Source organism: Clostridium pabulibutyricum, from assembly GCF_058242705.1.
Genome location: NZ_JBZAYZ010000004.1, coordinates 52344 through 110014, shown reverse-complemented (window position 1 = coordinate 110014; position 57671 = coordinate 52344). Strand labels below are relative to the sequence as shown.

The window sequence follows — 57671 nt, the reverse complement described above, 5'->3', positions numbered from 1 at the left end:
TGTATCATAATCTTCAAGGAAAGAATGTTTTGTGTCATTCTTTGTCCAGCCAAGTATCGAATCCATATTGACATTTTGTGCAGCATGGAAAATAGATTTGTCGACTGCATCCGATTCTTTTTTGAGCTTTTTTATCATTTCCTTTATTTCATAACGCTTGCCGCCTATTTTCTTTGATGCCACCATACAGGCACAATTTAAAGGCCATATTCCACTTCTCTGTATGAAGTTTTGTATATATTCCTCCTTTATATAATAGAGAGGCCTTATAAGCTCCATGTTCTTGAAATTGTCAGACTTGAGCTTTGGAAGCATTGTCCTGAAGTTCCCGGAGTACAAAACATTTAAAAGCGTTGTCTCTATAACATCATTGAAGTGATGTCCCAGAGCCAGCTTGTTGCATCCGAGTTCCTGTGCCTTGCTGTAGAGAGAACCACGCCTCATCTTTGCGCACATATAGCAGGGATAGTCATTTGCTATCTTGTTTATTACGTGAAAAATTCCAGAATCATATAATTTTATCGGTATGTTCAAATACTTGCAGTTGTCTATTAGAAGATTTTTTATACTTTCATGATAGCCGGGGTCCATTGCGATAAATTCCACCTCGAACTTTACCTTCCAGTGCCGCATAAGCTCCTGAAAAAGCTTTGCCATAACCATGCTGTCCTTTCCTCCCGAGACTGCAACGGCAATCTTGTCACCTTCCTCTATCATTTCAAAATCGCTTACTGCTTTTACAAATTTGGACCATAGATTTTTTTTGTAAGTCTTTGTAAGGCTGTGTTCTATATCTGCAAGAGATTTTCTTTCATTAAACGGTACAAGTATGTCGCAGCCTTTTCCTGCAATATCATCCATGATTCCACCTCTTTCCATAAAGAAATATATCGTGCTTTTTTATTTATATTATAACAAAAAATAATATGGATATTAACCTTGTGAATTTTGTAATCATGTTTTTAATAATTAGACAAAGCCTGCGCATACTAAATGTGGAGGTGATTATAATGATGAAAAAGAAATTAAAATTTACAATTATTTTGATGTCAATATTCTTTTTATGCACAAGCCTTGTATTTACTGTGGCTGCAAAAGAGGCCGGAGTTTCCTGCAATCCCTATATAAAAAACAAAACCATACCTGAATTTTTATATGTAATAGAGCAAAATAACCTTGCCTCTTCGGAGAGGACGATGATATCCACCCTTCAGGGAATAACATCAAATTCAAAATATCAGATATACACACTTGACGCCGGTCAGCCTTCCTATAAAATCTGGCTGGATGATCTCAAAAAAAATTACGGGATAAAATACAAAGTGGTCAAAGATCCCTGGAAACTTGTATCTATATTCAAACCATATATAAAAGGATATATTTTATACGAAAATGCAGATTCTGGAGACCCCTCAATAAACAATGCCTGTTCCCTGGCATCCCTTAAGAACTCAATTGTCATAGACGCTTCAATTGAGAAAAAAGTACAAAAGGCGGGAATAAAGAACAAAATTTTCGACTGCCGCGGCACGGACAAATACTGGGCATACAACAAGCTGTGGAATTCCGGATTGAATCATTCCTGCACAATCGAGCTTGATCCAACCAGAAAATCAGCCCTTCGTGACTATGCCATAATGACAAAGTCCCTTGTATTCTACGAGGAAAATAAAAATGAATTCACTCTTAGGAACAAAGTATTTTCTTCCATGAATAAAAATTCCATATGTCTTGGCTGGGGTCCCTCCGAATTTTCAAATATCTCCTGTGCATCAAGGCACGGAATCAGCATAGTTCCTGCAGACTGGTCCTATAACCTCAGTGTACTCAGTTCCATTCCATCTAAACCCATCTCCCAGGAATCCGACAGAACCTTCTTTTCATACATGGACAGAAAGAGTCTGCCAAACAAACACTGTCATTATGTCACCTTTATAATGTCAGACGGAGACAACCAGCAGTGGAATCTCGGACGCTGTTACTCGTCTGACAAATGGTACGGCTCAAAATACAGGGGAAAATTCAACATGGGCTGGTCCATAACTCCTTCACTTTACTATCTTGCACCCTCCTCCTTTAAAATGTATTACGATTCGGCGTCAAAGTACGGCTTCAAGGACTATTTTACAGTATCTCCTTCAGGGTTCGGCTATATGTACCCTTCAATGTTTGAAAAGAGCGCCCTGGACCTCAACATAAAATGTCTGAACGAATACATGAAAAATGCAGATCAGAGTTATATATGCATACTTGACGACAATGCCCTTTATAAAAAAGACATATGGGACAAATATACAAAACAGCCAAACATAGAGGGCATTTTCTATCTGGACTATAAAAGACAGGACAATTACGCAGGCGATATTGTATGGAGCAACAAAAAGCCTGTAGTGTCCTGCCGAAAACTTCTTTGGTCCGGAATAGAAGATGAAAATTCACTTGTACGTGATATAAACAATTTTGTGTCGGAGGGAGGTACGGATGTCCACAATAAAGATGCCTACACCATGGTTTACGTCCACGCATGGAGCCAGACACTAAAGGATGTGTATTCTGCAGCTTCAAAACTCTCTCAAAATCCATATGTAAAAGTTGTTCCTCCATCCATATTCATGGAAAGCATAAAACAAAATATGCCCAGATGAGTGAACTTTTTCACTTCACTCATCCAGGCATATTTCTAGTTTGTCTTAAGCCACGTTGACCAGCTGGTCTTGAAATTATCATCATTCTCACGGGCATATTTGTAAAACTTTCTTAGAAAATCGGATCTTTTATGCGAACTGCTGTCTTTTCCGTCCTCAGGTTTCAAAAGCGACTTTCCTCCCATAAGAACCTGTCTATCCATTATATCCTCAAGACTCACCTGCTTTGCATTTTTCATCATGTCATACATCGCCATGAAAGTTGTCGTCCTTCCTATACCGGCCTTGCAGTGAAAATGAAGCCATGTATCTTCCGGAAGCTCAGTTACAGTTTTTACGAAATAATCCACCATATCGTCTTCAGGTCTTTCAGTATCTGTAACAGGTATCCTTATGTACTCCATTCCATTTTCACGGACAAGCTCTTCTTCACTCTGAACTTTCTTTGGAACCACAGTTTTGTCTTTTATTTTTATGGATTTTCCCTTTTTTACAGATTTAAGTCTTTTCTTCTCCTCTTTTATAACCTGCTTTCTCGTAAGCCCCTTGTTTGCCTTGTTTCCCTCATCGTTTTTCCAGCTTACCGCAAAATCATTTATGAATCCGTGAGATTCCTGCCTCAAATCCACTACCGCTATCTTGTCGCTTTCTATTGCCTTTTTAACCATTCCTATGTTTCCCGGTGTAAATTGTGCACTTCCGGATTCTTTAAGTTCCTTAAGTCCCGTAAGATTCGGCATCTTGCCTTCTGTCTCTATTTTATCGCTGGATTTTCTGAATCTTTTTGGCATCTCGCCTTTTTTCTTTGAATCAAAAGTTATTTTAAGATTTCCGCTATCATGATTCTGTTTGTACAATTCCTTTGAAAAAACACTTGTCATTCCTGCTGTAAATACGAAAAACAGCAAAAACGCAAGTACTTTAAATTTCTTTTTCATATAAATAAATCACCTCACAAAATATATTTGAAATACCCTTATATTTTGTTTAGTAATCCTTCATATTATACATTTTAAAAACTACTGCCTTTTTACAAGCACAATACTCTTCCATTTTCCCTTTTTGAATCTTATATAATACAATATTCCACGTACAAACCAGTCTATATACATTCCAAGCCATACTCCTATTAATCCGAGTCCAAAACTTATTCCAAGTATATAACCCGCCACTATCCTAAAAACCCACATTCCTATCATGGTTGTAAACATTGTGTACTTCGCATCTCCCGCCCCTTTGAGTCCTGCAGGCAGCACAAAAGAAGTGGACCACAGCGGTATACAAAGTGCATTTATCCTCAAAAGTATAGTTGTCAAGTTCACAGTGGCTGCATTTGTTGTATAGAGAGAAACCCAGATTCTGGCCGTTGGAATGGATATAATCCCTATTATTATGAGGAGTGCTGTGGAAGTTTTATAAAGATAAGACAGACATCTGTCCGCCTCTTCACTATCGCCTCTTCCCATATACCTTCCAATAAGCGCCGTAGCCACAATACCTATGGAGTTCCCAGGTATGTTTATCATTGTAGCTATTGAATTTCCTATAGTATTTGAAGCTATGGACACCGTACCCATTCCAACTATGAAAACCTGCGTTATAAGCTTTCCTCCGTTGAATATGAGAGACTCCACACTGGCTGGAATTCCCACCCCGAACACAGGCCTTATGATATCCATGTCCATCTTATAACTGAACACCTTTGTAAGTTTCAAAATTCTGGTACCCCTCAGCAGTACTCCAAAAGCCAAAAGTCCACCTACCGTTCTTGCAATGGCAATGGCAATTGCGGCACCGCGCACTCCCATGCTGTGTATGTGAATATGGGCATAGGACATGTTTATATTCACCCCATAGATAAATATATATCCCAAAATTACATTCAGCACATTCATAAACATGGTTATTTTCATTGGAGTTTTTGAATCGCCGCTTCCTCTAAGGACACCATTTGCCATAAGGTCAAGAGCTATAAACGGATAGGTAACCATGGTTATCTTGAAATACAAGGATGCATAGTCTATAACTATCTTGTCTGCTGCTCCGTAGAGAACTACTATAAGCTGCTTTTGAAACAAAAATATGGCAAAAGTTATTAAAAATGCTACAATCATTCCAGCGTACAAGGCTTGTTTCATTGCACTATTGGCCATTTTAGGATTTTCCTGTCCTATATACTGTGCCACAACAACAGTACCTCCCACCGCAAGAGCTGAAAAAAATGCTATCAATATATAGTTGAAGGAATCTATCATTCCTATTGCAGATACTGCTTCCTTGCTTATGTGCCCTGCCATCATGGTATTTACCATACCAAGAGTGGCAACAAAAAGCTGCTCGGCAAAAATAGGCATTCCGAGTTTGTATACATCCTGTCTTACAAATTTTTTCATATTAAAAGTCAATTTCTATCCGTCCACCTTTATATATATATCTTTTAAGAATCATATAGATATAATATCACTTTAAATCAAAGCTGTTAATATAAATTTGAATCTTTGGGCAAATTAATTTTATGCACATATAAAGCGTTCAATCATAAATTATAATTAATCAATACTAATATTTATTCGGAGGTAAATCCATATGTGTGGAATTGCAGGATGGATCAATTTAAGAGAAAATATTTCTAAAAACAGAGATGTAATCATAAATATGACCGATACACTGAAAGAAAGAGGCCCAGACGATAGGGGGTACTATCTTTCTGAAAATGCACTTCTCGGACACAGGCGTCTTGTAGTCGTTGATCCAAAAGGCGGCGCTCAGCCAATGTCAAAGAGCATAAACGGCAAAAAATTTATAATTGTATATAATGGTGAACTTTACAATACCGAAGATTTAAGACAGGAACTTTTGACGGAAGGATACCATTTTGACTCCTATTCAGACACGGAGGTTCTCCTTACAAGTTATATACATTGGGGTACGGAGTGTGTAAAACACATAAACGGAATATATGCCTTCGCCATATGGGATGAAGATAAAAAAAAGCTTTTCATGTCAAGAGATCCCCTTGGGGTAAAACCTCTTTTCTATACCTTAAAGGGCGATTCACTTATATTCGGTTCTGAAATAAAAACGCTTCTCGCCCATCCTTTCGTAGAACCTGTAATTGACAGGCAGGGGCTTACTGAAATATTCGCACTTGGTCCTGCTAGATCTCCCGGAAGCGGTGTATTCAAGGGTATACGAGAGGTTCCTCCTGCAAACTATATTCTTTACTCAAGAGACGGCATGAAACTCATAGAATACTGGAAACCAAGGTGCATGGAACACAAGGAGGATGTTGAAACTACAGCAGAACATGTAAAAACGCTTCTAACAGATGCAATAAAAAGACAGCTTGTAGCAGACGTACCTGTATGTTCACTTCTCTCAGGCGGTCTTGATTCAAGTGCCATATCCGCCGTTGCGGCATCAGAATTCAAAAAGCACGGCAAAATACTTGACACTTATTCCATAGATTACAAAGACAATGAAAAATACTTCAAGGCAAATTCCTTCGAGCCAACTCCCGATAGAATATGGGCCCTGCGCATGTCTGATTTCATAGGAAGCAGCCATCACTCCATAATAAACGACAACAAAGAGCTTGCAGACGCGCTGTACGACTCTGTAATCGCAGGCGATCTTCCTGGAATGGCAGATATAGATTCCTCATTTTATCTGTTCTTCAGGGAAATACGCAAAAAAAATACCGTTGTTCTGTCAGGTGAATGTGCCGATGAAGTGTTTGGCGGCTATCCTTGGTACAGAAGGCCCGAGGACATAAACGCACATACCTTTCCATGGTCAAAATCCATAAATTCACGAAAAGAAATATTGTCTGACGATTTGAAAAAACTCGACCTTGAAGGATATTTGAATTTTCAGTACGAAGATACCCTAAAACAGGTGCCCCACCTGGATGGTGAGTCAAAATTCGAATACAGAATGCGTGAGCTTTTCTACCTTAATATAAAGTGGTTTATGATAACACTCCTTACAAGAAAAGACCGAATGAGCATGGCAAACAGTCTGGAGGCAAGAGTGCCTTTTGCAGACTACAGACTTGTAGAATATGCTTTCAACATACCTTCCGATATAAAATTCTACAAAGGCAGGGAAAAGGGCCTTTTGAGAAAAGCCTTGTCTGGAATACTTCCAAAAGACATAGTTGAAAGAAAGAAAAGTCCATACCCCAAAACCCACAATCCTGAATATACAAGATGCGTTCAGAGGTGGATGAGAAGAATAATGAATGATAAAACTTCACCTCTACTACAGCTTATAGACAAAAAATCCGTAAAAACCCTCATAGATACAGGCGGCTCATCATTCAAAGCACCCTGGTTCGGACAGCTTATGCGAGGCCCGCAGCTTCTTGCTTACTTGATTGAAGTTAATATATGGCTTAAAGAATATAATGTAAGAATAGAATTTTAACTTCCGGATGCAGGTGCATCCGGGTTACATATACGGTATGTATGCTACATTCACCCTTCCTGTTGCCTTATTTATGGAAACATCTGCATTCACTCCGAATACTTCGCCCACCATGGATTTTGTTATGACTTTTTCAGGCGGACCACTCGCTATAATTTCACCGTCTTTCATTACAAAAATCCTGTCACAGTAAAGTGCTGCAATATTTAGGTCATGAAGTGATGTAAATATTGTAATTTCCGCTTTTTTTACAAGATTCATTATTTCTATCTGACACCCTATATCAAGATGATTTGTTGGTTCATCAAGAATTATTAGCCCAGCATCCTGCACAAGCGCCCTGGCAATAAGAACTCTTTGTTTTTCACCCCCGGAAAGGCTTAAAAAACTTCTGTCCCCCCATCCGCCAAGACCAACTTTTTCAAGCGAGTCTATTGCTGCTTCAACGTCTTCTTTCGAATCTCCCTCAAACATTTTTTTGTGTGCATATCTTCCAAGAAGAACCATGTCCATTACCTTCACATCAAACTCCACCTGATTTTCCTGGACAACCACAGCAGCCTTTCTAGCGGCCTCTCTGCTTGTAAGTTTTCTGACATCACTGCCATCTATAAATATCTTTCCATCAGAAGGCCTGTATACTCTGTATATATTTTTTAGAAGAGTTGACTTTCCACAGCCGTTTGGACCTACAAGTCCTACAAATTCGCCTTTTTCTACGTTAAGGCTTACATTTTTGAGTACACGAATTCCATCTATTTCATAGCATACACCGTCTACATGAAGCTTCATACATCAATTACCTCCAAACATATAATTGCTTTTTCTAAGTATCCACAGAAAAAATGGTGCACCTACAAGTGAAGTTACTATGCCTATTGGAAGCTCCTCCGGAGAGGCAATCATTCTTGAAAATACATCCACCCATATTAGAAAAATAGCTCCTGAAAATATTGATACAGGTATAATTCTACTGTGTTTTGAACCTACAATACTTCTGCATATATGTGGAACTACAAGCCCCACAAATCCTATTACACCACTTGCGGAAACCATAGTTCCCGTAAGCAGGGTACTTACAAGTACAATTATTGTCTTGGATTTTTTTACATCTATACCAAGTGTAACTGCTGTATCGTCCCCCAAGAGAAACGCATCAAGAGTTCTGCTGAATATATAAATTACAGCAGAGCACAGCACAAGAACTACGAAAGTGTACATTATATAATTCCAGGTTGTACCACCAAGAGATCCCTCCATCCAAAAGAGCACGGAACGGACTTTATTCTGATTGTCCGCCCTGAAAACCATGAAACTTGTAATTGATGAAAACATGGCTGAAACCGCAACTCCTGTAAGTACAAGCCTTGTAGACGTTACTCTGCCCTTGAGCCCTGCTATGTTGAATACTATTGCCATGGAAAGTGCAGCTCCTAAAAATGCGCCAAATGGAACTGCGAATATTCCAAGTAAAATTGATACTACAGCTCCTGTTGACGCGCCGGAGGATATTCCAAGCACATAAGGATCTGCAAGAGAATTTTTTGTAAGAGCCTGCATTGCAATTCCGGATACGGAGAGTCCTGCTCCTACAACTGCTGCAAGCAGCACTCTTGGAAATCTTATCTCCCATACTATTGAGTTTACAGATGCCGGCCATACTGCTTTGAATATCTCATGTCCAAACATGTTGTTGACTATAATTTGAAATATCCATACTCCCCTTATATTTACACTTCCTATAAAAATAGCTGCAACTATTGAAACTGCCAAAATTACTGCAAGCAAAACATAAAGTATAATATTTTTTATATTTATCATCTCCGTCAATTTTTGAAGGCCTCTGGATAGAATTTTTCAGCCAGACTCTTTACAGTTGCAGAATCACGTATTCCAGGTTCAAGATCCGTAAGTCCAACTACAAATATTCTATTGTTTTTTATAGCATCCACATTTTTAAGTGCTGGATTCGACATGAGAAATTTCTTCTTGGCTTGTGAATCTTTTGAACTATCATAATCAACTATAATTATGTATTCTGGATTTCTATCCACAACCTGTTCCCAGGTAACATTGCTCCAAGACTTTTTTATGTCTCCAAATATATTTTGTCCGCCTGCAAGGCTTATTATGTCTTTTGCAACTCCACCGGAGGCAGTAAACGGTGCATCTTCACCGGAGTCATACACAAAAACTCTCTTTTTTGATTTAGATGAATCTTTTATTTTATCCTGTACTTCCTTAATCTGTTTTTTCATATTTTGAGTAATCTCATCAGATTTCTCTTCTACTCCAAAGATCTTTCCTAAATTATTAAAATCCTCATATACTGTTTTCATTGTAGCATCGCTGTCTATTGACTTCGGTACATACATTTTTATATTGTTCTTCTTGCAGAATTCCCTGCTAAATGTATCATTTGAAAAACTCGAACTCCAACCTATCAAAAAATCTGGCTGAGTATCTAATAGTTTCTCTTTGGATGGATTTTGGTCCGAAAGTTTTGGAACTTTTGCATAGTCCTTTGCAAGACTGTCAAGTATCTTGTTATCCTGATATGCCCTTCCAACCATGCTGTCTTTTAATCCAAGTGAAAGCATCATTTCAGTGGTAAACCCTGCCAGGCTAACTGCCCTCTTCGGTTTCTGCGTAAATTTCTCCTTGAAGTTCTTGCCATCAAGTGAGTTTGTAATTGTTACCTCCTTGTAACTCCCACTTTTTTTGCTGCTGCTCTGTGAATTACTTCCACTGCCAGCGCCACATCCTGCAAAAAGAGCTGAAGTCACAATCAGTGCACATATAAAACTAACTATCTTTTTCAAAATCAATACCTCCTATTTTAATTTGCAAAAAAATAAAGTTCCACAGAAAAACGGAACTTTTTAGTCAAAATTATTCAACGCACGTCAAAAAGACTTGCATTATTCCACTCCATCTCTCGTAAAGCATAGGAACAAACATGCAGGCAGGTCTTCTGACTCGGTTTCATAAATACCCAATACCTTCCCATATACAGTGGCTAACATGAGCATCTCTTCCATCACAGCGGCGGGACCGTACAGGAATTTCACCTGTTTCCCTTTTAAACTGCAGGGTTCATGCTGCAGTCACCTGAATGTCAAATATTAAATTGCATAGCTGTATTATATTATACATCAAGGCACCGGTCAATGTTTCCACTGTATGCACAAAACTACTGTAAATATAGGAACTCAAAATTAAATTTACTTAAAGTAGTATAAATCATATTTTAAAAAATAAATATGTATGGATAAACATGTTTAAAGGAGATATCAAACCATTCATGAAATATAAAAATGCGGAAAATTCAAGCTTTCTCGACAATATAAGAATCGACAAAGGTAAAGACGACCTGATAAACTTTTTCAGGCAGTCCTCCAAAAACGACATCAAAAAATCATTAACTCTTATAAATGACAAATTGCTTGAGTTTCCTACTCTTTTTATTCTCAGGCAGGAAATTATAGACAAGAATCTGTTCAACAGTTTAAATCAGAAGAACAAGGCAGCACTTGCCATAACCCGTGAAATACTCTCAGATGAAAAATACGCCATGGCAAGTCTCTCAGAACACTACAAATCCCTGGACTACGTAAACGCACTCCATACGGTATTAAAATGGATAATTGAATCAGGATTTAAAGAAGACGGCATGAATGACGAATATGACAGAATAATGGACATCTCATCTGTTGTTCTCATAAAAACCTACAAGGATAAAACTGTGCTTCCATTGATTGCAGAGATGTTATTTGAAAGGTATAGAAACGGACTTTTGATACATGACATGGCCTGGGCCTTTTTTGAGGCAGCTAATCCCGCCAGCCTTGGAATTATAGCAGAAAAACTTTTATCTTCTGATAAAAACAACGCACAGGCAGCTTCAAAATTGTTGAATTTCATACCTGAAATGAAAAAAAGCAGTCTGCCGGAGGAAAAGTACACAGCTTTTTTAAAATGGTCAGAAGAAAATGCCCCATTTCTCAAATACACAGGAGAAAGCTTTCAGCAAACGTGGAATCCGGAACCATACAGGATTGTACTTGAAGGAAAATACCTATGCAAACGTATATCCTGCACAACAGGCAAGATATTATCCAATCTATCTGAAGATGAACAAAACCTCATAGAAAATTTCAACAAGCTTGCCACTGCCGATAAAATACTATTGTCTGGCTTTTCAATAAAGCTTCATCGCAGGAACATATATCTATGGAGGTTATGGATAAACTGTCATCTGGATAAGCAGCTAAAAATTGCTGGAATTGGAGGTATACAATGAGTAGAAATTCAGACGGAGAATCAAAATTTGAAGCTGCATTCAGAAAGAATACTGTAAATGCTTCTATAAAACTTGACAGGAGTGATTTCGGATTTGAAATTTTCAGGAAATCAAGATGCAACAAGCATTTTTGGGAAAGGACACGTCAGGGTGGTTTTCTGCTTAAAGACGGTAAATCTCCATCAGAAGCTATAAACGACATATTCAAAAACAGCAGTCTCTATGCCACAGAATGTGCCACGGCAATAGTCATAATCTTCTACAAGGCATGTCTGGACTCTGTTGGGACAAAAATTTTCAACGATATGTTCCACAGTATATACCTTATGAACTGGCACTATGTAGATGACAATCTGGAACTTGATGTAGTACAGGATGTGTTGGAAAATACTCCCGGAGACTGCAGATATTTTAAAAATCCGGACGTAGATCCGAGAACCCCCCAGTGGCAGGGCGAAAATACCATATACCTTGGAAATGGACTCTTCTACGGCCACGGAATAGGCATAAATACAGCCAGTGAAATAATCAATACTTTAAACAGCACTCGGGAAGCAGGTTCAAACACCTCGGCCTATTTAATGGATTCTGCAACCCGTCCGGATTTCGATGAAATTTTCTCTATATATTCATCACTCAACACCCGCACAAAAAACCATACAAAGCATTGACTTTCTAAAATAAGATCTTCTTCATCATAAACATCATCTTACTGCAATAGTGGAATTATATAAAAAGTGGAGAGTCGGCTTACTTGCCACTCTCCACTTTGCCCACTGTAAATCACAACTAGGATATTTTAAACTTTGAAACTGTGGCCATCAAGTTGTCCGATACATCTTTTGTACTTTTCGCAAGTTTCATTGTGTCATTTGCCTTCTCAAGCACAGCCGACACCTTGCCGCTTATGTCCTGAGTATTTTTTGCAGCATCAGTATTTTCTTCGGTAATCTGTCCTATTACCTTCACCATACTTGTCATTGACATATCCAGTTCTTTTGATGTATTGCTGAATTCATATACTATCTTGTTTACCTTCTGTATATTTGTAAAATAATCCTGGGCGGTTTTTACAAGGGACTTGTAATCTCCTATAACTATAGATCCAATAAATTCTTTAATTTCATTGGAATTGTCAATAAGTTTGTTTACACAATTTACAACAGAATCTGAAACCTTCTTTATATTCACTGCTGCATTTCTCGAATCGTCCGCAAGCTTGCTTATTTCATCCGCCACAACCGAAAAGCTCTTGCCTGCACTGCCTGCCCTGGAAGCTTCAATAGATGCATTAAGTGCAATCAGGTTTGTCTGTTCTGTAATGTCAAGTATACTTTCTGTAAGCTCTCCTATCTTTTGTACCGACTTTGATTCCTCTATGGCAGAGTTCAAATCGGAATCCATTTTTTTAATCATATCACTTGCCTTTTCCTGAGAGTCCACTGCACTTTTCTCAAGCTTTTTAGCCCTTTCACTTATTGAGTTTGTAGTTTCAAGCCCATGTTGTGAACTTTCGGCAATCTTTCCTATGGAATTTTTTATCTCAAGGGAGGATGCATCCATTTCTTCAGTGGCTGAAGCAGTCTCCTGCATACCTGCAGACATTTCCTCAATAGTAATGCCAGACTTTCTCATGTGATCTGTCAATGTGTTTACATCATCAATGGACTCTCCTGCAAGATCATTTAATTTCCTAGACTCTTCAATAATATTTACTACAAGGTTTTTTATGGAATCTTGCATCGATTTCACAGCACGTGATATTGCCCCTATTTCGTCATCCTTCTTTAAATATTCATCAGGAACCTCTCTGGTAAAATCTGCATGTGCAACAACATCAAGATGCTCTGCTATGGCAACAAGCGGTTTTGAAATTACCCTTGAAATATATGCAACTATTAAAAGTACAAGCAAAAATATAATTGCAATTATTATAATGATTCTCTTTATAAGCTGGTTTGCTTTTGAAAGCAGGTCTGCTTTTGGAACCGATATGCAAAGATACCAGTTTGGTGTATCCGGTATTGGCTTGTACATAACAACCTGTTGCTCACCCGTAGGGGTCACAATATTTGTAATTCCAGATTTTTTCATGCTTATATTTTTATAAATTTGATCCGTATTCTTATATCCTTTTTTATCGGCATCTGCAATATTTAGTTTTAAAGTATAATCTTTATTCGGATGGGCTATTATAGTTCCATCCCCGCCTACAATCCATCCGTACCCGGAGGTTCCTATTCTTATATCCTTAGTAATCTTTGACAGCATATCTAAATTTACAACTGCATTTAAAATGCCCACAGTTTTATTATTATCATTTTTAACCGCATTGGAAATAATAAACATTTTTTCTCCACTTGTTTTTGAAACCATCGGTTCACTTATGTACATCGACTTGTTATCTTTCACAATAGCTTTATAAAATTCTCTCTCCGAAACCTGAGAAAGTTTATTTATTGAGTTATATGAATTCCCTTTCAAGTCTACGAAAGATATATCATTAAATCCTTCATTTATTTCGCTGTTTATTTTTTTCGAGTTTTTAATAAAATACTTCTTTATTGAATCCATATTTCCTGATTTGAATAAATCAAGGTGAGTCAAAGACTTCATTTCTCTTGAGTATCCAGTAATTAACTTTCCTACTTCACGAGATCTTGCATCTAAAGCTTGTCCTCCCATGCTTTCTGTTAAAGAGACAAAATTATTTTTTACATTTATGTACGACAGAACTAGTAAAACTATAAATAATATTCCTATTGGCAGTCCAAACATAAGTATCATTTTTTTTCTAATAGATTTCATTTAAAATCCTCCATTATATTACAAATTTTATAAATATACATATTTTACAATAACAGATAAAAGGATATTGCTGGAACTAAAATCCACAAAAGCTGCTGCAAACTTTTAATTTTGCAACAGCTTTCATGTACAATACAATTAACTATAATTTTATAACTCTATTTTGTTACTTCGACATTTGCAAGTTTTTCATAGAACTTTACAATTGCAGAGTGGTCACTCTGTCCTTCGCCCTCCTGGTGAAGGTTTCTAAGTACTTCAAGAACCTGATTTGTAAGGAACAGTGGTGCTCCAACTCCTGCTCCTGTTTCTACTGCATTTGTCAAATCCTTTATGTGAAGGTCTATCTTGAATCCTGGCTTGAAGTTTCTATCAAGTACCATTGGTGCCTTTGCATCAAGTACCGTACTTCCTGCAAGTCCGCCTCTTATTGCATTGTATATAAGCTCCGGTGATACTCCTGCCTTTGTTCCAAGTACAAATGCCTCGGACATTGCTGCTATGTTAAGTGCTACTATTACCTGGTTTGCAAGCTTTGTTACGTTTCCTGCTCCTATTTCTCCGCAAAGAACTGCACTTCCTCCCATCTTAAGAAGAAGTTCTTTGTATTTTTCAAAAGTTTCCTTCTTTCCACCTACCATTATAGACAAGCTTCCGTCTATAGCTTTTGGTTCTCCACCGCTTACCGGTGCATCTATCATGTCTACTCCCTTGTCTGCAAGCTTCTCAGCTACTTCTCTTGAAACAAGAGGTGCAATTGAACTCATGTCTATAAGTACAGAACCTTTCTTTATTCCTTCTGCTACACCGTTTTCTCCAAAAACAACCTGTTTTACCTGCGGCGAATTAGGAAGCATTGTTATTACAACGTCAGCTTTTGATGCGACATCTTTTGCGGAAGTTCCTGCTTCAGATCCAGCTTTTACAATTTCATCTACAGATGATTTATTAATATCAAATACTACAAGATCATATCCTGCCTTTATCAAATTCTTTGCCATTGGCTTTCCCATGATTCCAAGCCCTATAAATCCTATTTTCATACGTTAATCCTCCTGTACTTTTAATTTATATTATAATTATCATACTTTCCTTTATGCCAATCAATATTCATTTGCACAAATATAAGTAATCAACCATATTTTGTTTTTATATATATGCATAAACAAATCTCATGATCAAGTAATTGGAGCTGGATTGAATATTCCAAGTGCATTATACAACCCGTGAATATCTGCATATGTTTTCTTTTTGCCGCTGGCTACATCTATTATCAATTTGAACAATTCCCATCCAACTTCCTCTATTGTCTTTTCTCCGGTGGCTATCCTTCCTGCATCCAAATCTATAAGATCATCCCACTTTTCCTTTAAAGTCGAATTGCTTGAAACTTTTATTACAGGACTTATTCTTAAGTTGTAAGTTGTTCCTCTGCCTGTAGTGAACACCTGAAGTGTCATACCTGATGCAAGTTGCATTGTTCCACAGAAGAAATCACTTGCAGGTGTTGCAGCATAAGTCATTCCTCTCTCTTTGATCATCTCTCCCGGTGAAAGCACATCCACTATACTTGTACTGCCTGACTTTGCAACTGACCCCATTGCCTTGTCAACTACATTTGAAAGTCCTCCTTTTTTATTTCCCGGAGACGGATTAGCATCCCTGTCAACATGTGATTCTTCAAGATATTTATCATACCATTTCATTTCATTTACAAGTTTTTTGAGGACTTTGTCATCTTTTGTCCTTGGTGCAAGAAGATGCACCGCATCCCTTATTTCTGTAACTTCAGAAAACATAACTTTTGCACCGGCCCTTACAAGAAGATCCGCTGCAAATCCTACAGCAGGATTTGACGTTATTCCAGAGAAAGCATCACTTCCACCGCACTGGAGTCCCACTATAAGATCAGATACCGGACATTCTACTCTTGTGCGCGAATTCAATTTTTCAAGTTTTTTTTCAGCCTTTGTCATTATCTCGCTAATCATTTCTTCAAATCCGTTACATTCCTGCAATACTACAAGATCATCATTTTCTATTTTAGGAAACAATATTGTAGGCACAAGTTTCTCACATCCAAGGCAAATCGTCAGAAGCTGACCGCCAAAATTAGGATTTTTGGATAAATTCCTAATTGCCCTTATGGGAATCTCTGCATTATCCCCATGTATAGCCACACCACATCCATACAAGTGATTAAGTGCAACCACATCATCTACATTTTTATATTTCGGAAGAAGTTCACTTCTTATTTTATCTACAGCAACATTTACAACACCTTCCGAACACTGCACTGTAGTTGTAATTCCAAGTATATTCTTTGTACCAACGCTTCCATCAGGATTTTTATATCCCATAAAAGTATATCCACAAAGTGGTTCATAATTGTCGATCATATGTCCACTCTGCAATTCATCAAGGGGATGTGCCTCTGGAAGCCTTACTTTATCCTCGCGAAGCCAACTTCCTTTTTTTAAGTCACATTTTGCATAGCCTATTATTTCACCATATCTTATAACAGGATTATCTTTTGGTATATCCTCAAGTACTACCTTGTTGGCCTGTGGAATATCCGAAAGAAGTTTGAGCCCGTCTGGAAATACCGTGTCTCTTCCAAGTCCCCCTTTGTTTGCTATGATTGCCACATTATCTTTGGGATTGATCTTAACATACAAAGGCACTTTACTTTTATCATTCATAATATAATTTCACTTCCTGTCAATTAGTTTTTATCTTGATTAAATTCCAACAAATTTCCACCATATTGCTGCAAACGACAGAACAATAAAAAGATGAGCTATTGAAACTGCAAGTCCTACAAGCCACCACTCCTTTTGCTTTACATAACCTTCCGAAAAATACACTCCTCCCTGTGCTATACCATAGTGGGTAAGTCCTGAACTGAGAGCTGATATATCAACTAGAAGAAATACCGAAAGCACAGGCGGTGCTCCAATACCAAGCAATATTGTAAGAAAGGCCGAAAACAGCGCTGTAAAATGAACCATGTTGCTTGCAAAAAGATAGTGAAGATAATACATTGAAACACATACTATAACAAGAGCCGGGAACCAGGATACCCCATGTATATGTTGAGTTACTATGCTGCTTATCCATTTTACTATGCCAAGCTTGTTAAGCTGTCCTGCCATCATCATAAATGCACCAAGCCATATTACAAGATTCCATATTTCTTTCTTGCCTGTAAATTCATTCCATGAAACCACACCAGATCCAATAAGTATGACAAGTCCAAGAACACTTACTGTAGTAGCATCAATATTCAGCATGCTTCCAAATATCCACAGGACAACAACAACGAAGAAAACAACTATCATAAACTTTTCAGATTTTTTCATTGGCCCAAGTTTTTCAAGTTTCTCATTCATTAATCTATCAACATGATCAAGTTTTTTTATTTCCGGCGGGCACAAAAAATATATAACAAGCGGAACAATTATAAAATTTAGCAATACAGGAACTATACCAACCATAAGCCATAGTCCAAATGTTATATGTGTTTTTACACCCAGGCTCGCCGCCATGCTTATTGCAAGAAGGTTTACAGCAGAAGATGTAATGAAAAGCGATGAAGAAATAAGATTACTGTGTATCGACACCAGCATGAGAAATGCTCCAGCTCTTTTTTCAGTACCATCTTTTACTTTCGAGCCATAAGCTTCAGACAATGCTCTCGTAATTGGAAGTATAATCCCCGTAGACCTTGAAGTTGCACTTGGAATAAGCATACTCAATATTCCCTCACACAATACAAGAGAATATCCAACTCCTATGGTTCTTTTTCCAATCTTTCTTATAATATTGTACGCCAGTCTTTTCCCAAGACCTGTTTTTGTTATTCCTATGGAAAGACAGTCAGCACATACTATCAGCCATATAAGACTCTCACTATACGATGAAAATGCTTCTTTTATTGTAATTATGTGAGTAAATGACAAAACAAATATTCCTACAAAAGAAGCTAAACCAAGTGACATGGCTCCAAGAGCGCATGCCACTATAATAAAGATAAATACCGCCAACAGATGCCATCCATTTACAGGCACGGAATCTGGTTTAGGGATAAGACAAATCAGTACTCCAAAGAAAATTGCAATTAGTAAAGGCTTTACTTTAAAATTTATCTCACTAAACATGGTTTTTTATTGTCAAACTTCCAATTTGGTATTAAATACTGCATTGCAACTGAATCATCACGAGCACCCAGTGACATTTTATTGTACAATTCATTTGCTTTCATAACATTTTCCATATCTATATCAACTCCAAGACCAGGCTTGTCTGGAATATCTATCATTCCTCCAACTATCTGGAATGGATTCTTTGTAAGATACTGACCATCCTGCCATATCCAGTGAGTATCTATAGCTGTAACTTTTCCAGGTGCTGCAGCCGCAGTCTGGGCATACATTGCAAGGGAAATATCAAAATGGTTATTTGAATGTGAACCCCAAGTTAGTCCCCAGTCCCTACATGTCTGTGCGACACGTACCGAACCTTCCATAGTCCAAAAATGTGGATCGGCAAGTGGAATATCTACAGAATGCATCTGAAGCGAATGTACCATCTGACGCCAATCAGTAGCTATCATGTTAGTAGCTGTTGGAAGTCCAACTTCATTCCTGAATTCCGACATTACCTCACGCCCTGAAAATCCTTCTTCTGCTCCACATGGATCTTCCGCATAAGCAAGTACATCAACAAGCTCCTTTCCAAGCTCAATAGCCTCACATAGCGACCATGCTCCATTAGGATCAAGAGTTATACGTGCATCCGGAAATCTCTTGTGAAGTGCAGTAACCGCTTTTACTTCTTCCTCACCTTTTAAAACTCCGCCTTTAAGCTTGAAATCCTGAAAACCATACTTCTCCTGAGCTGCTTCTGCAAGTCTTACTACAGCTTCGGGTGTAAGGGCTTCTTCTCTCCTTAAACGGAACCAATCATCTTTTGAATCCGATTCATCCATATAAGGAAGCTTTGTTTTATTTTTATCTCCTACATAGAAAAGATAACCCAAAACTTTCACAGACTCCCTTTGCTGTCCTTCTCCAAGAAGCTCGCATGCTGGAACTCCCATGAACTTTCCTACGAGGTCAAGTAATGCCGCTTCTATTGCAGTCATTGCATGTATTGCAATTCTAAGATCAAAAGTCTGAAGTCCCCTTCCAAGACAATCCCTACATGCAAAAGTATCTTTTACTTTCTTAATTATCGATTTATACCTTGATATACTCTGACCAACAACAAGTGGAGTAGAATCTTGTATTGTCTGCCTTATTTTTTCTCCGCCTGGCACTTCTCCTACTCCAACATTTCCACTGCTGTCTTTCAGTATTATTATATTACGTGTGAAAAACGGTCCATGTGCTCCACTTAAATTAAACAACATACTATCACATCCTGCTACAGGTATAACTTTAAGTTCTGTAACAACAGGTGCATTTTTCTGGTTACTCATTTTTTTCCCTCCAAATATTAATTACAGCGACTTTTCTGCGACATATTTAAATAAAAATTTCACATTGTTTATAAATATATTATTATACTTTTAACTATCTCATTCAATATTCAATTGCACAAACATTAATCCTTTACATCAATTCATTTTTATCTATATGACTAAAATGTATATTTTTATCCAGATAAAAATATACAGGTGTGTTTACTTATAGTTTTTTGCTATCACCTGTATATTATTCACTAATTTTATGATCTCTGGGATGGCTAGTAACCTTTTTTTCTGTTTATAATGTTTATCATATCCCCGCCGTTTGTAAATGCATCAAAATTTTTTATACATAGTTCTAAAATATTTTCATATGTCTTTTTCAGATTGTATCCACCTGACACATGCGGTGTAACAACTGCATTTTTTATTTTCCAAATTCTATGATCTTTTGGAAGTGGTTCAGGATCTGTAACATCAAGCGCCGCACCAAAAATCTCTCCACTTTCAAGACAGTCGCACAAAGCGTCGGTATCTATGCAATTTCCCCTGCCTACATTTATTACAACTGCATCTTTTTTCATAAGTTGTATTTTTCTTTTGTCCATGATTTTGTAAGTGGACTTTGTTGATGGAAGACTAAGCACCACAGCATCCGCAGATGGAAGTAACTTTTCAAGTTCTTCAATTAAATGCATTTCATCAAAGTAATCCGGCTTTTCCCTGTTTCTGCGTCTTACACCAATGGTGTATGCTCCAATGGCCTTTGCCTTTCTTGCAAATTCACTTCCTATGCTTCCCGCTCCAACTATTAGTACTTTTGATTTATAAATTGATTTCATGCTGCCTTCATTTCGCCATATTCCTTTATATTGATTATCCCTGTACAAGTTTAGTCTCTTGTACAATTCAAGCATAACCCCCAGTATATATTCCGATATGGCAAGATCATAAGCTCCCGATGCATTTGTAAGTATAGTCTTTTCTTTCAATACATTACATGACAAGTATTTATCAACTCCGGCACTTTCAAGCTGAAGCCATTCCAGGGAAGCCGCCTCTCTGAGCATTTCAGGCGGTGGGTTTCCTATGATTATGTTGGAGTTCTTCACTTCATCAATTCCAACACTTTCCCTGGTTTCATACACAAAATCCGCCGACGGATCAATTTCTTTCATGCGACTTTTTACTTTCTCATCAAAGGGCATAAGTACAAGTACATTTCTTTTCAATAATACACACCTCCAATTTAAATTACTTCCATAAGTCTCATCACATTTTCAACTGTTTTCTCCATATTGATTTTTCCGTCTCGAAGTGCATCCTTCAAACTTGATACACCCTGAACTATGCTGAAAATAGACTTTATACCCAAATTATACAATACCTCTACATCATCGCCAATACTTCCAGCAAAAGCAATTACAGGTTTATTATATTTCTGGGCTACTACTGCAACTCCCATTGGAGTTTTCCCATACTGTGTCTGAAAGTCAATACTTCCTTCACCTGTAAAAACCAAATCAGCATCTTTTACCTTTTCCTCATATCCCGAATATTTCACAACTATATCAATTCCTCTTTCAAGTTTTCCATTCATAAATACCATGAGTCCAGCTCCAAGCCCCCCTGCTGCACCTGCACCAGGTACCTCAGCAACATCTATATTCAGCTGGCTTTTAATCACATCTGCATAATGCCTTAAATTGTCATCGAGTATTTTTATCATTTCTTTTGTTGCACCTTTTTGAGGTCCAAACACATTTGACGCCCCATCATGTCCGCACAATGGATTCGTAACATCACATGCAACTTCAACTTTCACATCCTTTAGTCCTGAATGAAGTCCGCTTAAATCTATAGAATCAATTTTGCCAAGCTCTCCCCCGCCAAATCCAATTTCTTTTCCAAATTTATCTTTAAATTTTGCTCCAAGTGCCTGAATTGCGCCAACTCCACCATCATTTGTGGAGCTTCCTCCTATTCCTATAAGAAGCTTTTTTACTCCTTTATCAAGACAGGCTTTTATAAGCTGACCAGTTCCATAAGTTGTAGTTACGAGTGGATTCCTATCATCTTCCGGAACCAAAGTTATACCACTTGCGCTTGCCATCTCTATTACCGCTGTTTTTCCATCTCCCAAAATTCCATACTCCGCTTCAACTTCATTTCCAAGAGGGGCCGTTACCTTAATCTTATACACCCTGCCACAAGTTGCATCAACAAGCGACTGCATGGTACCTTCTCCTCCATCCGCCATTGGAACTTTTATACAGTTGACATGTTCAGTTACCTTTTTTATTCCTCTCTCCATTGCATCACATGCTTCCTTTGCAGTCATGCTCTCCTTGAATGAATCCGGTGCCAACAAGATATTTAAATTTTTTTTCATATTGAAAATCCCTCCAACGCTGATCTATTATAAACTAATGCGTTTTTTACGCTTGTTATATTATATTTATGTAACTGTGAAATTATATTTTCACTTTTTATATTATGATACTTTTAAATATCTCAAACAATATTCAGTTGCACAAACTTAAATCCAATTCAAAAATGGTTTTTATATATTTGCATAATGCATATATTACAAAAAACATCTGCTATTTACAGATGTTTTTTGAAAATACCATTCTAGTGTACAAATATGTTTAAGATAAGCACTCCAATCAAACCTATTATAGAAAGCAACGTTGTATAACTTGTTCTAGTTTTTATTGCATCGGCTACCGACAATCCAAAATATTCTTTATACATCCAGAATCCAGGATCATTTACATGAGATGCAAATATACTTCCTGTTGTAACTGCAAGTACCATAAGGCTAGGGCTTACACCGGAAGAAGCAGCAAGCGGAGCAACCAGTCCAGCAGCGGCAGTTACAGCTACAGTTGCAGAACCAAGTGATACTCTAAGAAGTACTGCAATAAACCATGCAAGCAATATAGGAGACATATTAAGGTTTTGAGTCATAGAAACTATGGTATTTCCTACCCCTGAATCTACAAGTACCTGTTTAAAAGCTCCGCCTGCACCGATAATCAAAATTATCATTGCTATGGCTTTTGCAGCTTCAGTCATACTCTTTCCTATTTCATCCATCTTCCTATTACATCCGAATCCGAACGTAAATATTGCAACAATTACAGATATCATCAAAGCTATAGGTGCATCTCCAAAGAACTTGACATATTTCAATACTGTAGAGTCCTTAGGAAGAAGAAGCCCGCAAAATTCAGCTGCAGCTATCAAAATTACAGGAACAAGTGCTGTAAAAACACTTTTAGCGAAACTTGGCATTTCTTCATCTTTAAATAACTTACTAGTAGTAAGTCCCTCCGGGATATGTGCTTTTGCATTTTTTATAATGGAACTTTTTGAAAACAAAATTCCTACAATTATAGCACCAGGTATTGCAATTAAAAGTCCCAGCAAAAGAGTCTTTCCTATACTTGCATTAAATGCATTTGCCACAAGCGTAGGACCTGGATGAGGTGGAAGGAAACTATGACATACAGATAGCGAAACAGTTGCAGGAAATCCTATATATATAAGTGGAAATTTAGTTTCTTTAACAACACTGTATATTATAGGTATTAAAAGTATGAATCCTGCTTCATAAAACATTGAAATTCCAACTATAATAGATGTAACAAGCATAGCCCACTGAACTTTCTTCATTCCAAACTTGTTTATGAGTGTTGTGGCTATTCTCTGACCAGCTCCACAGTCTGACATCAGTCTTCCAAGCATAGCACCAAATCCAAGTATCAGTATAAGATCGTTCAACTGTCCTCCTATACCTTTGTACATAGAATCGGTAACATTTGCAAGAGGCATTCCCTCCATAACTCCTACAAACAGTGAAACAAGTATCAAAGATATAAATCCGTTTAATTTGCACAATATCATGAGTATTAAGAGTAACGCTACTCCTATACCAACTATTAATAAAGCCATTAAAACTCCTCCTAAATTATAAAAAATGTTTACATTTTTCACAAACTTTCAAAGTACTTTGTAGTTTTATTATCATATTTTTCGACAACCGTTACAATATTCACGTGCACAAATTTTAATCGTTATCAATAGTATTTTTTCATGTATATGCATAAATATTTTTGTGAGATTAGAAAAGCTTCCTCTACTTAAATCTTCCCGGATTGATAAATTCAATACTATGAATCTTATAGTTGATTTATGTCTATCTTACCATGCAAGGCTTTTTACTGTTAAACCTCCAACCTTTTACAAGATACTTCATGGCCATTGAATCGTCTCTATCCTTATATCCAATTTTGTTATATAATTCATTAGCTTTCATAACTTTATCCATGTCAACTTCCAGTCCAAGTCCGGATTTCCTTGGAAGTTCTATAAGTCCATCGGATATCTTGTAAGGGGTCTTTGTAAGATATTGGCCATCCTGCCATATCCAATGAGTATCCATAGGTGTAATTTCTCCAGGTGCCGCAGCTGCAACCTGCACAAAAATTGCCAAAGATATATCAAAGTGGTTGTTTGAATGAGATCCCCATGTATATCCCCAGTCATTGCATATCTCTGCTGCACGTACTGCACCATTCATAGTCCAAAAATGAGGATCTGCAAGAATTATATCCAGTGAATTCAGTGAAAGAGAATGCCCAAACTGCCTCCAATCCGTTGCTATCATATTAGTTGCAACTCTAATTCCTGTGGCTCTCTTGAATTCAGTCATGATTTCCCTTCCAGAAAAACCTCTTTCAGGACCACACGGATCTTCTGCATAAGTCAAAGCACTCCCTGCATCCTTGCATAATCTTATTGATTCTTCAAGAGACCATGCACCATTTGGATCTATATTTACATTTGCATCAGGGAATTCCTTAGCTAAAGCCTTGATTGTCTCTATCTCTTTTTCACCATCAAAAACTCCGCCTTTTAGTTTAAAGTCACGTACACCATACTTTTCCTTCACAGCATGAGCCTCTTCAACAACATCCTCTATTGTAACCTTTTTATTTCTCCTGATTTTAAACCATTCATCCCTGCTGTCCCCTTCATCTATATACGGTAAATCAGTCTTTTTCTTGTCCTCCACATAAAACAAATATCCAAGCATTCTAACTGCATCTCTCTGCTTTCCATCTCCAAGCAGTGATGCAACAGGCAAATCCATGTATTGTCCAAGCAAATCTAAAAGTGCAGACTCAACTGCAGTTTCAGCATGAACTACAAAGCATAAATTCTTTAAATCAAGTTCCTGAATGCCCTGTCCATTATTTTCATTTTCACACCAAACCATACTTTTTAATTCTCTTATTATATTTCTATAATCTCCTATATGCCTTCCTATAACAGCAGACTTATAATTTTCCAGTGCCTGCCTTATGTGCTCTCCTCCATGTATTTCTCCAAGTCCTACATTACCCGAATTATCATTTATAATTACTATGTTTCTTATAAAAAATGGCGCATGAGCTCCGCTAAGTGTCAATGACATACTGTCATATCCAGCAACCGGAATAACTTTCATATCTGTTATAACAGGTGTACCTTTAGTATTCATAAAAATTTCCTCCAAATTATTTAATATAAAAGCAGACAATAGGAATCAAAATCCTAGTCTGCTCTTTAATACAACTACAGTTATAAATTTAATCTATTTTGTTACCTCAATATTTGCAAGTTTCTCATAGAATTTTACAATTGCAGAGTGGTCGCTCTGTCCTTCACCTTCCTGATGAAGGTTTCTAAGTACTTCAAGAACCTGATTTGTAAGGAACAGTGGTGCTCCAACTCCTGCCCCTGTTTCTACTGCATTTGTCAAATCCTTTATGTGAAGGTCTATCTTGAATCCTGGCTTGAAGTTTCTATCAAGTACCATTGGTGCCTTTGCATCAAGTACCGTACTTCCTGCAAGTCCGCCTCTTATTGCATTGTATATAAGCTCCGGTGATACTCCTGCCTTTGTTCCAAGTACAAATGCCTCGGACATTGCTGCTATATTAAGTGCTACTATTACCTGGTTTGCAAGCTTTGTTACATTTCCTGCTCCCACTTCTCCGCAGAGAACTGCACTTGATCCCATCTTAAGAAGAAGTTCTTTGTATTTTTGAAAAGTTTCCTTCTTTCCACCTACCATTATAGACAAACTTCCGTCTATAGCTTTTGGTTCTCCACCGCTTACCGGTGCATCTATCATATCGACTCCCTTTTCTGCAAGCTTTTCTGCTATTTCTCTTGAAACAAGAGGTGCAATTGAGCTCATGTCTATAAACACGGAGCCCTTCTTTATTCCCTCTGCAACACCATTTTCCCCAAAAACAACCTGTTTTACCTGCGGCGAATTAGGAAGCATTGTTATTACAACGTCAGCTTTTGATGCAACATCTTTTGCAGAAGTTCCTGCCTCTGCCCCAAACTCTACAAGTTCATTGACGGACTGTTTGCTTCTATTATAAACTACAAGATCATATCCTGCCTTTATCAAGTTCTTCGACATTGGTTTTCCCATAATTCCAAGTCCTATAAATCCTATTTTCATGTGTTGATCCTCCTCATAAATATTTAGTTACAATATATCAAGCGGCATTTTTCTACTAGGTTTTGAAAATGAATTTTCAAGTAAATCCAATTCATCTTTTGAAAGTGTAATTGCCCCTGCTCTCGCATTTTCTACAACATGTTCCTTGTGAGACGCCTTTGGAATTGCAATTACATCACCAGACCTCATGCACCATGAAAGAAGTATCTGAACCGGTGTAGCTTTATGGCCTCTAGCCACCTCATTCAATGCCTTGTCATTTAAAATATGTCTTCTGAGCCTTCCTCCCTTTGCTATTGGACAATATGCCATAACCGGCATATTATGTGCCCTCTGCCATGGAAGCAGATCAAATTCAATGCCCCTTGAGCCAAGATGATACAATACCTGATTTACCATGCAGTTTTCACTTCCACTGCATCTGTCTAACTCTTCCATATCAGGGGCATCCAAATTTGATACTCCCCATCTCAAAATCTTCCCCTGCTTTTTCAATTTTTCCATTCCCTCAATTGTCTCCTCAAAAGGCACTCCACCCCTCCAGTGAAGAAGATACATATCAAGATGATCCGTATTTAACCTTCTCAGGCTGTTTTCACAGGAATTGAATATATCTGTAAGTCCTGCATTGTGGGGATAAACTTTCGATACAAGAAATACCCTGTCTCTCACGTCTTTTATTGCATCCCCTATTAAATTTTCCGATTCTCCCTCTCCATACATTTCTGCAGTATCTATAAGAGTCATTCCTAATTCTATTCCAAGCCTTAATGTATCTATTTCATCATTTCTTACAGATGGATTTTCACCCATATACCATGTTCCCTGTCCCAAAGCTGGAACTTCAGTGCCATCTGGAAGAACTACTTTTTTCTTTTCATTTATATCTCTTATTTTTTCAATTTCACTTTCACTTATCAAACTCAAAATATCAATCTCCTTTCAATGAATTTTCTATCCTACATAAATTATTCCCGTTTTCGGAAACTCAATCAATATTAAATTACACAAATGTTAGTGTATATTATGTGCTTATTTTGTATAATTGCATAATGAAATAAGAGTTAATTAGTTTTAAAATTAATCATAGATGAATAAAGCCAAAATAAATCCACATATTTTTTAGGATTCAGATTTGTCAATTTGTATATTTTGTTCAAGCGATAATTTAGAGTATTTCTATGTATGAAAAGTCTGCTGGATACTTTGTTAAGTTCTCCATTTTCCTGTATGAATACATTTAACGTTTCCATCAATTCACCATTTTTATCATTGTTGTGGATCAATTCATAGGAATCTTGAAGTTCTCCCAATTTCCAGGCAGCATTATCCTGTGAAAAAAGCATTTGGTATTTTAAAATATCAAATATATATACATTATTCTTTGGATAATTTTCATCTCCAAAACTAAGTGTTCTCCTTGCAATTTCATACGACTTGTGAATGTCGGTCAGTTTATTATAAACTTTGCCTATCGATATTTTTACACTGTTTCCTGTTTTGGCTTTTATTTTTTTATGAACACTTTCTATCCTCGGCTTGCATGTTATCGTTCTGTAGTTTACATTAGGACATTTGTATATTATGACAATTGTTCTTGAATCAACAGCAGCAGCAAGCGAACCATCAAGATTTGCTTCAAGTATGGCGATTATGTTGTTAAGTATGTCTATATCCTTTTCCCGGGAGATTCTTTTAAAATCAATCTGTACTATAAAGACAACCATGGGATAATTATTTGTCAGCTTAAACTTTTTAGCATATTTTTCCAGAAGCTTAAAGGAACCCTGATTGTTGTTTATAAGTGATACTATCATATCTTCCTTTATCTTGTTGCTCCATTCAAGTTCTCTCATGACATAAGCCTGTTCTATCATCATTTCAGCAGTCATCTTGATTAACTTTCCATATCCTATTACTTCGTCCCTCTTGCCTGTAATACCTATAACTCCAATAATATCACCCTTGAACTCTATTACTATGTTGGTTCCCTCCTGGACTCCATTAAGTTCCGTAGACTGTTTTTCGTCTATGCTGAATTCCGATCTCCTTTTAAGTGCTAAAAGCGCTCCTTCATGGATTGTACCAATCCTATTCTTATTCCCTGATGCTATAATTATCCCTTTTTCATTCATTATATTTACATTTTTATTCACAGCTTTCATGGTCCTATCAACTATTCTCTCTGCAAGCTGCTTACTTAAAACTTCCATTATATACTCCTCCTCATAACATGATAAGACAATAACAACTTTTTTATAATGTGCATATATATGAAAAAATATTGTCAGTTCCAGTCAATATTTGTGCAACTGAACATTGATATAAAAATGTACAAGCATGATAATAAAGGTATAGTAACATGTATTTCAATCGTTTTTATAAATTTAGCATATAATATAATTGCAGTTTTTACGATACATTTTAATTATAATTTTAGGACATATATTTGTCTATAATTAGGAGGATTTAGATATGATAAAGGGAGTTTTTACACCAATAGTAACTGTTTTTGATGAAAATGGAAACTTTGATCAGGAATCAAACAAGCAAATGATTGAAAAACTGATTTCAGATGGTATTTACGGTATATGTGTACTTGGAACTACAGGCGAATTTTTCAACATGACTTTTGAAGAAAAAAAGGAATACATAAAATTCGCATCACAGACTATAAACGGCAGAGTAAAATTGATAGTTGGAGCTGGAAGTCCAAATATCAAAGAAGCTATAGCGCTTGCAAAATGTGCAGAAGAAAATAATGCAGACGCAGTACTCGTACTTCCTCCTTTCTATTTCAAGCTTGATGAAAACCATGTATTTGAATACTTTTCCAGAATAGCCGAAAATACAAATCTGCCAATGATATTATATAACATACCTCAAAATACAAAAATTGAATTATCTGCAGATTTAGTACTTAGATTAGCAAATAAGTATGATAATATAGCTCACGGTGGTGTAAAAGATACCACACCTGCCCTTGGAAATGTAAGAAGATTTGTAGAAAAAGTTAAAAGTGTACATCCTGATTTTGCAGTATTGTCTGGAATAGATGAATATTTAATACCAAATCTCATGATAGGTGGAAACGGTATTGTAGGTACACAGACAAATACACAGGCAAAACTTTTAGTGGAAACATATAAAACCTTCTTAAAAGGCGACTTTAACAAATTGTTAGAGCTTCAGAAAAAAATAAATCACATAATGGATGTACGTGAAATGCCAGGCAGCAACAATATATTGTCTGCAAAAACAGCTGTAAGCATTGCTTTAAATTCAGACTTCAACACATCAATAAGGTATTATGACATAAAAGTCACTGACGATGTGAAAAACAGAATTAAAAAAATTGTTAGTCCGGAATAACCTTCCATGATAATAAAAAATAATTTTGGACCAGAAAACAAGCTTTTTATCAAGCTTGTTTTTCTGATTACACAATTTTCAATTTAAGAAGTAAGTCATGAATCTTTTCAAATAAAATTCCTACAACAAACCATATCGGTATAAAGTCAAGTCTTATAATACCTCTTACAGAATATCTGCACCTCCCATAATTCCAGGGACATCTTCCTGTAAACAATTTAAGCATGCTTCCCGATACGTACTCTACAGCAAAGATAATAACCATATATATGATGCCCCTCAAGAAAAACGGCCATTTTCTAATCTTATCATGTATAGGTTCCATGAAAACCGCCATTCCATATATGGGAAACATCCATATATACGTAAATCCTACAAGTGTAAAATCCCCTTTCAACATTGATCCAAAACCAGTCCAAATTATTTCCATGCACCATCCTATAATCCCATAAAACAAAAATCTAATTTTCATAAAGATAATTTTTGCATAAAAAATCAATTATATACACACCCGCAAATAATTTTCAATTTAATTTTGCCTACAATCGACTACATCCAAATTGCATATTGATATATTGCTTTGATGCTCCTATAATAGATTATACTTGCTTAAGGGGGAATATCTTTGAATTACCTAAAACAACTAATGATCATTTTAATAGCTTATTGTCTCGGTATATTACTTCAGAAATTTCTGAAACTTCCAATACCGGGTACAATCCTGGGACTAATCATATTATTTTTAGGACTTTATTTTAAAATCGTAAAAATCGAAATGGTTGAAGATATTTGCAACATACTTATATCCAACATGGCATTTCTGTTCATTCCAGCAGGTGTCGGCCTAATAACATCCTTTGGCCTTATAAAAAACAACGTAGCTGCATTTTCACTTATAATCATTGTCTCTACACTAGTTGTATGGATAGTTACAGCATATGTTGTAAAACTTTTAAGAAAGGTGTGTTCAAAATGAATGATATTGTATCCTCTCCAGTCTTTGGAATTCTTGCATCTCTGATTGCATATCAAATAGGATACTTTATAAAAGAGAAATTAAAACTGTCAATTTTTAATCCTCTGCTCATAGCAATAGTACTGCTTATAATATTTTTGACAAAGTTCCATATTAAATACAGCAGCTACAACAACGGGGGAGAAATTATATCCTTTTTTCTAGCTCCTGCAACAGTAGCCCTTGCTTTGCCTCTGTATAAAAGATTTTCCTTGTTCAGGAAAAATTTTTTGCCTATACTAATCGGCATTTTATGTGGAGTCATATCAGGTATAATATGTGTAATCCTACTTTCAAGATTATTTGATCTTTCAAGTCAGATAACAAAATCACTGATTCCAAAATCCATAACCACACCAATAGGCATGGCACTTGCAGACCAACTTGGAGGTTCCTCTTCAATCACTGTAGTTGCAATAATAATTACAGGAATATTCGGCTCCATATCCGGTCCAATATTAAATAAGCTGTTCAAAATCAATGACAAGATTGCCATGGGCATAGCTATGGGAAATTCGGCTCATGCCATGGGTGCTGCAAAATCCATGGAAATCGGCAATACGGAAGGTGCAATGAGCAGTTTGTCTATCGCCATTTCTGGAATTGTAACAGTTGTTATAGCTCCTATCCTATGGAATCTTTTTTCAAAGTTTTTCTAACTCATTGTAAATGGAGGTTTTAAAATGAATGATTATGAGCCACGTGGTTTGAACAAACTACTGACTTGTATTGACAGCCTGTTTGTTGACGGAAAAGAACAGAAGTTAAAAGTAAAACTCGCCAGACAAATAAAGGATAATATTTTTACCGACGAGATCATAACAAAACTCAATCAAAATGATTTTTCAGGATTTACATCTGGAGAAGATGCTGACATAACTTCACTCTTCTCAAGTATTTTTCCAATCTTCGTTAAAAAAGACAATTTTATATTCAGACTGTACAAACATAAGATAGAAGTGGATTTATCGGACGAAATGAGCGACAGATACATATATATGTTTTCCGACGGCAGACTTACCTCAGGTATCTTCCAATGTTTTAATATAAGCGACAACGAATATGTTTACGGTGTTAAAAGAATAATTGATGCTGTTCCACTATTCAAAAAATCCATAATTGAAACACTGGAAAACTTTCAAAGCAACGTCAATGGCCGCATGAAAAAAATCAACAGTTCAAACACAAGGAAAACAGCTGAAAAAAACTATAATGAATTGGTAAAATATCTAGGTGAAAAATGCCAAAATAGAAAATATATATAAATTTACTCACAAAATTCCATTTTTCTCGACTATCTTATTACATTATATGCTATAATTGTTTATAATAATATTACTATTATGGTGAAAGGAGAATTTATGGACAAAAAAGTCGAAATGAAAATTCGTGCACTAGAACGAAAAGATTTATTATACATTCATAAATTACATAATACTAGAAATACAATGGCTTTGTGGTTTAGAGAACCTTATGAGTCTGTAGATGAGTTAGAAAATTTATATACAAAACATATTCATGATGATTCAGAAAGAAGATTTGTAATAGATATTAACGGCGAATTTGCAGGAATTATAGAACTTATAACAATTGATTATATCCATAGGAACACAGAAATACAGATTATTATAAGAAAAGACTTTCAAGGAAAATGTCTAGCTCAAAGTGCAATGAAAAAAGGAATTGATTATGCTTTCAATATACTGAATATGTACAAAGTCTATCTATTTGTAGACAGTGAAAACAGTGTTGCCATTCATATTTACAAAAAGCTTGGATTCCAACAAGAAGGTATATTGAGAAAACAATTTTTTGCCAATGGCAAATACCATGACAGTATATTTATGGGAATCTTTAAAAATGAAATTACTGAATAAAAAATTATAAATATCGGCATTATTTTTTGATTTTTCATTGTTAATTTTTTATATTTTCCCTTTAACTTTAAGTAAACAGTTCATCAAAAATACACCCATTTGCTTAATGCAGATGTGTGTATTTTTTCTTTTGTGAAATTATATAAGCCTCATATTTTTGATTTATGTTATTAGTACAATGCCGTCACAACAACTATATTCCCCAATATTGCAGAGCGATCCTCTGCCCCTGGTCAATTTTAGCCCACTGTTCGTCTTCAGTCAGCTCATTGCCGCCGTCGCAGGACGCGAAACCGCACTGATGAGAAAGAAGCAGCCTGTCTTTTGGAATAATCTTGGACGCTTCATCAAGCAGTCTTATAACACGTGCTTCATCATCCAGCGTTCTTGTTTTAGATGACAACAAACCCAAGACAATCTCGGTATCCGGTTTATCCTGAAAAACTTTAAGAGCTTCAAGGGAACCTGCCCGGTCGCTGTCCCATTCGAGGAAAAAGCGATCATATTTCAGCTGTTTCAAAAACAAGTTTGCAATCTTAACATAAGAACCGCCTCCCATATTTCGGGAATCATAGTTGCCGCGGCAGTTGTGCGTCCACATTTTAAGTCCGAGACTGTGACCGAAATCAATCACCGTATTATTAATATCAATAAATTCAGCAGCAAGTGCCTTAACTTCTTCCTGATTGATATTCTCACCCGTATATGGTGAATTTGGATTGTCATCTGCAAAAATCTCCCACAGACAATCATCAAATTGCAGAATATTCCCTCCCGCGGAAACATACTCCTCGACGAATTCTTTATACGCCTTAATAAGCCCCTCTTTTAATTCTTGAGAATTTTTGTATACCGAATCCTTGCCGCCAATGTTATCCGACCAAGATAATTCACCAAAGATATGTGACGGAGATGGAATACATAATTTTGTTTTACGGTCTCCTGCAAAAGTTTTTAGTCTTTTAAAAACTTCAATAAAATGATGGTTTTTTCCACTGAGTTCACCAGTAATTCGCAGACCAATATCTTTTCGCGTTTCATATTTCGAAGTTCCATCCTTGTCACAGAAAAAATAACCGTGTTCAGCAATATAACGTCTTATACCAACAAGCCCCCAGACAAAGTCCAAATGCCACATGGACTTGGAATACTCTCCATCGGTGATGATAGTCAAGCCATGCTGGATTTCTTTTGCAACAACATTTTTCGTTGCCTCGGTCTCCACTGCTTCATACCCTTCAAAATCACCGTAAAAAGGATATGTGATATTGTCGCTATGCTCGATCCTGCGTTTATACGCAAGCAGTGCTTCAGGGCGCAAAAGACTGCCTACTGTCTCGAATTTTTCACTCATTATAAATCCTCCTCTTTATTTAACATACATATGATCCAATGTAGGTTAAATTATATCATGCATGGAGGACTTATTAGTAACACTAAAAAAATATGCGGTGTTATAGCAAACAGCTATACCTCATTTTCAACGTTAACACCATATTCCGCCACAACAGCTTTTAATTCCTCGAGGTACATTGCCGCCTGTCGTGTCAGTTGAATATCTTTATGTGAAATCCATCCGACTTCAATTGAATCATCAACACGTAGCGGTACTGCCATGATATTGTCGCCGTTTAAGTCCTCACTGACAATTCCCGTAGAAATCGTATAACCATTAAGCCCTATCATAAGGTTAAAAATAGTTGCCCTATCGCCAACGTGAATGTCTTTCTTTGCATATTCCGTACTAAGTATTTCTTCTGAAAAATAGAAGGAGTTGTAGTCGCCCTGTTCAAATGACAGACGCGGGTAATCGTCCAAGTCTTTAAGTGTCACATATTTTTTCTTGGCGAGTGGGTTTGCAGCACTTATGAAAACGTGCGGCTTGGCGGTAAACAACGAATGGAATGTGAGATTGTTTTCTCGGAGCAGCTTTTCTATGACCTGACGGTTAAAATTGTTCATGTAAAGTATGCCTAATTCACTGCGGAGATTTTTAACATCTTCAACTATCTCAAAAGTCCTCGCTTCACGCAAAGTATACTCGTACTCTTCTGCATCGGTTTTCTTTACCATGTTTACAAATGCGTTCACAGCAAAGGCATAATGCTGGGTTGATATTGAGCATAACAGCCTAGATGGTTTCTTGTTCAACCAGCGTTGTTCCAAAAGACTTGCCTGTTCAGCAACCTGACGGGCGTAACCCAAAAACTCCGTGCCGTCTTTAGTCAGAGATATGCCTCTTGGAGTGCGGATGAAAAGATCAAGTCCAATTTCCGTTTCCAAATCGCGGATAGCATTTGAAAGGCTTGGTTGGGCAATAAAAAGGCGTTCCGCCGCTTTGTTTATAGATCCGCAATTCACTGTTTCAATAAAATATTTCAGTTGCTGTAATGTCATCAGTTTTACCTCCCCTATAGAGTTTTAATCTTTATGTCAAAAATTAATATATATTTTTTATTTTAAAAAATGCCTTCTGTTATTATAACATATATGATTAGTACAATTTAACTGGTTTTCAGTAACGACAATAAAGCCCCAGCTTTTTATGTCTAGAGCCAAAATCACTACGCTTATTGTGCAATACTGTCATTTCTACGCCTTTATACTTTGCATTTTCTCCAATATCATAGGAAGTTTTTAATTCATCTTGTTTTATATTGGCATATAAACGTTTGGCATTGTTCCCTCTCGTTGCAACTCCAATAATTCCAATAATTATAAATATACCAATAGCACTTAATATTTTATGATGCATAAAACAATTTCTTTGACAGTAAAAAAACAGACATAAAGTCTGTTTTCTTCTTTATTGGGATTTTATACCCTATAACCATTTGTCTGAGTTTTTAACTCAATTCTTCTTTGTTGGGATTTTATACCCTATAATTCTTTGTCCGAGATATTATCTCTATTCTTAGGTAAATTATATCATCATATTTTTAAAAAATCAATACCAAGTCTCAATTCAATTATCTCTTAATAATATTATCCAATATATCTTTTATGCCATCATCTACATACTTTTTATCCAAATTATAAGGTATATCATTTATTGTATCCTTTATTTGCTGTTCAATACGTTCTATTTCATTTTTATCTTCTTTTATATCTTTTCTTAACCTTAATATATCATATGCTAAATTCTTAGCTTTGATAACACATTCTTTCTCATATAAACTTTTTAGTAGTTCAATTTTTTTATCTTGATCAAGATTAAAAATAAGTTCATTTATTCCTAAATATAACAGCATAGATAAAACCTTATCATCCACTTTGGAACTAATTATACTTGTCCCCTCTTTTAGTGCAATAAAACGATTTGCATTTACTGTCCTAATTTGATTAAAGACAGCATATGTATCATTACTTTTTAATGATGTCGGCAAAGATTCTACCTTACCTAGCTTAATTTTATTCACACCAACACCATTTGACTCACTAGTTAAAGGCATAACAATATATGTTTGGTTGTCATTATTCCTTTTTAACACTAAAGCTAAATGTTTACCATTAAATTCACAAAACCGAACTGGATCAAATATTACGTTATAAATATGTCCTATTCTTATACTACTAAATTTCATTTATATCTCCTCAACAGTTAATTTTTAACAGATTTATATTTTTATCATAAAACTAGCTATTTATTTAATCTCCAATTTTCCTTACCATTTTACATTATATCATATTGCCTTCATCCAATTATAAATAACTCTTGCAGTACCTACTGATTTTCATAATTTTTGTTCTTGTGAATAAGGATGGAATGGGAATATATTTCACAAAATTATATCAGCACTATCCAATTTGCTATCAATTATTGACTCCCATACTATTGTTGCAGTTGGTTCAGTATATCCAAATTTGGATTGGGTTTCCTTTATATTGGGATGTTTACTATTACTTGTACGTTGACCACTGCCGCTTATAACAACCGTAAGTATAATCTTTTTATTCTTGTGATGACCTAATAGTATTCTTTAAATCCTAAAGCTTCTGCTACAAATATATATTTGGCATGAGGTACTCTAAGTCTTAAACTTTAAAAACTCTATTTCATTTTATTCAAAAAACACTAAAAGTCCCTGAAACCAAGGACTTTTTATTGTATCAATATTATAAGGTTTTAATGGTGGAGGCGAGGGGAGTCGAACCCCTGTCCGAAAGCAGAAACGCCCTAGCATCTCCGAGTGCAGTCCTTAATTTAAATTTTCCTCCATCAGACGCCTAAGGACAGGCTTCTGAATTCAGTAGCTTCATAAATTCCGTTTCCAGGTCAAAGCTTTCCTGGACTCGGGGCCCCGCTATCGGCGCCAGGCTCCAGATCGCGGGAATTCTGGGCTGACGGCTAGCAGACTACGCTGCTAAAGCTAAATTTTCGTTATTTTTTGCGTTTATATTTAAACCCCATAGTTTTTTAACGCGGGCCCACAGGTTCCCTCGACTCGCTTCCAAGACCCAACTTACCCCCGTCGAAGCCAAAATACGCCCCCATATGAAAACGCAATTGTAAAACGGAAATTGAATCATGCATGAACAAATTATCCAATGCAGTACTTAATTATAGCACCTAACGTGGTGTAAGTCAAAAATAAATTTTTAAAGTTTTATACACAGTCAAATCAAGTGAGCATATTTTATAAGTATATCAATTAACATGGAGGTAATTAATGAATGTATTTTTGACAAACATTCATTTTATATATGTTGTTTTTATAATTATAATAATTACGGCAATGGTACTAAAAAAAGACATATCGCTTATCTGCATGATTGGTATTTTTACTCTTGGAATATTCGCCACATCATCCATATCAAAATCTCTCATAGGTGTTTTCAACAGCCTTGTATATGCCTCAAAGGAACTCATGCCCACAATTTTTATAATTTCAATAATAACTGCAATGAGCAATACTCTCGTTGCATCAGGTGTGAACAGGGAACTTATAAAACCATTTGAAAAAATTGTGAAGACGCCCGGAGTTGCATATTGGGTAATAGGTATTGTCATGATGGTACTATCCTGGCTTTTTTGGCCATCTCCGGCAGTTGCGCTTATAGGTGCACTGTTTTTACCTATGGCTGAACGGGTTGGACTCCCGGCTATAGGAGCCGCAGTAGCAATGAACTTGTTTGGACATGGTATAGCACTTTCAGGAGATTTTGTAATTCAGGCTGCACCGAAGCTCACTGCAGATGCTGCCGGGATACCGGTACATCAGGTGATATCCTCCAGTATACCTCTTGTTGCAATAATGGGAGTCGTGACCACAATAACTGCATTTATAATGCTTAAAGCTGATATGAAAAGTGAAAAACTTGACATGAATTTTAAAATAGACAAAGATAGTGGCGAAAAGCAAACAGGAATAGCATCCGAAAATGCAAGAAAGACGCTGGCCATCTTTGTAATTTTAATATTTCTTTTAGATGTAGTTGTAATGTATTTGTACAAATTTCAGGGTGGAGACGCCACGGCACTTATAGGTGGAACTTCAGTATTCATACTAAGTGTTGTATCCGTAATCTTCTATAGAAAAAAATGCCTTGAAAAGGTTACTGAAAATATGATAGACGGACTTCAGTTCGCATTCAGGATATTTGGAATAGTTATTCCCATAGCTGCATTTTTTTATTTGGGTGATTCTGCTTTTACAGAAATATTTGGAAAAACGCTTCCCGCACATTCTACCGGAATAGTCAACGATCTCGGTGTGGCTCTTTCCAACACCGTTCCCATAAGCAAGGCTCTGGCATCATGTACAATAACTGCCGTTGGAGCAATAACAGGACTTGACGGATCCGGATTTTCCGGAATATCTCTTGTTGGTTCTGTAGCACACATGTTTTCAATACCTCTTGGAGGAGGGATAAGCACTTTGACAGCACTGGGTCAGATAGCTGCAATATATGTAGGAGGAGGAACCATAATCCCATGGGCTGTTATACCTGTAGCGGCAATATGCAAAGTAGACGTGTTCGAACTTACAAGAAGGAATCTGAAGCCAGTTTTACTTGGACTTGCCGTGACAACTGTATTTGCAGTATTTTTGATGTGAAACCAAGAAGACTGTTTGTCCATAATTAGATAAACAGTCTTCTTTTAAACTTATCAACATTGTGGATAAGTTTTAGTATATACAGTTTATAATCTTATGACTTACAAACATCCATTCCTTATTATTCAATAAAAATCTTATAACTGCAATTAAATTTTTCACCTGTTTTTAATGAAACTGTACCTTCCCTGTCTTTAAATTCGCCTGAAAAATCCTCATATTCCGGATGTCCAAACCATGGTTCTACACATAAAAAAGGTGCACCTTTCTCTGGAGCCCACAGACATAAATATGGAAATTCGCCAAAATCAACTGACAATGATTTATTACTGTTCCTGGATTTTATAGAAACCCTGTTTGATTCAAGATTGTCAAACATCAGGAGTCCATCTTTGAATAATTCCTTTGATAATGGCAGTACATCTTCATTATTGAAGAATTTTTTTGTACTTCTTGAAAGATAAACATCTTTATTCACTCCGCGAACAGAAACAGCTTCCTTTTTATCAAATTTCAAATAACAGTCTTCCAAAAGGTCATTTTGTTGAATAGGGCACATGAATGCCGGATGCGAACCAATTGAAAAATATATTTGCTTATCATCTAAATTAGATACAGAGTAAGTTACCTTGACACAGTTTTCCTGAAGAGTATAAGTTGTACATAAAGAAAACTTATACGGATATACCTTTAATGAATCCTCGGAATATTTTAACTCAAAGGTAATAAAGTCATCTCCCTTGTCCAGCAGTTCAAATTCAGAAATTCTAGCCAATCCATGAGCCGGAAGTTCATATGTATTTCCATCAACCCTGTATTTTGAATCCATTACTTTTCCTATTATAGGGAATAAGGTTGGAGCATGATATTTCCAATATTCCGGATTACCATTCCAAAGATATTCAGTCCCGTCTTCTTTACCCGTCAGAGAATGAAGCTCTCCTCCATAAGTAGAAGCAGTTATTTTTAATGTCGAGTTTTCTAAAGAATAAATCATAAAAAATCCTTCCTCCCGTATTAATAATAGTTTAATCCATTAGATTTTCTCTACTATTATCCTGTCACCTAATTCATTAACTACAGATTCTGTTACAAAGCCACTTTCTTTCTCCATTGCATTTGAAGTCCCGCAAGCTGATGCAAACCTCAAGGCCTGTTCAATTGTATATCCTCTCTGGATAGATACTGCCACTCCTGCAACGTAGGCATCTCCTGATCCTACAGGATTAAGCGCTTTTACTTTTGGAACACTTACCTTGTAAAATTCTCCATTGAATCCTGCGACAGAACCACTGGCGCCTAATGATATTATAACAAACTTTATCCCCTGAGATTGAAATCTTTTTATTTCTTCTACTGCATCTTCTGTCGTAACAACTTTTCTTCCTGTTAAAGCCTCTATTTCATCTCTGTTTGGTTTTATAAAATACGGTTTGCCTTTGATTCCTTCTTTTAAAGGTTCTCCACTTGTATCCAGCAAAAATCTCTTTCCCTGCAAGTTAGCCATTTCTATCAACTTTCTGTAAAAGTCCACTGGAACATTTCCTGGTATGCTTCCAGATGCCACAACTATATCGGCATCTGGAAGCATATTTATATATTTATTCAAAAAATCCTGCTGCTCATTCAAACTTACTTCAGGTCCTGGCTCTAGTATTTCAGTTTGCACAAAATCGTCTGAAATAATGGCCAGACATGATCTTGTTTCTCCTTCTATCAATATAAAATCATGTTTTATTTTATATTGATCCAATTTTTCACTAATAAACTCTCCGCTCTTTCCTCCAAGCAAACCTGTGGCCACACATTCTTCATTCAAGATCGTTATCACATTTGCCACATGTATTCCCTTGCCGCCTGGAGTATTTTGAACCTGCCTTGCTCTTGTAACTTTTCCCTTAACCATGTCTTTTACTTCGTATCTTTTATCCAGGGATGCATTAAGATTTAAAACCAATATCATAAATACTTCCTCCTATCAAGGCTTTTAATATCTGTCTGCACTGCCGCAAACTTCAATTTTATGCTGTACTATTTTCTTCATTGCCTTTTTACCCGGAGTCATATATTTTCTCGGATCATTTTCTCTTGGATTTTTATTGAAAAAATCTTTAACGGCATCTGAAAATGGAATTTTCAAATCTGTTGCAACATTTACCTTGCATATTCCAAGTGAAATTGCCTTTTTGACCGATTCATCCGGTACATCCGAAGCTCCATGCAGTACCAGAGGCACACTGACTTTATTTCTAATTTCCTTAAGCCTTCCAAAGTCAAGTTTTGGCTCTCCCTTATACAATCCATGAGCAGTTCCTATAGCAACTGCAAGCGAATCTATTCCTGTCCTTTCTACAAACTCCGCTGCATCTTCCGGATTTGTGTACATTGCACTCTTGGCATCAACCACTATATCATCTTCTCTTCCACCAAGCTTTCCAAGCTCCGCTTCAACCGTTGCATCATATTTGTGTGCATACTCCACAACTTCTTTAACAATTGTAATGTTTTCTTCAAACTCATGCTTTGATGCATCGATCATACACGATCTGAATCCTATGTCAATATCTTTCTTTATTGCCTGTATGTCTTCAAAATGATCCAAATGTATGGCTATTGGAATATCGTATCTTTCTGCCGCCACTTCCGCCATAACCATTACATAATCCGGTCCTGCATATTCTTCTATTGTCGATGGCGTTCCTGCAATGATTACTGAAGATCTCATCTCCATTGCAGTCTCTGCCACGACTTGTAATGTTTCAAGATTATGAATATTGAATGCAGGTACTGCATATCCTTCTCTTTGAGCTTTTAAAAGCATTTCTCTAGTTGATAATAATTTCATTTTCTACCCCCATTTTATAATATATACATTACTTTCATTGAATTTTGGTCTTTACTGAGCATGGTTTCAAATGCACTATATCCATCCTTCAATTTGAATCTATGAGTTATTATCTTGTCCACTTTTATCTTTCCCGATTCCAGATATTCCACTGCAGCTTTCCATTCACTTCCTGGAAACGGTGCCGAGTATGACATCCACGAACCAGTTACATTCAATTCTCCTCTTAAAATATTCTCAAAAGTTTTATGGTCCATTGTCACATCCTTGTGGGCTGTCCCAACATAAACCACACTGCCAAGTTTATTTACAAGGCCCAATACCTGACTTTGTATAAAGCTCACACCTGCTGTTTCAAATACATAATCAGCTTTTCCATTATCATTGAAGTATTTTGCAACATCTGTTTTAAGGGAATTAATAACTTTATAAGCTCCAAGCTCCTTTGCAACAGACAATTTAAAATCATCTATATCTATTACATATATTTTCTCCAAACCTTTAGCTTTCAGGCACTGCATCAGAAAAATTCCTATTGTACCACAGCCATAGACTATAGCTTTCTTGCCTGCAGTTATATTTACTCTTTCAACCCCATGAAGCGCTACTGTTATTGGTTCTATACAAGCCCCCTGCTCGTAGGTTACATTATCTGTAAGCTTTATAAGGTTTCTGGCTGGTACAGCAACATATTCCGCCATGGCCCCCTGTTCTCTCGAACCTATGAAAGAATAACTCTCACACATGGCCGGATGACCTTTTTGGCAGTTTTCACAATGTCCGCAGGGCACTAGAGGCACCGCCGTAACTCTATCTCCAACCTTATAGTCTTTAACTTTTTCTCCAACTTTCACAATATCTCCTGAAAATTCATGTCCTATTACCTGCGGAAAGCTATGAACTCCTCCGTCTCTTGCACGAGGTATGTCCGAACCGCATATTCCACACGCTTTAACACGAACAAGTACTTTGTCTTCCTGAACTTTTGGAATTTCTATATCTTTGTATACAAGTTTTTTCACATCTTCAATCACAAGCGCCTTCATATATCCCATTATGCCGTCATCTCCTGTTCCTTTTCCATTTCCTTCTTCTTGTTTCTATACCAAAAGTAAGTAAATATCAAACAAAATACATATCCTGCTCCAATTGTTATAAATCCCGGCAAATTAGTTACATTGAACACCTGGGTTAATATATATGTAATTGGCGAACCACCCTGATCCAGTGATGCCACCCTGCCAACTCCATTTTTCAGCTGTCCTGCATTCCGTGCCAATATTGTGTGCAGCCCAATTGTCTGATTCGATATCCATATAGTTATAAACATTATTACACTTCCCGATATCAACGTCCTAAATAAATTACCTTTATGAATGCCGACTGCCATTGCTACAAAGAAACCTATAGTCGCCAGGTCACCAAATGGCAATACTTGATTTCCAGGTACAATCATGGCTATCAATATAGTCAGAGGCATAAATATCAATGATGCTGTAACAACTGTAGAATCTCCCAATAATAATGCTGGATCCAATCCAATATAGAAATTTCCTCCACTGAATCTTTTTTGAAGCATTATCTTGGCTGATTCTGAAACCGGAAGCAGTCCTGTCATGATATGCTTTACAACCTGCGGCATAAGAATTATAACCGCTGCCATTTGTATGCCCAATGTTAAAATTCCCTTGACATCATATCCTGCCAATGCTCCAATCAATACTCCAAGAATTCCACCCATTATTGCAGGGTCGCCAACAACTCCAAATTTATTTGCTATCTTATCTGTACTTATGTTTATGTCTTTTATTACAGGTATTTTATTTAGCAGGCAATCTATCGGAACTGCTACTGGTCCAAACCAGGCCGAAGAACCATGAGGTATAGCGATACCTTCAAGCCCAAAATACTCTTCTGTAACAGGTGAGAACCAGTCTCCAAACTTATAACTTAATGTTGCATGCATGATGATACCTACTACTCCAATCCAAAAGCTTCCTGTGGCTATATTGAGCAAAGCACCTGTAAACGCATAATGCCATATGTTCCATATATCAATATTTACGACTCTGGTAAGCCTAAGCAACAACAAAACTATATTGGTAGCTATCGCTATTGGTATTGCAAACAATGCTATCTTGCTTGCCCAAGTCATTGGTGATGATCCCGGCCACCCCACATCAACTACACTCATACTAAGCCCAAAGTTCTTTGCCATAGATGACGCTGCAGGCGCTAGGTTGTCCAACATAAGGCTCATAACCAAACTTATACCCACAAAGCCTATACCTATCGAAATTCCAGACTTTAGTGCCTTTCCCGGTTTCTGGCCAAGGCACAGTGCCACTACAAAAATTACTATTGGAAGCATTACCGATACTCCAAGATTTACGAAAAACTGAATAACATTTAATACTGTTTGCATAATAATTATTCCCCCTTTATTTTAAATAACTTAAAATCTTCTCCTCTACAGCTTCTCTATTTATTCCAGTTAAAAATGCCATGCCGTTTACATATGGAATTCCATCAAATTTCTTTTTCATCCTGGCCGTTGTAACAATTAAGTCTACTCCATCGCATCTGCTTTCTATCTCCGACATCCTTATTTGTATTATTTCTATTTTGACGCCGTTTTTTTCACAAAGATCCTTTATTGCATTTGCCGCTACCGTTGAGGTCGCCACAGCTCCACCGCATGCTACTATTATTTTTTTCATAATTTTTTCCTCCTAAAAATTAATATTTTTAATTGCATATCAAGTTTTTTAATATTAAATTCTTTATTTCAGATTTACTTGGTGCATTTATTAGCTCATCCATTACCTTTTCTTTCTGAAACATTATAAACAAGCTTTGAAGCATTTTTAAATGATCGTTAGGATCCTTTAATGCCAGCATAAATGCCATACTTACATATACATCATCTCCCGTCTCCATATTTGAAAACCGGACTGGATTTTTAAGTTTTAAGATAGATATACCATTCTTCAAAACGTTGTCAGGATTTGCATGTGGTATTGCAATTCCCATGTTTTTCAATTCCAGTCCTGTTGGAAAACTTTCCTCCCTAATTAGCACATCATTTATATATTGTTTTTTAATATATTTATTGTCTAAAAATGTTTTTCCCAAATATTCAATAACTTCTTTATAATCTAAATCTTTTTCTGCTGTATTTATTAATTCATCTCGTATTAAATCGTTTATATCCATATTGACACTCCCTTAAAGTTATCCTATAAAACTATTCATGAACTTATCATAATCCTTATGTTTTATTAACTCCTTCACGCCTCCCTTTTCTACTAAATAATTGAATAACTTCATAAATATAATTTCCCACAATTTAAATTTATCCTTTGATATGCTTATTAAAAATACAACTTGTACATGATGCTCAGCCCACATTATAGCCCTGTCCAAAACTAAAATTGCTATGGAAGACACCTTCATATCATTATCTATGGGATGCGGTACTGCCACCAAATGTCCAAGTTCTGTTGATGACATATCTTCTCTTTCTATAACCGACTGTCTTGTGGCCCCAGTCATAAATCCTTTTTTAATCATTTCACCTGTCAAAAACTGTATTACTTCTTCCTTGGTCTTCAGACCCTTTTTCCTGTAAAAACACTCTTTTCTAAAAAACTCTTCATATTTTAATTCATTGCCATCTTTTTTTCCCATTATAAGATTTTCAATTTTTCTTACTTCACTGTCATTTAAAAGGTTGCTGACTTCTATTATCTTTTCTGACTTTATATTTTTAATAGGCACTGTGGTCAGTATCATATCCACATTATCTACAATTTTCTTATCCATCTCATACAATGAAATTGTTCTAAGCACTTTTATTTTATTTTTAAAGTATTCTTTTATTTTTTCTCTAATTAAAATTGCAGTTCCGATTCCACTTGAACACACTATAATTGCGGTTTTAAAATTAATTTCATTATTTATTCCTTTTCTGCTCAATGCTGCCCCAAAATGTATTGCAATAAATCCAATTTCATTTTCATTTACCTCTATATTTTCTTTTTCCTCTATTACCTTACTTGCTATAACAGCTATTTGAAATGCTAACTGGTAGTTGTTCTTTATAACCTCCAGCATTTCATTTCTGATATTCATATCAAATTTCATTCTGTTTATTGCCGTTTTCAAATGTATCTTTAATCCTTCTATAAGTTGTGTATCATTATTAAAATCAATATTTGCAACTTCATCTATTTTATCTATAATGAGCTTGATTATATGTTCATACTCTTCATCAGTTTCATTATGGTCTATTTCAGAATACTTTTTGCTTGCTATTAAATGCTGTGTAATATAATAAACTTCTATCTCCATCATATCCATATTTAACTCTTTATAAATTTCTTTCATCAATTCATTTACTATTTTATATTCCTTTGTTTTCTCAATCGCACTCATTTGATCTATTGTATACATTATCAAATTTCTATTATTTGACCTTTCAATCATTATGGCAATGTGAATCATCATATTTTTGAAAGCAGCATCTGTGAGCTTGATGGAATACTTTGATATGATCTTGAGCATGATTTTTCTAATTTTATTCAAATCTATCTTTTTAAATATATCCCTGTAAAACTCATTGTCTTCTATATTGTAATTTTCTGTACTATTAAAAATATATTCAGAGATACAATACCGTATTTGAGATTCATTGCCATAAATCATCATTCCTTTTGATTTGTAACTGATTATTTTCAAATCATATTCAGCTAATTTTTTTTCAACTTCTTTAAGATCATTTTTTAGTGTAGACAAACTTACAAACATTTCATCAGCTAAATCCATCTGTGTTATTTGTTCATCATTTAATGCATTAAATAACAATTTGGTTATTATATAAGAACTTCGTTCCTGCGGCACGGAAACCTTTACTTCAAAAAGATGATTAGCTTTCTTGTCATTTACCATAAATTTATCAAATGCTTTTTTATCTCTAATTTCCAACTTATAACCTTTTGACTTATCCGAATTTATTATTCCTATTTTTCCTTTTAACAGATAATTCAAATTTTTTATGTCAGTTCTTACTGTTCTTGAAGATACCCCTGTGAGTCCCGATATTTCCTTTCCAGTTAAAAAATCTTTGCTGTTTAACAATAGCTTTAAAATTTTAACAAGTCTTTTGTTCTGTATATTTACCATTCAAATCCCTCCGGTATGATTAGATTCTATCATTACTTGTATTTTCAACATAGTTAATTTATTTCCTATCAGTTAGGAAATAAATTAACTATATAATGACAATATAAAATGGTGGCTTATCTAAATATAGATAAGCCACCATTCCTGATGTAAATTCTTATATAATTTTGACCATATTTCATGCACAAATAATAAAATCAATGTGCTTTTATTTCAATTAAAGAATCGAAATGTTTTCTGCCTGTGGTCCTTTTTGTCCCTGTGCTATATCATAGGAAACTTTCTGACCTTCTTCAAGTGTTTTGTAACCATCTGAATTTATCTGTGAATAATGTGCGAAAGAATCCTTTCCATCATCTCCTGTAATAAATCCATATCCTTTTTCTCCATTAAACCATTTTACTGTACCTGTCATTATAATAAGTACCTCCTAAATTTTATTTCTTAAATTTTCTGTAATAAATCCATCAAATAAAATTTCCATATTAATGTACATATTATAACTATAAGTACTTTATCTATTGAAACATATTTTCATTTAAATTAATTACGGTTCATTTAAGTTACCTGTTAATTATAACATATATCAATATGTAATTCAAATTTTCCCTTTTGTGTAAAAAAAATAAATCCAATAAGTGTAAATTAACAGTTATTACTTTCCACTGTCACCATAGTTTGAAAGTACTCTGGCACTAGGATCATCTACATTGCAGCCTTCCCACTCCTTGTTAGGCATCCAGAAATCCTTTATCATCTCTGCCTGTCCTGAATAATACTTTTCAAATATTTCTCTATATAGAAGTGACTCTTTCGTAAATGGTTTTACATGATACTCATATTTTGAACATGCTTTTTCAAACTCCTCGTCCGAATAGATTTTCTCCGCATATTCCTTAAGATAATCAACCATTGAATGACCTACTGCATCACTAAACGCTGCTTTTTCACGATATAATATATCATGTGGGAGATATTCTCCTTCAAAAGCATGTCTCAAAAGATATTTTCCTTTGTTGTATTTGTTCATCTTCTTTTCAGGATCAACGGACATAACATATTTAACAAAATCAATATCTCCAAAAGGCACTCTTGCCTCAAGTGAATTTGAACTTATGCATCTGTCTGCACGAAGTACATCATACATGTAAAGCTCTCTAATTCTTTTTTGTGATTCCTTCTGAAATTCTTCTGCATTAGGTGCAAAATCAGTATATTTGTATCCGAAAAGTTCATCCGAAATCTCACCAGTTAAAAGAACCCTTACATCTGAAATTTCGTGTATTTTCTTGCAGAGAAGATACATTCCCATGCTGGCTCTTACTGTAGTTATATCATAAGTTCCAAGAATCTTTATAACTTCATCCAGAGAATCAATTACTTCTTCTTTCGTCATATATACAACTGTATGATCACTATGTATGTAATCTGCTACTTCTTTTGCATATTTGAGGTCTATTGCGTCTTCAGTCATGCCTATTGCAAAAGTCTTTATAGGCTTTGAAGGACTCATCTTTTGTGCAATTGAACATACAAGTGAGCTATCAAGTCCTCCACTTAAAAGGAATCCTACAGGAGCATCTGCATCCATTCTTTTCTCAATACCTGCAACAAGTTTTTCATGTATGTTTTTACATATAGTTTCAACATCATCCGTTCTATAGCTTCCCTGTGTCTCCGCAATATCACAATAACATGTGAATTTTCCGTCTGCATAGTAGTATCCTGGCGGAAAAGCCGTGATTTTATCAGTAAGTCCTACAAGATTTTTTGCCTCACTTGCAAACATTATCTTTCCCGAACCGGAATAACCGTAAAACAGAGGACGTATTCCGATCGGATCTCTTGCTGCAATATAGCTGTCCTTCTCCCCGTCATATATAACTGTTGCAAATTCCGCATCAAGCTTTGAAAACATGTCGAGACCGTATTCGTAATACATTGGAAGAAGTATTTCACAATCACTGTTTGAAATAAACTTATGGCCTTTTTTTATAAGCTCATCCTTTATTTTACGAAATCCGTAAATTTCTCCGTTGCATATAGCCGCATCATTTTTCCTTGTAAAAGGCTGCATTCCACTAAAGCTCAAGTCCATAATTGAAAGTCTCTGAAACCCCAGGATACCTGAAGGAAGCGTAAGAATCTCCATCATATCCGGTCCTCGTGATTCTGTCTTCTGCAGCGCCGCCGCAAATTTTTCATATTTGATATCTGTTCCTGTATAACACATAATTGTACACATTTTGATCAACATTCCTCCTTAAACATAAAAACAGCATCAATTCATCTAAAACAATAGGACGAATTGACGCTTATCCGCGGTGCCACCTAAGTTACCACATAACGATTGGGTCTCTTTCCAGCTACTACTGGTATCCAAATAACGCATGGACTACGATGCACCTACTTTTAACTGAACATTATAAAATGTTCACACAATAATTTCAGTTTACAGCTTCGGAGTGTTATTCAAAAAAACCCTGCCATCCAGTTTTCACTATTCCGGACTCACTTTAGGTGGAATATTTTTTCTACTTGTCTCCATCATAACTTTTATTCGATAAGTTTAATTCTAAACTGTGTACATATCTTTGTCAACACCTTTTTACAGTAAAATCATTCCATTATAATCTTGTGTATCAAAACTGGTCTTTCCCTGCAGGTTCCAATTGAAACGCCTTCGTAAATCATGTTTTTTATCTTTTCAATATGTTCATCATCAGAATACAGCACCATGAGCGTTTCACCCTTTTCAACCCTGTCTCCAACTTTCTTTTTAAGAACTATTCCAACTGCAGGATTTATATTATCCTCTTTATAAGCCCTTCCCGCCCCAAGAAGCATTGCCGCCATTCCAATTTTATCGGCTGTAATGTGTGAAACATATCCGCTTCTTTGTGCAGGAACCAGAATTTTATATTTTGCCTGTGGTAATTTTTCAAAGTTGTCGGCAACTGATGGATCTCCTCCTTGATTTTTTAAAAACTCCTTAAACTTTTCAAGTGCAGCTCCACTATTTATGGAATCAAGAAGATTACCTCTTGCCTCTTTTAGAGTTTTTGCTTTTCCAGCAAGTACAACCATCTGACTTCCAAGAGTCAAAACAAGATCTGTAAGATCCTGCGGTCCTTCTCCCTTTAATGTATCAATTGCTTCTTTCACTTCAAGTGCATTTCCAATTGCAAATCCAAGAGGCTGCGACATGTCTGATATTACTGCCATCGTTTTTCTTCCAACCCTGTTCCCGATTTCAACCATAGTCCTTGCAAGTTTTTCAGCTTCTTCCTCTGTTTTCATAAAAGCTCCAGCACCTGTTTTAACATCAAGCACAATGGCATCCGCACCTGCGGCAATTTTCTTGCTCATTATTGAACTCGCAATAAGTGGAATTGAATTTACAGTTCCCGTAACATCACGAAGTGCATATAATTTTTTATCAGCAGGTGTTAAATTTCCCGTCTGCCCCATTACCGCCAATTTGCTTCTGTTTACAAAATCAATAAACTGCTCTTTTGTAAGTTCAACGTGAAAACCATCTACCGATTCAAGTTTGTCAATAGTTCCACCTGTATGCCCAAGTCCACGTCCGGACATTTTTGCAACCGGTACACCAAGAGAGGCAACCATAGGTGCAAGTACGAGAGTTGTCGTATCTCCAACTCCACCTGTAGAATGTTTATCCACCTTTATGCCTTCAATTTTAGATAGGTCTATAGTCTCCCCTGATTTCACCATTTCCATTGTAAGGTCAGCAATTTCATGATTCGTCATCCCCTGAAAATAAATGGCCATAGCAAGCGCACTTGCCTGATAATCTGGTATTATACCCTCTGTATATCCTTTTATAAAGAATTTAATCTCTTCTGCCTTTAATTCTCCACCGTCACGCTTTCTTTCAATTATATCCACCATTCTCATTTGCATATTTCACCTCACACCAATTCTTTCAAAAAACTCTGGCCATATTTTGGCATTTTTATCCCGAAATTATCTGAAATTGTAGCCCCTATGTCTGAAAAAGTTTTGCGTATTCCAAGACTTTTCACCTGCTCAAGCTTTTTTGAATATACAAGCAGAGGAACAAATTCACGGGTATGGTCTGTTCCCTTGTATGTTGGATCATTCCCATGATCCGCAGTAATTACAAGCAGATCATCTTTCCCAAGTTTTTCAAATACTTCAGCAAGTCTTCCATCAAACTCCTCTATGGCCTTTCCATATCCAAACGGATCACGCCTATGTCCATACATGGCATCAAAATCAACAAGATTCGTAAAACTTATGCCATGAAAGTCTTCATCAAGAATAGATATAAATTTATCCATTCCATCCATATTGGATTTTGTTCTAACAGCCTTTGTAACTCCCTCGCCGTCAAATATGTCTCTGATTTTCCCAATTGCAATAACATCCATTGCCGAATCCTTCAAATAATCCATTACAGTTCTTCCAAAAGGCTTAAGAGCATAATCATGTCTGTTTGAAGTTCTTTCGAATGTATCCCTCGTTTTTCCTACAAAAGGCCTCGCAATTATCCTTCCAAGTTTATACGGTTCATCAAGGGTTATGCTGCGACAATAGGCACATATGCTGTAAAGTTCATCAATCGGTATAACTTCCTCATTTGCAGCTATCTGAAGTACTGAATCCGCAGAAGTGTATACAATAAGTTCTCCTGTTTCAAGTTGTCTTTCCCCAAGTTCTTTTATAATCTCAGTTCCACTTGCAGGCTTGTTGGCTATGACTTTTCTTCCCGAAAAATTCTCAATCTTTTGTATAAGCTCATCTGGAAATCCATCTGGAAAAACTTTAAATGGTTTGTCAATATAAAGCCCCATCATCTCCCAATGTCCGGTCATTGTATCTTTTCCCCTAGATGACTCCTGCATCTTTCCAAAATAGGCCTTGGGGTTTTCCATCTTCTTTACACCTTTTACAGGATATATATTTGACAGTCCCAAAGATTCCATGTTTGGTATATTGAGACCCCCGGTTTTCTCTGCAATATGTGCCAGAGTATTTACCCCAAAATCGCCAAACTCTCCTGAATCCGGTGATTCTCCAATACCAACAGAATCCATGACTATAACATGTATTCTTCTAAACTTCTCCATCCAAACTCCTCCCTGCAGACATCATTGAATTATTAAAAGCCCCAGGCAACAATTCATCCAAGGTTTTCACTATATATTCATCTTTTCCTTTTCCAAGTATTATCTCTGCATCCTTTGAAGCAAATTCTGATATTACCTGTCTGCAAATGCCGCAGGGATAAGTATAATCATTTTCCGCACCCACAATAGCAATTGCCTTTATACTGCGATTTCCCTCGGATACAGCTTTGAATATTGCAGTTCTTTCTGCACAATTCGTCGCACCATATGAAGCATTTTCTATATTACACCCTGTGTAAATCCTGCCATCTTCAGCAAGTACGGCTGCGCCGACGTTAAAATTCGAATAAGGTGTATATGCTTTTTTCCTACCCTCAAAAGCTTTTAAAAGCAGTGCTTTATAATTCATGTAAAATCGCCTCTTTCTATAAATATATTATATAATCCTTTGTGAAGTACTACAACTTATAGTAACATCTCCAATCGTTATAAAACAATAAATCAAATCCTAAAAATGTTTAGAGTGCTTTACAAAATTCTTGACATAATAATACATAAAACTTATAATTATGAACAAATCGATTTAGGGGGCTAAAAATGAATAATTACAATGTATATTTACCAAGTTATAGCATAGGAGACAATGTTTATGAAAAAATTCCTGAAATTTGCGAATCCTATGGCAAAAAAGCTGTAGTAGTTGGGGGCAAAACCGCTATGGCAAAAGCAAAAGAAGCACTATTACGCGGCATAAAAGGATCTAATATAGAAATACTTGATTTCGTATGGTATGGTGGGGATTCTACCTACGAAAATGTTGAAATTCTAAAAAAAAATTCTGTAGTATCAAAAGCCGACATGATCTTTGCAGTAGGCGGTGGACGAAGTCTTGACACCAGCAAAACCATGTGCAATCAAACAGGGCAAGCTATATTTACATTTCCTACTATAGCATCAAACTGTGCACCTGTAACAAAAGTAACAGTAATGTATGATTCAAATCATGTATTTAAGGAGCTGTACTTTCCAAAGAAACCTGCATCCCACTGTTTTATAAATACAAAAATAATAGCTGAAGCACCAAATACTTTTATATGGGCCGGAATAGGCGACGCTCTTTCCAAAGAATACGAGTGCACCTTTTCTTCAAGAGGCGATGAACTTGACCACACAAATCTTTTAGGAGTAGACATAAGTAGGAATTGTGTTGAACCACTCCTAAAGTATGGGAAAAAAGCTTACGAAGATGCAAAACTCCATAAAACATCTTTCGAGCTGGAACACATAATTTTAAACATTATAATAACTACAGGTCTTGTTTCCGTCCTTGTAATGAACGATTACAACAGCTGCCTTGCACATTCCATATACTACGGCTGTACATCAATAGAAAAAGTAGGAGAACATCATCTTCACGGTGAATTGGTATCCTATGGCGTTCTTGTAATGCTTACATGTGACAGACAATTTCAAGAACGCGACAGAGTGTACAAATTCAATAAAAGTATAGGTCTACCTACATGCCTTTCAGACATTGACATTGAAAACAACAATGATGTAGAAAAAATTCTTGATAAGGTAATGGAAACCAATGACATAAAACATGTGCCGTGCGAAATAACACGTGATATGGTGTATGATGCAATAATAGACGTGGAAAAGCTCAAGAAATAAAAAATTTATACGAATCCTTCCTAACAAAACTATTTAGAATAATTTTCTTGTATATGAAAATAAATCATTGTATAATGATTATTGTTATTATGCGAACAATAATCATTATAATAGTTTTTACAGGGAGGATTTTTAATGAAAAAAGTTACTTTGTTTTGTCTTGCTGCAGTTATTGTTTTAAGCGGTTGCTCCGCAGAAAATTCTAAAAGCAGTAAAAAGACTATAAACGATACTTCACAACAAACAAATGAACAGTACATACTTGGTGGTAAAATATCTACAAATGAAGAAGCTGATGTAACTTCAAAAGTATCTGCAAAGGTTGATCAGATATCAGTTGATATTGGATCAAAAGTAAAAGAAGGAGATGTATTAATAAAACTTGATACAAAAGACCTCCAATCACAAGTAGATGAGGCACAAGCCGCAGTAGCTACTGCAAAAGCAAATCTAACGAATGCAAAGAACAGCACACGTCCCGAGCAAATCAATGAAGCCCAGATTTCTCTGAACAATTCATATCAGAATTATGAAACAGCAAATAAAAATTATAACCGGATACAATCACTTGTAAAAGCAGGTGCCTCAACCGAGCAGGAACTTGACTCTTCAAATCAACAATTATCCTCTGCAAAAGCACAATACAACACTGCAAAGGAACAGCTTGCCATGCTCAAAAACGGACCTACAGAATCGAGCATAAACGTATTTCAAGCACAGGTAAACCAAGCTGAAACCGCACTTAAAGCAGCTGAAACTGCTCTTAGTAATTCAGTTATAACTGCTCCAATCTCAGGAAGTGTAAGTGCAAGATCTGTAAATACAGGCGATACTTTAAGCCCCGGCGTTTCCGCAATTTCCATAGTCAACCCTACAAATCTCTTTATAAACGCCTATGCACCCCTTGACGTTGCATCCCAATTGTCTGTTGGACAATCTGTAAACATCAAAGTGTCCGAACTACCGGACAAAAAATTCAATGGGAAAATATCTGTTATAAACTCGCAAGTTAATTCTCAAAGCAGAGATATTCTTGTTAAAGTTACAATCAACAGCAAGGATTCAAAGTTAAAACCTGGAATGTTTTGTGAAATAGCACTGCAAAAATAAAGAAGGAAGGCTTGATAGCATGAAAAACAAGAAAAATGGCTTAATCATTATAATTTTAGCTGCAATTGTGGTATCATTATCCAGTATAGGTTTTTACTATTGGTATCAAAATACATATTATGTTTCAACTGATGATGCTCAAGTTAGTGCCGACTTTGTATCTGTAACTCCACAGATAAGCGGCAAATTGCTTGAACTTAACATAGAAGAGGGTGACAAAGTTGTAAAGAATCAGATACTTGCCCGTCAGGATTCTTCAAGTATTCCTGACTCAAACATAGACCAGTCACTTATAAGATCACCTATAGACGGAATAGTTGTTAAAAAGCAGGGTACAATAGGCGAAATCTGGTCGCCCGGACAAACTCTTGCAACACTTGTAGATCCAAACAAGCTTTATATAACTGCTAATATTGAAGAAACAAAGCTTGGAAGAATACGACTTGGACAAAAAGTTGACATAACAATAGATCAATTCGCCTCTCAAAAATTTACAGGTAAAATAAAATCTATTGGCCAATCAACCCAGTCTGCACTGTCACTTCTTCCATCCTCTACAAGTGGAACATTCACCAAAGTGGTTCAAAGAATACCAGTAAAAATACAACTTGATAAATTCAACAACAAAATACTTCCTGGAACAAATGCAGTTGTAAAGATTCACGTAAAATAAAGAGGTGATTTGAAATGGAACAAAATAAGACTACTTCCATGTACAGCTGGTTATCTCTTATAGTAATAGTAATAGGTACATTTATGTCTATCCTAGACAGCAGCATTGTAAATATTGCTATTCCTAAAATTATGACTGTATTTGGCATATCAATGGATGACTCGAAATGGATACTTACATCCTACACTCTCGCTCTAGGTGCAATCATACCTTTGACCGGATACCTTCAGGATGTATTCGGCTCAAAGAAAATATACATGTTCGCATTAACAGTTTTTACTATAGGTTCAATGCTGTGCGGTTTTTCCTGGAACAATACATCAATGATATCATTTAGAATACTGCAGGCAATCGGCGGTGGAATGATAATGCCTGTTGGGATGTCTATGATTTATCAGGTATTTCCAAAAGAAAGAATAGGTCTTGCACTTGGAATCTGGGGCATAGCTTCAATGGCTGCTCCTGCCATCGGACCTACTCTTGGCGGATATATAATAGAAAAGCTTGATTGGAGACTAATATTCAATTTAAATGTACCTATTGGCATAATAGGTGTAATTCTAGCAGCAATAATTTTAAAGGATACATCTTCAAAAAAATCAAAACCCTTTGACATCATTGGATTTGCATCTTCAACTGTTGGACTCGTAAGTATACTTTACGTACTAGGGGAATGGCCTTCAATTGACTGGTCAAATGCTTTATATCCAATACTGCTTACTCTTGGCTGTCTGTGCATGCTTTTGTTTGTTGTAAATGAACTTACGCACCCTGATCCTCTTTTGGATCTTGGAATATTCAAACTTTTTAACTTTACAGTGAGCCAGGTTATAGTTTGTATTTTAACACTTTCCCTCATGGGTGGAATGTATGTAATGCCTTTATTTTTGCAAAATATCCGCGGTTACACGGCTATACACACCGGTCTTATAATGCTTCCCCCTGCAATAGTCATGGGACTTCTCATGCCAATAAGCGGAATGTTGTTTGACAAGCTGGGCTCGAAACCTATTGTAATACCTGGTCTTGTAATACTTGCAATAAGTTCATATCTCCTTTCAAGTTCAATAAACATGAACTCGTCAAGTGAATTTATAATGCTCATACTATGCATAAGATCAATTGGTATAGGTATTGCAATGATGCCTATAAACACTGAAGGAATGAACTGTGTGCCCCAGGCCCTTATCTCAAAGGCATCTGCAATATCAAGCACTATAAGGCAGGTATGCAGCTCTCTGAGTATAACTATAACCACTGTAATCATACAAAACAAAACCAATTACAATTATTCAAAGTTGTCAGAACAGATAACCATTTACAATAAAGCTTCAAACAACACCATTAGTTCTCTTACAAATGCATATGTTCAATCAGGTTTACCGGCCTCTTCCGCAAAAGCATCCGCACTCGGAAAACTGACCCAGCTTCTGCAAGGGCAATCTACTATAGACGCCATGGCATATGCAATATGTGTAACCGCTGCAGTAGTGATAGCAGCCATATTTCTTTCATTTTTGATAAGGGGCAAGAAAAGAATATCCAAAACTATCAAAGTAGGTGATTAAAACAATATGTGTCCAAAAAAGGATTCATTGGAACAAAACGAAGAGACATATTTAAAGAATGCAGAAAGGATGATATCCGCATTCAAGAGCATACGCAGAAAACTTGACATGAAGTTAAAACAAAATGCAGACGAATTTGGGCTTACAGTTCAGCAGTTTACAGTTATAATCCATCTGTACAATAATCCCGGTATAACATTGAATCAGCTTAGCAAGCACATGATGCTTACAAAAAGTACAGTTTCGGGAATAATAGACAGACTTACAAAACAAAATGTAGTTGTGCGTGAAATACCCGAGCACAACCGCAGGATTGTAAAATTATCTCTTTCCCGCCAATTCAAAGAGGAACATGACATATTGGCCATGAAACACAAGTTCATCTTTGATTTCGTTTCAAACACAATAAAAGATATGGATTCTTCAGATGTTGAAAGGTTTATCCTGTCCCTGGAACATTTTTCATCCATAATAAAGGTCTAAACTTAAAGCCCACGGCTAACTGCCAGGGCTTTATCTTTTTCCTATCTGTATCTTTCCTTCATCTGTCTCTCTATATCACGTTTGGCCGCCTTTTCCATAAGCGAATTTCTCTTATCATAATCCTTCTTGCCTTTTACAACTGCAAGATTGACCTTTACACGTCCTCTCTTCAAATACAGGGACAGCGGAATTATAGTATATCCCTTCTGTGTGGTATAACCAAGAAGTCTGGATATCTCACTTTTATGAAGCAAAAGCTTTCTCGTTCTAAGTGGATCTTTATTATATATGTTTCCCTTCTCGTAGGGGCTTATATGCATATTCCGTACAAAAATTTCTCCATTCAGTATATCAGCATAGCTGTCTTTTAAATTGGCCTTTCCTTCTCTTATTGACTTTACTTCAGTTCCAACAAGTTCAATGCCCGCCTCCATACATTCTTCAATAAAATAATCATGTCTTGCCTTCCTGTTTTCGGCAAGAGTTTTGTTTCCTGTAGATTTTTTAGGCA

General features: G+C 36.2%; 52 protein-coding genes, 1 other RNA gene, 1 riboswitch and 1 other annotated feature (1 of these 55 only partly in view). Of the genes, 15 read left to right on the top strand and 38 right to left on the bottom strand.

Translation table 11 applies throughout. The features are described 5' to 3' along the window. On the bottom strand, window positions 1–861 hold the 5' portion of the coding sequence (locus AC4CVH_RS06995) for a tRNA 2-thiocytidine biosynthesis TtcA family protein (protein ID WP_490787031.1). The gene continues 3 nt to the left of window position 1, outside the view; 861 of the gene's 864 nt are visible here — the first part of the coding sequence; the start codon lies at window positions 859–861; its stop codon lies off the left edge, out of view. A 152-nt stretch (window positions 862–1013) separates the two neighbouring features. Here AC4CVH_RS06995 and AC4CVH_RS06990 point away from each other — a divergent pair, with 152 nt between their 5' ends. Beyond that, entirely contained in the window at window positions 1014–2645 is a 1632-nt protein-coding gene (locus AC4CVH_RS06990; protein ID WP_490787094.1) for a GxGYxYP domain-containing protein, read from the top strand. Between the two features lie 35 nt (window positions 2646–2680). Here the strand turns inward: AC4CVH_RS06990 and AC4CVH_RS06985 are convergent, their stop codons facing one another. Continuing rightward, a complete protein-coding gene (locus AC4CVH_RS06985) occupies window positions 2681–3583 on the bottom strand; it encodes a fused DSP-PTPase phosphatase/NAD kinase-like protein (RefSeq protein WP_490787030.1) in 903 nt (300 codons plus the stop codon). An 81-nt stretch (window positions 3584–3664) separates the two neighbouring features. Continuing rightward, a complete protein-coding gene (locus AC4CVH_RS06980) occupies window positions 3665–5038 on the bottom strand; it encodes an MATE family efflux transporter (protein ID WP_490787093.1) in 1374 nt (457 codons plus the stop codon). Window positions 5039–5231: 193 nt separating this feature from the next. Here AC4CVH_RS06980 and asnB (AC4CVH_RS06975) point away from each other — a divergent pair, with 193 nt between their 5' ends. After that, a complete protein-coding gene (gene asnB, locus AC4CVH_RS06975) occupies window positions 5232–7073 on the top strand; it encodes an asparagine synthase (glutamine-hydrolyzing) (RefSeq protein ID WP_490787029.1) in 1842 nt (613 codons plus the stop codon). 24 nt (window positions 7074–7097) lie between these two features. Here asnB (AC4CVH_RS06975) and AC4CVH_RS06970 read toward each other — a convergent pair whose 3' ends face one another. Genes AC4CVH_RS06970 through AC4CVH_RS06960 form a run of 3 tightly spaced genes read right to left on the bottom strand, consistent with a single transcriptional unit; the run spans window position 7098 to window position 9895 of the window. After that, entirely contained in the window at window positions 7098–7865 is a 768-nt protein-coding gene (locus AC4CVH_RS06970; protein ID WP_490787028.1) for an ABC transporter ATP-binding protein, read from the bottom strand. A 3-nt stretch (window positions 7866–7868) separates the two neighbouring features. Further along, a complete protein-coding gene (locus tag AC4CVH_RS06965; RefSeq protein WP_490787092.1) occupies window positions 7869–8894 on the bottom strand; it encodes a FecCD family ABC transporter permease in 1026 nt (341 codons plus the stop codon). A gap of 5 nt (window positions 8895–8899) precedes the next feature. Continuing rightward, window positions 8900–9895 (bottom strand): ABC transporter substrate-binding protein, encoded by a 996-nt coding sequence (locus tag AC4CVH_RS06960; protein WP_490787027.1) that lies wholly within the window; start codon window positions 9893–9895, stop codon window positions 8900–8902. 125 nt (window positions 9896–10020) lie between these two features. Continuing rightward, a riboswitch (cobalamin riboswitch) is annotated at window positions 10021–10203 on the bottom strand. A 174-nt stretch (window positions 10204–10377) separates the two neighbouring features. Here AC4CVH_RS06960 and AC4CVH_RS06955 point away from each other — a divergent pair. Together AC4CVH_RS06955 and AC4CVH_RS06950 are read left to right on the top strand one after the other, a co-directional pair. Beyond that, window positions 10378–11376: a hypothetical protein gene (locus tag AC4CVH_RS06955; RefSeq protein WP_490787026.1), complete on the top strand. Its 999-nt coding sequence runs from the start codon at window positions 10378–10380 to the stop codon at window positions 11374–11376. After that, window positions 11373–12047 (top strand): protein-glutamine gamma-glutamyltransferase, encoded by a 675-nt coding sequence (locus AC4CVH_RS06950; RefSeq protein WP_490787025.1) that lies wholly within the window; start codon window positions 11373–11375, stop codon window positions 12045–12047. The genes AC4CVH_RS06955 and AC4CVH_RS06950 overlap by 4 nt, the downstream gene beginning before the upstream one ends. A gap of 118 nt (window positions 12048–12165) precedes the next feature. Here AC4CVH_RS06950 and AC4CVH_RS06945 read toward each other — a convergent pair whose 3' ends face one another. The 12 genes from AC4CVH_RS06945 to AC4CVH_RS06890 form a co-directional block, all read right to left on the bottom strand. After that, window positions 12166–14184: a methyl-accepting chemotaxis protein gene (locus AC4CVH_RS06945; protein ID WP_490787024.1), complete on the bottom strand. Its 2019-nt coding sequence runs from the start codon at window positions 14182–14184 to the stop codon at window positions 12166–12168. Window positions 14185–14342: 158 nt separating this feature from the next. Further along, window positions 14343–15227, bottom strand: a complete 885-nt coding sequence (garR, locus tag AC4CVH_RS06940; protein WP_490787023.1) for a 2-hydroxy-3-oxopropionate reductase — start codon at window positions 15225–15227, stop codon at window positions 14343–14345. A gap of 135 nt (window positions 15228–15362) precedes the next feature. Next, entirely contained in the window at window positions 15363–16886 is a 1524-nt protein-coding gene (garD, locus tag AC4CVH_RS06935) for a galactarate dehydratase (RefSeq protein ID WP_490787022.1), read from the bottom strand. Window positions 16887–16925: 39 nt separating this feature from the next. Next, window positions 16926–18344 carry a DASS family sodium-coupled anion symporter gene (locus AC4CVH_RS06930; RefSeq protein ID WP_490787021.1) on the bottom strand — a complete coding sequence of 473 codons (1419 nt, stop codon included), beginning with the start codon at window positions 18342–18344 and terminating at the stop codon, window positions 16926–16928. After that, window positions 18329–19666 (bottom strand): enolase C-terminal domain-like protein, encoded by a 1338-nt coding sequence (locus AC4CVH_RS06925; protein ID WP_490787020.1) that lies wholly within the window; start codon window positions 19664–19666, stop codon window positions 18329–18331. Before AC4CVH_RS06925 ends, AC4CVH_RS06930 begins: the two co-directional genes overlap by 16 nt. Before the next feature lie 266 nt (window positions 19667–19932). After that, entirely contained in the window at window positions 19933–20886 is a 954-nt protein-coding gene (locus tag AC4CVH_RS06920; RefSeq protein WP_490787019.1) for a D-2-hydroxyacid dehydrogenase, read from the bottom strand. Window positions 20887–20903: 17 nt separating this feature from the next. Continuing rightward, window positions 20904–22046, bottom strand: coding sequence for a glycerate kinase family protein (locus tag AC4CVH_RS06915; RefSeq protein WP_490787018.1), 1143 nt, complete (start codon window positions 22044–22046; stop codon window positions 20904–20906). A gap of 242 nt (window positions 22047–22288) precedes the next feature. Beyond that, window positions 22289–23614, bottom strand: a complete 1326-nt coding sequence (locus AC4CVH_RS06910; protein ID WP_490787017.1) for a gluconate:H+ symporter — start codon at window positions 23612–23614, stop codon at window positions 22289–22291. Window positions 23615–23858: 244 nt separating this feature from the next. Then, window positions 23859–25205, bottom strand: a complete 1347-nt coding sequence (locus tag AC4CVH_RS06905; RefSeq protein ID WP_490787016.1) for an enolase C-terminal domain-like protein — start codon at window positions 25203–25205, stop codon at window positions 23859–23861. 93 nt (window positions 25206–25298) lie between these two features. Then, window positions 25299–26183, bottom strand: coding sequence for a 2-hydroxy-3-oxopropionate reductase (gene garR / locus AC4CVH_RS06900; RefSeq protein ID WP_490787015.1), 885 nt, complete (start codon window positions 26181–26183; stop codon window positions 25299–25301). Between the two features lie 27 nt (window positions 26184–26210). Further along, on the bottom strand, window positions 26211–27110 hold the full coding sequence (locus AC4CVH_RS06895; protein ID WP_490787014.1) for an aldo/keto reductase: 900 nt from the start codon (window positions 27108–27110) through the stop codon (window positions 26211–26213). 137 nt (window positions 27111–27247) lie between these two features. Next, window positions 27248–28396, bottom strand: coding sequence for a sugar diacid recognition domain-containing protein (locus AC4CVH_RS06890; RefSeq protein ID WP_490787013.1), 1149 nt, complete (start codon window positions 28394–28396; stop codon window positions 27248–27250). Window positions 28397–28658: 262 nt separating this feature from the next. Between AC4CVH_RS06890 and AC4CVH_RS06885 the strand changes: the two genes are divergently transcribed. Further along, entirely contained in the window at window positions 28659–29555 is an 897-nt protein-coding gene (locus AC4CVH_RS06885) for a dihydrodipicolinate synthase family protein (RefSeq protein ID WP_490787012.1), read from the top strand. A 67-nt stretch (window positions 29556–29622) separates the two neighbouring features. Here the strand turns inward: AC4CVH_RS06885 and AC4CVH_RS06880 are convergent, their stop codons facing one another. Continuing rightward, window positions 29623–30027: a putative ABC transporter permease gene (locus AC4CVH_RS06880; protein ID WP_490787091.1), complete on the bottom strand. Its 405-nt coding sequence runs from the start codon at window positions 30025–30027 to the stop codon at window positions 29623–29625. Between the two features lie 153 nt (window positions 30028–30180). On the opposite strand from AC4CVH_RS06880, the gene AC4CVH_RS06875 reads away from it, so the two are divergent. From AC4CVH_RS06875 to AC4CVH_RS06860, 4 genes are all read left to right on the top strand, one after another. Further along, the gene (locus AC4CVH_RS06875) at window positions 30181–30531 is read left to right on the top strand and encodes a CidA/LrgA family protein (protein ID WP_490787011.1); all 351 of its coding nucleotides are present in this window, start codon (window positions 30181–30183) and stop codon (window positions 30529–30531) included. Then, window positions 30528–31229 (top strand): LrgB family protein, encoded by a 702-nt coding sequence (locus tag AC4CVH_RS06870; protein WP_490787010.1) that lies wholly within the window; start codon window positions 30528–30530, stop codon window positions 31227–31229. The genes AC4CVH_RS06875 and AC4CVH_RS06870 overlap by 4 nt, the downstream gene beginning before the upstream one ends. Before the next feature lie 24 nt (window positions 31230–31253). Then, window positions 31254–31835, top strand: a complete 582-nt coding sequence (locus AC4CVH_RS06865; RefSeq protein WP_490787009.1) for a hypothetical protein — start codon at window positions 31254–31256, stop codon at window positions 31833–31835. A gap of 96 nt (window positions 31836–31931) precedes the next feature. Further along, window positions 31932–32447 carry a GNAT family N-acetyltransferase gene (locus AC4CVH_RS06860; RefSeq protein ID WP_490787008.1) on the top strand — a complete coding sequence of 172 codons (516 nt, stop codon included), beginning with the start codon at window positions 31932–31934 and terminating at the stop codon, window positions 32445–32447. Between the two features lie 193 nt (window positions 32448–32640). On the opposite strand, the gene AC4CVH_RS06855 is transcribed toward AC4CVH_RS06860, so the two are convergent. From AC4CVH_RS06855 to ssrA, 5 genes are all read right to left on the bottom strand, one after another. Further along, entirely contained in the window at window positions 32641–33801 is a 1161-nt protein-coding gene (locus AC4CVH_RS06855) for a cobalamin-independent methionine synthase II family protein (RefSeq protein WP_490787007.1), read from the bottom strand. A 113-nt stretch (window positions 33802–33914) separates the two neighbouring features. Further along, window positions 33915–34844 carry a LysR family transcriptional regulator gene (locus tag AC4CVH_RS06850; protein WP_490787006.1) on the bottom strand — a complete coding sequence of 310 codons (930 nt, stop codon included), beginning with the start codon at window positions 34842–34844 and terminating at the stop codon, window positions 33915–33917. Between the two features lie 118 nt (window positions 34845–34962). Next, window positions 34963–35202, bottom strand: coding sequence for a hypothetical protein (locus tag AC4CVH_RS06845; RefSeq protein WP_490787005.1), 240 nt, complete (start codon window positions 35200–35202; stop codon window positions 34963–34965). A gap of 214 nt (window positions 35203–35416) precedes the next feature. Next, entirely contained in the window at window positions 35417–36031 is a 615-nt protein-coding gene (locus tag AC4CVH_RS06840) for a type II toxin-antitoxin system PemK/MazF family toxin (protein ID WP_490787004.1), read from the bottom strand. A gap of 546 nt (window positions 36032–36577) precedes the next feature. Next, window positions 36578–36940: a transfer-messenger RNA gene (gene ssrA, locus AC4CVH_RS06835) on the bottom strand. Window positions 36941–37117: 177 nt separating this feature from the next. On the opposite strand from ssrA, the gene AC4CVH_RS06830 reads away from it, so the two are divergent. Then, window positions 37118–38506, top strand: coding sequence for a hypothetical protein (locus tag AC4CVH_RS06830; RefSeq protein WP_490787003.1), 1389 nt, complete (start codon window positions 37118–37120; stop codon window positions 38504–38506). A 121-nt stretch (window positions 38507–38627) separates the two neighbouring features. On the opposite strand, the gene AC4CVH_RS06825 is transcribed toward AC4CVH_RS06830, so the two are convergent. From AC4CVH_RS06825 to AC4CVH_RS06765, 13 genes are all read right to left on the bottom strand, one after another. Then, entirely contained in the window at window positions 38628–39503 is an 876-nt protein-coding gene (locus AC4CVH_RS06825; protein WP_490787002.1) for an aldose 1-epimerase family protein, read from the bottom strand. Window positions 39504–39542: 39 nt separating this feature from the next. Next, window positions 39543–40469: a 1-phosphofructokinase family hexose kinase gene (locus AC4CVH_RS06820; protein WP_490787001.1), complete on the bottom strand. Its 927-nt coding sequence runs from the start codon at window positions 40467–40469 to the stop codon at window positions 39543–39545. Between the two features lie 24 nt (window positions 40470–40493). Beyond that, complete coding sequence (locus AC4CVH_RS06815) at window positions 40494–41351, bottom strand: tagatose bisphosphate family class II aldolase (protein ID WP_490787000.1); 858 nt, start codon at window positions 41349–41351, stop codon at window positions 40494–40496. Window positions 41352–41365: 14 nt separating this feature from the next. After that, window positions 41366–42406 (bottom strand): galactitol-1-phosphate 5-dehydrogenase, encoded by a 1041-nt coding sequence (locus tag AC4CVH_RS06810; RefSeq protein WP_490786999.1) that lies wholly within the window; start codon window positions 42404–42406, stop codon window positions 41366–41368. Beyond that, entirely contained in the window at window positions 42406–43776 is a 1371-nt protein-coding gene (locus AC4CVH_RS06805; protein WP_490786998.1) for a PTS galactitol transporter subunit IIC, read from the bottom strand. Before AC4CVH_RS06805 ends, AC4CVH_RS06810 begins: the two co-directional genes overlap by 1 nt. 16 nt (window positions 43777–43792) lie before the next feature. Continuing rightward, window positions 43793–44071: a PTS galactitol transporter subunit IIB gene (gatB, locus tag AC4CVH_RS06800; RefSeq protein WP_490786997.1), complete on the bottom strand. Its 279-nt coding sequence runs from the start codon at window positions 44069–44071 to the stop codon at window positions 43793–43795. A gap of 28 nt (window positions 44072–44099) precedes the next feature. After that, window positions 44100–44567 (bottom strand): PTS sugar transporter subunit IIA, encoded by a 468-nt coding sequence (locus AC4CVH_RS06795; protein WP_490786996.1) that lies wholly within the window; start codon window positions 44565–44567, stop codon window positions 44100–44102. Between the two features lie 18 nt (window positions 44568–44585). After that, a complete protein-coding gene (locus tag AC4CVH_RS06790) occupies window positions 44586–46535 on the bottom strand; it encodes a BglG family transcription antiterminator (protein ID WP_490786995.1) in 1950 nt (649 codons plus the stop codon). A 217-nt stretch (window positions 46536–46752) separates the two neighbouring features. Next, a complete protein-coding gene (locus AC4CVH_RS06785; RefSeq protein ID WP_490786994.1) occupies window positions 46753–46950 on the bottom strand; it encodes a cold-shock protein in 198 nt (65 codons plus the stop codon). Window positions 46951–47190: 240 nt separating this feature from the next. After that, a complete protein-coding gene (gene asnB, locus AC4CVH_RS06780; RefSeq protein ID WP_490786993.1) occupies window positions 47191–48780 on the bottom strand; it encodes an asparagine synthase B in 1590 nt (529 codons plus the stop codon). 51 nt (window positions 48781–48831) lie between these two features. Continuing rightward, window positions 48832–49095, bottom strand: a binding site (T-box leader). A 59-nt stretch (window positions 49096–49154) separates the two neighbouring features. After that, window positions 49155–50456 (bottom strand): pyrimidine-nucleoside phosphorylase, encoded by a 1302-nt coding sequence (locus AC4CVH_RS06775; protein ID WP_490786992.1) that lies wholly within the window; start codon window positions 50454–50456, stop codon window positions 49155–49157. A gap of 14 nt (window positions 50457–50470) precedes the next feature. Continuing rightward, a complete protein-coding gene (deoB, locus tag AC4CVH_RS06770; RefSeq protein WP_490786991.1) occupies window positions 50471–51652 on the bottom strand; it encodes a phosphopentomutase in 1182 nt (393 codons plus the stop codon). Further along, a complete protein-coding gene (locus tag AC4CVH_RS06765; protein WP_490786990.1) occupies window positions 51639–52061 on the bottom strand; it encodes a cytidine deaminase in 423 nt (140 codons plus the stop codon). Before AC4CVH_RS06765 ends, deoB begins: the two co-directional genes overlap by 14 nt. A 188-nt stretch (window positions 52062–52249) precedes the next feature. Here AC4CVH_RS06765 and AC4CVH_RS06760 point away from each other — a divergent pair, with 188 nt between their 5' ends. The 5 genes from AC4CVH_RS06760 (at window position 52250) to AC4CVH_RS06740 (ending at window position 57160) form a co-directional block, all read left to right on the top strand. Then, window positions 52250–53326, top strand: coding sequence for an iron-containing alcohol dehydrogenase family protein (locus AC4CVH_RS06760; RefSeq protein WP_490786989.1), 1077 nt, complete (start codon window positions 52250–52252; stop codon window positions 53324–53326). Window positions 53327–53461: 135 nt separating this feature from the next. Further along, on the top strand, window positions 53462–54436 hold the full coding sequence (locus tag AC4CVH_RS06755; RefSeq protein ID WP_490786988.1) for an HlyD family secretion protein: 975 nt from the start codon (window positions 53462–53464) through the stop codon (window positions 54434–54436). 19 nt (window positions 54437–54455) lie between these two features. After that, window positions 54456–55109: an HlyD family secretion protein gene (locus tag AC4CVH_RS06750; protein ID WP_490786987.1), complete on the top strand. Its 654-nt coding sequence runs from the start codon at window positions 54456–54458 to the stop codon at window positions 55107–55109. Between the two features lie 14 nt (window positions 55110–55123). Continuing rightward, on the top strand, window positions 55124–56677 hold the full coding sequence (locus AC4CVH_RS06745; RefSeq protein WP_490786986.1) for a DHA2 family efflux MFS transporter permease subunit: 1554 nt from the start codon (window positions 55124–55126) through the stop codon (window positions 56675–56677). 6 nt (window positions 56678–56683) lie between these two features. Further along, window positions 56684–57160, top strand: a complete 477-nt coding sequence (locus AC4CVH_RS06740; RefSeq protein WP_490786985.1) for a MarR family winged helix-turn-helix transcriptional regulator — start codon at window positions 56684–56686, stop codon at window positions 57158–57160. Between the two features lie 41 nt (window positions 57161–57201). Here AC4CVH_RS06740 and smpB read toward each other — a convergent pair. Continuing rightward, window positions 57202–57671, bottom strand: a 470-nt coding sequence (gene smpB, locus AC4CVH_RS06735; protein ID WP_490786984.1) for an SsrA-binding protein SmpB, incomplete at its 5' end; no start/stop codon positions are given.

What these genes read in the sequence shown, in the direction of transcription:
- AC4CVH_RS06850 (WP_490787006.1), bottom strand. Translation starts at nt 34,844, where the DNA reads ATGACATTACAGCAACTGAAATATTTTATTGAAACAGTGAATTGCGGA.
- AC4CVH_RS06985 (WP_490787030.1), bottom strand. Translation starts at nt 3,583, where the DNA reads ATGAAAAAGAAATTTAAAGTACTTGCGTTTTTGCTGTTTTTCGTATTT.
- garR (WP_490787015.1), bottom strand. Translation starts at nt 26,183, where the DNA reads ATGAAAATAGGATTTATAGGACTTGGAATTATGGGAAAACCAATGTCG.
- garR (WP_490787023.1), bottom strand. Translation starts at nt 15,227, where the DNA reads ATGAAAATAGGATTTATAGGGCTTGGAATCATGGGAAAGCCAATGGCA.
- AC4CVH_RS06795 (WP_490786996.1), bottom strand. Translation starts at nt 44,567, where the DNA reads ATGGATATAAACGATTTAATACGAGATGAATTAATAAATACAGCAGAA.
- deoB (WP_490786991.1), bottom strand. Translation starts at nt 51,652, where the DNA reads ATGGAGAAGTTTAGAAGAATACATGTTATAGTCATGGATTCTGTTGGT.
- AC4CVH_RS06815 (WP_490787000.1), bottom strand. Translation starts at nt 41,351, where the DNA reads ATGAAATTATTATCAACTAGAGAAATGCTTTTAAAAGCTCAAAGAGAA.
- AC4CVH_RS06805 (WP_490786998.1), bottom strand. Translation starts at nt 43,776, where the DNA reads ATGCAAACAGTATTAAATGTTATTCAGTTTTTCGTAAATCTTGGAGTA.
- AC4CVH_RS06965 (WP_490787092.1), bottom strand. Translation starts at nt 8,894, where the DNA reads ATGATAAATATAAAAAATATTATACTTTATGTTTTGCTTGCAGTAATT.
- asnB (WP_490787029.1), top strand. Translation starts at nt 5,232, where the DNA reads ATGTGTGGAATTGCAGGATGGATCAATTTAAGAGAAAATATTTCTAAA.
- AC4CVH_RS06855 (WP_490787007.1), bottom strand. Translation starts at nt 33,801, where the DNA reads ATGAGTGAAAAATTCGAGACAGTAGGCAGTCTTTTGCGCCCTGAAGCA.
- AC4CVH_RS06830 (WP_490787003.1), top strand. Translation starts at nt 37,118, where the DNA reads ATGAATGTATTTTTGACAAACATTCATTTTATATATGTTGTTTTTATA.
- AC4CVH_RS06870 (WP_490787010.1), top strand. Translation starts at nt 30,528, where the DNA reads ATGAATGATATTGTATCCTCTCCAGTCTTTGGAATTCTTGCATCTCTG.
- AC4CVH_RS06775 (WP_490786992.1), bottom strand. Translation starts at nt 50,456, where the DNA reads ATGAGAATGGTGGATATAATTGAAAGAAAGCGTGACGGTGGAGAATTA.
- AC4CVH_RS06810 (WP_490786999.1), bottom strand. Translation starts at nt 42,406, where the DNA reads ATGGGATATATGAAGGCGCTTGTGATTGAAGATGTGAAAAAACTTGTA.
- AC4CVH_RS06945 (WP_490787024.1), bottom strand. Translation starts at nt 14,184, where the DNA reads ATGAAATCTATTAGAAAAAAAATGATACTTATGTTTGGACTGCCAATA.
- AC4CVH_RS06825 (WP_490787002.1), bottom strand. Translation starts at nt 39,503, where the DNA reads ATGATTTATTCTTTAGAAAACTCGACATTAAAAATAACTGCTTCTACT.
- AC4CVH_RS06745 (WP_490786986.1), top strand. Translation starts at nt 55,124, where the DNA reads ATGGAACAAAATAAGACTACTTCCATGTACAGCTGGTTATCTCTTATA.
- AC4CVH_RS06790 (WP_490786995.1), bottom strand. Translation starts at nt 46,535, where the DNA reads ATGGTAAATATACAGAACAAAAGACTTGTTAAAATTTTAAAGCTATTG.
- AC4CVH_RS06755 (WP_490786988.1), top strand. Translation starts at nt 53,462, where the DNA reads ATGAAAAAAGTTACTTTGTTTTGTCTTGCTGCAGTTATTGTTTTAAGC.
- garD (WP_490787022.1), bottom strand. Translation starts at nt 16,886, where the DNA reads ATGAATGATAAAAGTAAAGTGCCTTTGTATGTTAAGATCAATCCCAAA.
- AC4CVH_RS06925 (WP_490787020.1), bottom strand. Translation starts at nt 19,666, where the DNA reads ATGAGTAACCAGAAAAATGCACCTGTTGTTACAGAACTTAAAGTTATA.
- AC4CVH_RS06840 (WP_490787004.1), bottom strand. Translation starts at nt 36,031, where the DNA reads ATGAAATTTAGTAGTATAAGAATAGGACATATTTATAACGTAATATTT.
- AC4CVH_RS06860 (WP_490787008.1), top strand. Translation starts at nt 31,932, where the DNA reads ATGGACAAAAAAGTCGAAATGAAAATTCGTGCACTAGAACGAAAAGAT.
- AC4CVH_RS06880 (WP_490787091.1), bottom strand. Translation starts at nt 30,027, where the DNA reads ATGAAAATTAGATTTTTGTTTTATGGGATTATAGGATGGTGCATGGAA.
- AC4CVH_RS06760 (WP_490786989.1), top strand. Translation starts at nt 52,250, where the DNA reads ATGAATAATTACAATGTATATTTACCAAGTTATAGCATAGGAGACAAT.
- AC4CVH_RS06950 (WP_490787025.1), top strand. Translation starts at nt 11,373, where the DNA reads ATGAGTAGAAATTCAGACGGAGAATCAAAATTTGAAGCTGCATTCAGA.
- AC4CVH_RS06750 (WP_490786987.1), top strand. Translation starts at nt 54,456, where the DNA reads ATGAAAAACAAGAAAAATGGCTTAATCATTATAATTTTAGCTGCAATT.
- AC4CVH_RS06785 (WP_490786994.1), bottom strand. Translation starts at nt 46,950, where the DNA reads ATGACAGGTACAGTAAAATGGTTTAATGGAGAAAAAGGATATGGATTT.
- AC4CVH_RS06955 (WP_490787026.1), top strand. Translation starts at nt 10,378, where the DNA reads ATGAAATATAAAAATGCGGAAAATTCAAGCTTTCTCGACAATATAAGA.
- asnB (WP_490786993.1), bottom strand. Translation starts at nt 48,780, where the DNA reads ATGTGTACAATTATGTGTTATACAGGAACAGATATCAAATATGAAAAA.
- AC4CVH_RS06865 (WP_490787009.1), top strand. Translation starts at nt 31,254, where the DNA reads ATGAATGATTATGAGCCACGTGGTTTGAACAAACTACTGACTTGTATT.
- AC4CVH_RS06930 (WP_490787021.1), bottom strand. Translation starts at nt 18,344, where the DNA reads ATGTTTAGTGAGATAAATTTTAAAGTAAAGCCTTTACTAATTGCAATT.
- AC4CVH_RS06910 (WP_490787017.1), bottom strand. Translation starts at nt 23,614, where the DNA reads ATGGCTTTATTAATAGTTGGTATAGGAGTAGCGTTACTCTTAATACTC.
- AC4CVH_RS06740 (WP_490786985.1), top strand. Translation starts at nt 56,684, where the DNA reads ATGTGTCCAAAAAAGGATTCATTGGAACAAAACGAAGAGACATATTTA.
- AC4CVH_RS06845 (WP_490787005.1), bottom strand. Translation starts at nt 35,202, where the DNA reads ATGCATCATAAAATATTAAGTGCTATTGGTATATTTATAATTATTGGA.
- AC4CVH_RS06980 (WP_490787093.1), bottom strand. Translation starts at nt 5,038, where the DNA reads ATGAAAAAATTTGTAAGACAGGATGTATACAAACTCGGAATGCCTATT.
- AC4CVH_RS06885 (WP_490787012.1), top strand. Translation starts at nt 28,659, where the DNA reads ATGATAAAGGGAGTTTTTACACCAATAGTAACTGTTTTTGATGAAAAT.
- AC4CVH_RS06970 (WP_490787028.1), bottom strand. Translation starts at nt 7,865, where the DNA reads ATGAAGCTTCATGTAGACGGTGTATGCTATGAAATAGATGGAATTCGT.
- AC4CVH_RS06905 (WP_490787016.1), bottom strand. Translation starts at nt 25,205, where the DNA reads ATGAATACTAAAGGTACACCTGTTATAACAGATATGAAAGTTATTCCG.
- AC4CVH_RS06915 (WP_490787018.1), bottom strand. Translation starts at nt 22,046, where the DNA reads ATGAAAAAAAATTTAAATATCTTGTTGGCACCGGATTCATTCAAGGAG.
- AC4CVH_RS06890 (WP_490787013.1), bottom strand. Translation starts at nt 28,396, where the DNA reads ATGGAAGTTTTAAGTAAGCAGCTTGCAGAGAGAATAGTTGATAGGACC.
- AC4CVH_RS06990 (WP_490787094.1), top strand. Translation starts at nt 1,014, where the DNA reads ATGAAAAAGAAATTAAAATTTACAATTATTTTGATGTCAATATTCTTT.
- AC4CVH_RS06765 (WP_490786990.1), bottom strand. Translation starts at nt 52,061, where the DNA reads ATGAATTATAAAGCACTGCTTTTAAAAGCTTTTGAGGGTAGGAAAAAA.
- AC4CVH_RS06820 (WP_490787001.1), bottom strand. Translation starts at nt 40,469, where the DNA reads ATGATATTGGTTTTAAATCTTAATGCATCCCTGGATAAAAGATACGAA.
- gatB (WP_490786997.1), bottom strand. Translation starts at nt 44,071, where the DNA reads ATGAAAAAAATAATAGTAGCATGCGGTGGAGCTGTGGCGACCTCAACG.